This is a genomic window from Microtetraspora malaysiensis (assembly GCF_001528665.1).
In the GTDB taxonomy this organism is placed as follows: Bacteria; Actinomycetota; Actinomycetes; order Streptosporangiales; family Streptosporangiaceae; genus Microtetraspora_A; species Microtetraspora_A malaysiensis.
On record NZ_BBYJ01000011.1, the window covers coordinates 224,663 to 270,424 of the forward strand.

The 45,762-nt window shown below is 72.8% G+C and carries 44 protein-coding genes (1 of these 44 running past the window's edge); 21 read left to right on the plus strand and 23 right to left on the minus strand.

Features of this window, described 5'->3' with window-relative positions; translation table 11 throughout:
* Together AWQ71_RS16130 and AWQ71_RS16135 are read right to left on the minus strand one after the other, a co-directional pair.
* Positions 1 to 182: the 5' end (the start) of a response regulator gene (locus AWQ71_RS16130; protein ID WP_067133708.1), read on the minus strand. It extends 469 nt beyond the left edge of the window; only the first 182 of its 651 coding nucleotides appear in the window; it begins with the start codon at positions 180 to 182; the stop codon falls past the left edge of the window.
* Positions 179 to 1,435 (minus strand): sensor histidine kinase, encoded by a 1,257-nt coding sequence (locus AWQ71_RS16135; RefSeq protein ID WP_218001808.1) that lies wholly within the window; start codon positions 1,433 to 1,435, stop codon positions 179 to 181. Before AWQ71_RS16135 ends, AWQ71_RS16130 begins: the two co-directional genes overlap by 4 nt.
* Before the next feature lie 124 nt (positions 1,436 to 1,559).
* Between AWQ71_RS16135 and AWQ71_RS16140 the strand changes: the two genes are divergently transcribed.
* A complete protein-coding gene (locus tag AWQ71_RS16140) occupies positions 1,560 to 2,495 on the plus strand; it encodes an ABC transporter ATP-binding protein (RefSeq protein WP_067133892.1) in 936 nt (311 codons plus the stop codon).
* The gene (locus AWQ71_RS16145) at positions 2,492 to 3,289 is read left to right on the plus strand and encodes an ABC transporter permease subunit (RefSeq protein WP_067133711.1); all 798 of its coding nucleotides are present in this window, start codon (positions 2,492 to 2,494) and stop codon (positions 3,287 to 3,289) included. The genes AWQ71_RS16140 and AWQ71_RS16145 overlap by 4 nt, the downstream gene beginning before the upstream one ends.
* A 77-nt stretch (positions 3,290 to 3,366) precedes the next feature.
* Here the strand turns inward: AWQ71_RS16145 and AWQ71_RS16150 are convergent, their stop codons facing one another.
* A complete protein-coding gene (locus AWQ71_RS16150; protein ID WP_067133714.1) occupies positions 3,367 to 4,191 on the minus strand; it encodes an ABC transporter permease in 825 nt (274 codons plus the stop codon).
* Positions 4,191 to 5,174 (minus strand): ATP-binding cassette domain-containing protein, encoded by a 984-nt coding sequence (locus AWQ71_RS16155; RefSeq protein WP_067133716.1) that lies wholly within the window; start codon positions 5,172 to 5,174, stop codon positions 4,191 to 4,193. Before AWQ71_RS16155 ends, AWQ71_RS16150 begins: the two co-directional genes overlap by 1 nt.
* A 79-nt stretch (positions 5,175 to 5,253) precedes the next feature.
* On the opposite strand from AWQ71_RS16155, the gene AWQ71_RS16160 reads away from it, so the two are divergent.
* Positions 5,254 to 6,069: a TetR/AcrR family transcriptional regulator gene (locus AWQ71_RS16160; RefSeq protein ID WP_067133719.1), complete on the plus strand. Its 816-nt coding sequence runs from the start codon at positions 5,254 to 5,256 to the stop codon at positions 6,067 to 6,069.
* Between the two features lie 21 nt (positions 6,070 to 6,090).
* On the opposite strand, the gene AWQ71_RS16165 is transcribed toward AWQ71_RS16160, so the two are convergent.
* Positions 6,091 to 7,266, minus strand: coding sequence for an FAD-dependent oxidoreductase (locus tag AWQ71_RS16165; RefSeq protein ID WP_067133722.1), 1,176 nt, complete (start codon positions 7,264 to 7,266; stop codon positions 6,091 to 6,093).
* A gap of 79 nt (positions 7,267 to 7,345) precedes the next feature.
* On the opposite strand from AWQ71_RS16165, the gene AWQ71_RS16170 reads away from it, so the two are divergent.
* Positions 7,346 to 7,840 (plus strand): MarR family winged helix-turn-helix transcriptional regulator, encoded by a 495-nt coding sequence (locus AWQ71_RS16170; protein ID WP_067133725.1) that lies wholly within the window; start codon positions 7,346 to 7,348, stop codon positions 7,838 to 7,840.
* A 149-nt stretch (positions 7,841 to 7,989) separates the two neighbouring features.
* Here the strand turns inward: AWQ71_RS16170 and narI are convergent, their stop codons facing one another.
* The 4 genes from narI to AWQ71_RS16190 are packed head-to-tail and all read right to left on the minus strand — an operon-like array spanning position 7,990 to position 14,775.
* Positions 7,990 to 8,748, minus strand: a complete 759-nt coding sequence (gene narI / locus AWQ71_RS16175; RefSeq protein ID WP_084258934.1) for a respiratory nitrate reductase subunit gamma — start codon at positions 8,746 to 8,748, stop codon at positions 7,990 to 7,992.
* Positions 8,745 to 9,467 carry a nitrate reductase molybdenum cofactor assembly chaperone gene (narJ, locus tag AWQ71_RS16180; protein WP_067133727.1) on the minus strand — a complete coding sequence of 241 codons (723 nt, stop codon included), beginning with the start codon at positions 9,465 to 9,467 and terminating at the stop codon, positions 8,745 to 8,747. Before narJ ends, narI begins: the two co-directional genes overlap by 4 nt.
* Complete coding sequence (gene narH / locus AWQ71_RS16185; RefSeq protein WP_067133730.1) at positions 9,464 to 11,122, minus strand: nitrate reductase subunit beta; 1,659 nt, start codon at positions 11,120 to 11,122, stop codon at positions 9,464 to 9,466. Before narH ends, narJ begins: the two co-directional genes overlap by 4 nt.
* Positions 11,122 to 14,775 carry a nitrate reductase subunit alpha gene (locus AWQ71_RS16190; protein ID WP_067133733.1) on the minus strand — a complete coding sequence of 1,218 codons (3,654 nt, stop codon included), beginning with the start codon at positions 14,773 to 14,775 and terminating at the stop codon, positions 11,122 to 11,124. The genes narH and AWQ71_RS16190 overlap by 1 nt, the downstream gene beginning before the upstream one ends.
* Before the next feature lie 229 nt (positions 14,776 to 15,004).
* Between AWQ71_RS16190 and AWQ71_RS16195 the strand changes: the two genes are divergently transcribed.
* Entirely contained in the window at positions 15,005 to 16,486 is a 1,482-nt protein-coding gene (locus AWQ71_RS16195) for a nitronate monooxygenase (RefSeq protein ID WP_245658311.1), read from the plus strand.
* 69 nt (positions 16,487 to 16,555) lie between these two features.
* Here the strand turns inward: AWQ71_RS16195 and AWQ71_RS16200 are convergent, their stop codons facing one another.
* Positions 16,556 to 16,972: a cupin domain-containing protein gene (locus AWQ71_RS16200; protein ID WP_067133736.1), complete on the minus strand. Its 417-nt coding sequence runs from the start codon at positions 16,970 to 16,972 to the stop codon at positions 16,556 to 16,558.
* Between the two features lie 60 nt (positions 16,973 to 17,032).
* Between AWQ71_RS16200 and AWQ71_RS16205 the strand changes: the two genes are divergently transcribed.
* The 4 genes from AWQ71_RS16205 (at position 17,033) to AWQ71_RS16220 (ending at position 20,898) form a co-directional block, all read left to right on the plus strand.
* Entirely contained in the window at positions 17,033 to 17,497 is a 465-nt protein-coding gene (locus AWQ71_RS16205; RefSeq protein ID WP_174550711.1) for a MarR family winged helix-turn-helix transcriptional regulator, read from the plus strand.
* 76 nt (positions 17,498 to 17,573) lie between these two features.
* On the plus strand, positions 17,574 to 18,743 hold the full coding sequence (locus tag AWQ71_RS16210; RefSeq protein ID WP_245658312.1) for a TetR/AcrR family transcriptional regulator: 1,170 nt from the start codon (positions 17,574 to 17,576) through the stop codon (positions 18,741 to 18,743).
* A complete protein-coding gene (locus tag AWQ71_RS16215) occupies positions 18,740 to 19,351 on the plus strand; it encodes a transcriptional regulator (protein WP_067133739.1) in 612 nt (203 codons plus the stop codon). The genes AWQ71_RS16210 and AWQ71_RS16215 overlap by 4 nt, the downstream gene beginning before the upstream one ends.
* The gene (locus tag AWQ71_RS16220) at positions 19,348 to 20,898 is read left to right on the plus strand and encodes a pyruvate, phosphate dikinase (RefSeq protein ID WP_067133742.1); all 1,551 of its coding nucleotides are present in this window, start codon (positions 19,348 to 19,350) and stop codon (positions 20,896 to 20,898) included. Before AWQ71_RS16215 ends, AWQ71_RS16220 begins: the two co-directional genes overlap by 4 nt.
* 20 nt (positions 20,899 to 20,918) lie before the next feature.
* Here AWQ71_RS16220 and AWQ71_RS16225 read toward each other — a convergent pair whose 3' ends face one another.
* Positions 20,919 to 21,467 (minus strand): histidine phosphatase family protein, encoded by a 549-nt coding sequence (locus tag AWQ71_RS16225; protein ID WP_067133745.1) that lies wholly within the window; start codon positions 21,465 to 21,467, stop codon positions 20,919 to 20,921.
* A gap of 265 nt (positions 21,468 to 21,732) precedes the next feature.
* Here AWQ71_RS16225 and AWQ71_RS16230 point away from each other — a divergent pair, with 265 nt between their 5' ends.
* From AWQ71_RS16230 to AWQ71_RS16240, 3 genes are all read left to right on the plus strand, one after another.
* Entirely contained in the window at positions 21,733 to 22,062 is a 330-nt protein-coding gene (locus AWQ71_RS16230; protein WP_218001809.1) for an ArsR/SmtB family transcription factor, read from the plus strand.
* A complete protein-coding gene (locus tag AWQ71_RS16235; RefSeq protein ID WP_067133751.1) occupies positions 22,059 to 22,328 on the plus strand; it encodes a hypothetical protein in 270 nt (89 codons plus the stop codon). Before AWQ71_RS16230 ends, AWQ71_RS16235 begins: the two co-directional genes overlap by 4 nt.
* A 124-nt stretch (positions 22,329 to 22,452) precedes the next feature.
* The gene (locus AWQ71_RS16240) at positions 22,453 to 24,693 is read left to right on the plus strand and encodes an MMPL family transporter (RefSeq protein ID WP_084258935.1); all 2,241 of its coding nucleotides are present in this window, start codon (positions 22,453 to 22,455) and stop codon (positions 24,691 to 24,693) included.
* Between the two features lie 63 nt (positions 24,694 to 24,756).
* On the opposite strand, the gene AWQ71_RS16245 is transcribed toward AWQ71_RS16240, so the two are convergent.
* Positions 24,757 to 25,206: a hypothetical protein gene (locus tag AWQ71_RS16245; protein WP_067133756.1), complete on the minus strand. Its 450-nt coding sequence runs from the start codon at positions 25,204 to 25,206 to the stop codon at positions 24,757 to 24,759.
* On the minus strand, positions 25,203 to 25,436 hold the full coding sequence (locus tag AWQ71_RS16250) for a hypothetical protein (RefSeq protein WP_067133760.1): 234 nt from the start codon (positions 25,434 to 25,436) through the stop codon (positions 25,203 to 25,205). Before AWQ71_RS16250 ends, AWQ71_RS16245 begins: the two co-directional genes overlap by 4 nt.
* A 186-nt stretch (positions 25,437 to 25,622) precedes the next feature.
* On the opposite strand from AWQ71_RS16250, the gene AWQ71_RS16255 reads away from it, so the two are divergent.
* Positions 25,623 to 26,084, plus strand: coding sequence for a MarR family winged helix-turn-helix transcriptional regulator (locus tag AWQ71_RS16255; protein ID WP_067133763.1), 462 nt, complete (start codon positions 25,623 to 25,625; stop codon positions 26,082 to 26,084).
* Positions 26,085 to 26,114: 30 nt separating this feature from the next.
* Here AWQ71_RS16255 and leuA read toward each other — a convergent pair whose 3' ends face one another.
* Positions 26,115 to 27,803 carry a 2-isopropylmalate synthase gene (gene leuA, locus AWQ71_RS16260; protein WP_174550716.1) on the minus strand — a complete coding sequence of 563 codons (1,689 nt, stop codon included), beginning with the start codon at positions 27,801 to 27,803 and terminating at the stop codon, positions 26,115 to 26,117.
* Positions 27,804 to 28,120: 317 nt separating this feature from the next.
* Here leuA and AWQ71_RS16265 point away from each other — a divergent pair, with 317 nt between their 5' ends.
* Positions 28,121 to 28,810, plus strand: a complete 690-nt coding sequence (locus AWQ71_RS16265; protein WP_067133766.1) for a FadR/GntR family transcriptional regulator — start codon at positions 28,121 to 28,123, stop codon at positions 28,808 to 28,810.
* Positions 28,811 to 28,842: 32 nt separating this feature from the next.
* On the opposite strand, the gene AWQ71_RS16270 is transcribed toward AWQ71_RS16265, so the two are convergent.
* Entirely contained in the window at positions 28,843 to 29,736 is an 894-nt protein-coding gene (locus AWQ71_RS16270; protein ID WP_084258936.1) for an endonuclease/exonuclease/phosphatase family protein, read from the minus strand.
* A 354-nt stretch (positions 29,737 to 30,090) separates the two neighbouring features.
* On the opposite strand from AWQ71_RS16270, the gene AWQ71_RS16275 reads away from it, so the two are divergent.
* Complete coding sequence (locus tag AWQ71_RS16275; RefSeq protein ID WP_067133769.1) at positions 30,091 to 31,050, plus strand: helix-turn-helix transcriptional regulator; 960 nt, start codon at positions 30,091 to 30,093, stop codon at positions 31,048 to 31,050.
* Positions 31,051 to 31,078: 28 nt separating this feature from the next.
* On the opposite strand, the gene AWQ71_RS16280 is transcribed toward AWQ71_RS16275, so the two are convergent.
* Positions 31,079 to 31,993: an SDR family oxidoreductase gene (locus AWQ71_RS16280; RefSeq protein WP_067133773.1), complete on the minus strand. Its 915-nt coding sequence runs from the start codon at positions 31,991 to 31,993 to the stop codon at positions 31,079 to 31,081.
* Positions 31,994 to 32,201: 208 nt separating this feature from the next.
* Here AWQ71_RS16280 and AWQ71_RS16285 point away from each other — a divergent pair, with 208 nt between their 5' ends.
* Positions 32,202 to 32,981 carry a GNAT family N-acetyltransferase gene (locus AWQ71_RS16285; protein WP_067133907.1) on the plus strand — a complete coding sequence of 260 codons (780 nt, stop codon included), beginning with the start codon at positions 32,202 to 32,204 and terminating at the stop codon, positions 32,979 to 32,981.
* Between the two features lie 17 nt (positions 32,982 to 32,998).
* Here AWQ71_RS16285 and AWQ71_RS16290 read toward each other — a convergent pair whose 3' ends face one another.
* The 4 genes from AWQ71_RS16290 to AWQ71_RS16305 form a co-directional block, all read right to left on the minus strand.
* Entirely contained in the window at positions 32,999 to 33,454 is a 456-nt protein-coding gene (locus AWQ71_RS16290) for an ester cyclase (protein ID WP_067133776.1), read from the minus strand.
* Positions 33,455 to 33,542: 88 nt separating this feature from the next.
* A complete protein-coding gene (locus tag AWQ71_RS16295; protein ID WP_067133910.1) occupies positions 33,543 to 34,133 on the minus strand; it encodes a TetR/AcrR family transcriptional regulator in 591 nt (196 codons plus the stop codon).
* A gap of 158 nt (positions 34,134 to 34,291) precedes the next feature.
* A complete protein-coding gene (locus tag AWQ71_RS16300; protein ID WP_067133779.1) occupies positions 34,292 to 35,731 on the minus strand; it encodes an MFS transporter in 1,440 nt (479 codons plus the stop codon).
* A gap of 163 nt (positions 35,732 to 35,894) precedes the next feature.
* Positions 35,895 to 36,596 carry a TenA family protein gene (locus AWQ71_RS16305; RefSeq protein WP_067133782.1) on the minus strand — a complete coding sequence of 234 codons (702 nt, stop codon included), beginning with the start codon at positions 36,594 to 36,596 and terminating at the stop codon, positions 35,895 to 35,897.
* A 107-nt stretch (positions 36,597 to 36,703) separates the two neighbouring features.
* Between AWQ71_RS16305 and AWQ71_RS44650 the strand changes: the two genes are divergently transcribed.
* The 5 genes from AWQ71_RS44650 (at position 36,704) to AWQ71_RS16325 (ending at position 42,058) form a co-directional block, all read left to right on the plus strand.
* Positions 36,704 to 36,811, plus strand: coding sequence for a putative leader peptide (locus tag AWQ71_RS44650; RefSeq protein ID WP_369407201.1), 108 nt, complete (start codon positions 36,704 to 36,706; stop codon positions 36,809 to 36,811).
* A 94-nt stretch (positions 36,812 to 36,905) separates the two neighbouring features.
* Positions 36,906 to 38,201, plus strand: coding sequence for a dicarboxylate/amino acid:cation symporter (locus AWQ71_RS16310; protein ID WP_067133785.1), 1,296 nt, complete (start codon positions 36,906 to 36,908; stop codon positions 38,199 to 38,201).
* 352 nt (positions 38,202 to 38,553) lie between these two features.
* Positions 38,554 to 39,078: a PadR family transcriptional regulator gene (locus AWQ71_RS16315; RefSeq protein ID WP_067133913.1), complete on the plus strand. Its 525-nt coding sequence runs from the start codon at positions 38,554 to 38,556 to the stop codon at positions 39,076 to 39,078.
* Positions 39,075 to 39,764: an ABC transporter ATP-binding protein gene (locus AWQ71_RS16320; protein ID WP_067133788.1), complete on the plus strand. Its 690-nt coding sequence runs from the start codon at positions 39,075 to 39,077 to the stop codon at positions 39,762 to 39,764. The genes AWQ71_RS16315 and AWQ71_RS16320 overlap by 4 nt, the downstream gene beginning before the upstream one ends.
* Entirely contained in the window at positions 39,761 to 42,058 is a 2,298-nt protein-coding gene (locus AWQ71_RS16325) for an FtsX-like permease family protein (protein WP_067133791.1), read from the plus strand. The genes AWQ71_RS16320 and AWQ71_RS16325 overlap by 4 nt, the downstream gene beginning before the upstream one ends.
* A 454-nt stretch (positions 42,059 to 42,512) precedes the next feature.
* Here the strand turns inward: AWQ71_RS16325 and AWQ71_RS16330 are convergent, their stop codons facing one another.
* From AWQ71_RS16330 to AWQ71_RS41665, 3 genes are all read right to left on the minus strand, one after another.
* Positions 42,513 to 42,950 (minus strand): hypothetical protein, encoded by a 438-nt coding sequence (locus tag AWQ71_RS16330; RefSeq protein WP_067133794.1) that lies wholly within the window; start codon positions 42,948 to 42,950, stop codon positions 42,513 to 42,515.
* Entirely contained in the window at positions 42,947 to 43,141 is a 195-nt protein-coding gene (locus AWQ71_RS41660; protein WP_157570379.1) for a cupredoxin domain-containing protein, read from the minus strand. Before AWQ71_RS41660 ends, AWQ71_RS16330 begins: the two co-directional genes overlap by 4 nt.
* 645 nt (positions 43,142 to 43,786) lie before the next feature.
* The coding region (locus AWQ71_RS41665) for a DUF222 domain-containing protein (RefSeq protein WP_157570380.1) at positions 43,787 to 45,762 on the minus strand (1,976 nt) is incomplete at its 5' end.

Consider the following 45,762-nt stretch of genomic DNA (forward strand, 5'->3'; position numbering starts at 1 on the left):
ATGCCGGGCATGCGGATGTCCATCACCACGACGTCGGGGTGCAGCTGCCTGGTGAGCTGGACGGCCTGGGCGCCGGTCCCGGCTTCTCCGGCGACCTCGACGTCGGGGGCGGTGTCGATGACCATGCGCAGGCCGGCGCGGATCAGCGGCTGGTCGTCGGCGAGTACGACACGGATCGTCACGGGGCCTCCGTCCAGCCGGCCCGGGCCGGCGCCTCGGCGGTCGTGAGCGGCAGCCGGGCAGTGACGCGGAAGCCGCCGTCGGGCCGGGGGCCCGCGCTGAAGTCTCCGTTCAGCAGGGCGACCCGTTCGCGCATGCCGGTGATCCCGTGCCCGCTTCCCTCTCGGGCGATGCGGGCGATGGGGGCGCTGGAGGGGGTGGCGGCGTCGGGTCCGTCGTCGATGACGTTGATGCGCAATTCCTCGCTCCTGTAGTCGAGTACGACCTGGCAGTGGCCGGTGTCCGCGTGGCGGAGCACGTTGGTCACCGACTCCTGGATGATGCGGAAGGCGGACCGGTCGACGGCGTCGGGCAGGGGGTGTGGTCGACCGCGTCGGCGCAGGTCCACGCGAAGGCCGGCCGTCGCGGCCGTTTCGACCAGCCGGTCGACGTCTGACAGCGCTGCGGGAGGGGCCGGGGCAGGCGGCGCGCCGGGGTGCCCGTGCTCGGTCTCGCGGAGCACGCCGAGCAGGTGCCGTAGGCCCTTCAAGGTCTGTCTGCTGGTGGCCTCGATCGTGGTCAGCGTCTCGCGCGCCTGCTCCGGGCGGCTGTCGATCACGCGAGCGCCCGCGCCGGCCTGGATGGCGATGACGCCGATGTTGTGCGCGACCATGTCGTGCAGTTCGCGGGCGATGCGCAGCCGCTCGTCGGTGACGGCCCGGGCCTCGGCGTGCGCGCGCAGCGCAAGGTCGTACTCGCGCCGCTGCCGGATGACCATTCCGGCCATCCAGGCGACCAGGACGCCCAGGCCGAGCAGGACCGACAGCGCGAGGAAGCCGGGTGCCCAGGAACGCAGGCCGAGGTGCAGCAGATCCACCTGCCGGCTCGTCTGCTGCACGATCAGCGTGGCGCCCGCCGCGGTCAGGCCCGCGCGGCGCGACCGGGTGGCGGTGAGGAGGCAGACCAGGACGTCGGACGCGGGGAAGAGCGGCCAGATCCACTGCGCCGGCTGTCCCAGCGCGGTCACCGCGACGATTTCGGCCAATTGGATCGCGAGCACCAGGGCCGGCCGTTGCCGTGCCCAGGCCAGGGGGACGGCCGTCGCGGTGGTGAACGCCGCATGGGCCGCGCCCACCGGGAGGAGGCTTTCGCCCTGGCTCAGCGTCATGGCCCACAGCGGTGGCGCCAGGGCCGCGATGCCGCACCAGGTGAGCAGCCTCCGCACGCCCGGGGGCAACCGCGACCAAGGCGGCGGTATGGGCGTTGTGTCGCGCACCTGGTCGATCGTAGTGAGCTGATCGTGGATGGAGCATCGGCCCGCAGGCGTATGCCCGCGGGCCAGTGAGAACCGGCCTGCGGCCAGATGTGGCGCACCTGTGCGCTGCGCCACCGTGAACCACGTGATCGAAGTCAACGGATTGACCAAGCGCTACGGCGCGGTGACGGCGGTGCGGGACCTGACGTTCGCCGTTCGGCCGGGGCACGTCACCGGGTTCCTCGGCCCGAACGGCGCCGGTAAGAGCACCACTCTGCGCATGATTCTCGGCCTGAACCGCCCCACCGCGGGGGGCGCCACCATCGACGGCCGCTCCTTCGCCCGCCATCGGGCCGGGCTGCGTCATGTGGGCGCGCTGCTGGACGCCGGTGACGTCCACGGCGGTCGCACCGCCGCCGCCCATCTGTACGCGCTCGCCCGCGGCAACGGCCTGCCCCGCCGCCGGGTGGCCGACGTGCTGGAGGAGGTGGGGCTGGCCGGGGTGGCGCGCCGCCGCATCGGCGGGTTCTCCCTCGGCATGCGCCAGCGGCTCGGCATCGCCGCCGCCCTGCTGGGCGACCCGCCCGTGCTGCTGTTCGACGAGCCGGTCAACGGCCTGGACCCCGAGGGCGTGCGCTGGATACGCGGCCTGTTCCGCCGCCTGGCCGCCGAAGGACGGACCGTGCTGGTCTCCAGCCACCTGATGAGCGAGATGGAGAACACCGCCGACCATCTGGTCGTCATCGGCCGTGGCGAGCTGATCGCCGCCGAGAGCCTGGCCGTGTTCGCCGCCCGTGGCACCGGCGCCTCGGTATCGGTACGCACGCCCGACTCTGCCGAGCTGGCGGCCGTCCTCGCTCTGGAGGGTGCGCACGTGCGGCCGGACGGCGGCGACGTTCTGACCGTGACCGGGCTGGGCGCGGCCCGTATCGGCGAGCTGGCCCATCAGCGCCGGATCATGTTGCATGAGCTCGCCCCGCGCACCGCCTCCCTGGAGCAGGCGTTCATGGAGCTGACCGCCGACCGCGCTGATTACCGGGCCGACTGTCGCGCCGATGTTCGGGTCGGTGACGCGCGATGACCACCGCTCGCTTCCGCGATCTGCTCGCCGCCGAATGGATCAAACTCTGGTCCCTGCGCTCGACGTCCTGGCTGATCGGCCTGGGGACCCTGGCCATCGTCGGGTTCGCCGCCAACAGCAGTCTGGACGCCTACAACAGCTGGCCCGACTTCACCGAGATGGAGAAGGCCAGGTTCACCCCCCTCAACGAGGCGTTCAGCGCCTTGGCCGCCAGCATGCTCGTGATCGGCGCGGGCAGCCTCGGGGCCCTGACCATCGTCGGCGAGTACACCACCGGTCTGATCCGCACCACCCTTGCCGCCGTCCCGGCCCGCCACCGCGTCGTGGCCGCCAAACTCACCGTCACCGCCGCCGTCACGCTGGCGACCGGAACGCTCATCTCGGCGGGCACGTTCGGCGTCAGTCAGGCGATCCTGTCGGGCCGCGGCGTCGCCGCCTCGCTCGGCGACCCCGGCGTGCTGCGTGTCCTGGCCGCCAACGCGCTGCTCGCGCCGGTGTCGGCGCTGGTCGGCATGGGCATCGGCGCGCTGGTGCGGCACACCGCCGCCGCCGTCGTCACCGTCTGCGCCGCGCTGGTCATCGTGCCCACCTTCTTCAAGCCCACCGTCCACCAGTGGCAGAACGACCTGTTCGCCCTGGTTCCCTTCTACGTCTGGCGCAACTGCCTGCACCTGCCCCAGCTCCGTGACGACCCCGCCCTGCCCACGGTGGCCGGCTCCTGGGCCGTCTTCGCGCTCTGGCCGCTGGCCGCCGCCGTCGCCACCTTGATCGTCGTACAGCGCCGCGACGTGTGACCGCCTGCCGAAAGGAATCCGATGAAGACTCCGCTGTCCCCGCGCCTGCTCCCGTGTGGCTCGTTCGGCCGGGAGTGTCAGCGGCTGAGCCGCCGGTAGCGGCGTACGGAAAGCGGGAAGAAGATCGCGATGAGCAGGGCCGGCCAGGCGACGGCCAGCGCGACGGCGTGTTCGGCGACCCAGGAGTCGCCGGTTCCGGGGTTGCCGAACAGGTGCCGGGCGGCGGTGGCCGTGGCCGAGATCGGGTTCCACTCGGCGAGCGTGCCGAGCCAGCCCGGCATGGTGCCGGTCGGGACGAACGCGTTGGAGAGGAATCCGACCGGCCAGACGAGGAGCTGCACGGCGGCGAGTGACTCGGGTCCGCGTGCGAGGAGGCCGAGGTAGATGCCGATCCAGAGGAACGCGAGCCGGAGCAGCAGGAGCAGGGCGAGGGCGAGTGCGGCGTCGGCGACGTCGCCGCGCCATCGCCAGCCGACAGCGAGGCCGCATCCGATCACGACGGCGAGGCCGAGGGCGGAGTGCAGCATGTCGGCGGTGGCGCGGCCGGTGACGACGGCGGAGGGCGCCATGGGCATGGAGCGGAACCGGTCGGTGACGCCCCTGGCGGCGTCGGTGGCGACGGCGGCGAAGGTGGTCTCGATGCCGAACAGCATGGTCATCGCGAACATGCCGGGCAGGAGGAACTCGCGGTAGTTGCCGCCGCCGGGGATCAGGATGCCGCCGCCGAGGAGGTAGCCGAACATCAGGACCATCAGGACGGGGAACAGGAGGGCGACGGCGGTCTCGCCGGGGCGGCGGCCCCAGTGGGTGAGGGTGCGGCGGGCGATGGTCCAGCCGTCGGCGGCGGCCCAGCGCAGCCGGGCGGCCGGGGTGCGGGGGACGGGCGGAAGGATGACGGTCATCAGGCGGCCACCTCCGTGCCGCGGGGGGTGGTGCCGGGGGCGGGGTCGGCGCGTCTGCCGGTGAGCTGGAGGAAGACCTCGTCCAGGGTGGGGCGGCGGACGGCGATGTCCTCGGCGGTGACGGCGGCGTCGTCCAGGGCGCGGACGACCTCGGTGAGGGCGGCGGCGCGTTCGCGTACCGGTGCGCTGGCGCGGCGGGTGTCCGGGTCGACCTCGGGGTCGGCGGTGGCGACGCGGGCGAGGGCGGCCGCGGCGGCGGGCAGGTCGCGGGGGTCGCGCACGGTCACGTCGAGGCGGTCGCCGCCGATCATGCCCTTGAGCTCGTCGGGGGTGCCGTCCGCGATGCGGCGGCCTGAGTCGATCACGGAGACGCGGGAGGCGAGCTGGTCGGCCTCCTCGAGGTACTGCGTGGTGAGCAGCACGGTGGTGCCGTCGGCGACGAGGGCGCGGACGGCATCCCAGACCTCGGTGCGGGCGCGTGGGTCGAGCCCGGTGGTGGGCTCGTCGAGGAACAGCACGGGCGGCACGAGGATCATGCCGGCGGCGAGGTCGAGGCGGCGGCGCATGCCGCCGGAGTACTGGGCGGTGGGCCGGTCGGCCGCGTCGGTGAGGGAGAACCGCTCCAGCAGTTCGAGCGCGCGGGTGCGGGCGCGGCGGGCGCCGAGGTGGTGGAGCCGGCCGAACATCTCCAAGTTCTGCCGGCCGGTCAGGACCTCGTCCACCGCCGCGTGCTGACCGACCAGGCCGATCCGGTGGCGTACCTCGGCGGGCCGGGTGGCGACATCGAGGCCGGCCACCTCGGCGCGGCCGCCGTCGGCGCGTAGGAGCGTGGTGAGGATGCGCACGGCGGTGCTCTTGCCCGCGCCGTTGGGGCCGAGCAGGCCGTGGAGGGTGCCCTCGGTGACGGCCAGGTCGAGGCCGGTGAGGGCCTCGGTGTCGCCGTACCGCTTGCGCAGTGTCTCGGCGACGACGGCGAAGGTCATGTGGCTTCTCCTCGGATCGGGTTTCTGTACGGCGTACCGTACACCATACGGTACGCGGGCGAAGTAGACTTCGCAGACCATGACGACCGAGTACACCGGCCGGGGTGATCCGGCCCGCAGCCTGGCGCTTCTGTGGCGGACGGGGGAGCGGGCCAGCCGCAAGGGCAAGCCGGACCTGAGCGTGGACCGCATCGTGCGCGCGGCGATCGAGGTGGCCGACACCGAGGGGCTGGCCGCGCTGTCCATGCGCAAGGTCGCCGAGCGGCTCGGCGTCGGCACGATGTCGCTCTACACGTACGTGCCGGGCAAGGCCGAGCTGATCGACGTCATGCTCGACACCGTGTACGGCGAGCTGCCCCTGCCCGGCGGCGAGGAGGCGGCCGGCGCGGCCGGGAAGCCGGGCGGCGGCTGGCGGGTGCGGCTGGAGGCGATCGCCCGGGACCACAAGGCGCTCTACCACCGCCATCCGTGGATGTTGCAGGTGGGGAGCAGCCGGCCGCCGCTCGGCCCGAACGTGACGGCTGTCTACGACCACTCGCTGCGCGCGGTGGACGGCATCGGGCTGAGCGACACGGAGATGGACGCGGTGGTCACGCTCGTGACCGGGTTCGTCAACGGCGCGGTCCGGGGCGCGGTGGAGGCGGAGCAGGTCGAGCGGCTGACCGGCATGACCGACGAGCAGTGGTGGTGGGCGCACGCCCCGTTCCTGAGCAAGGTCATGGATCCCCGCCGCTATCCGGTCGCGGCGCGGGTGGGGGCGGCGGCGGGGGAGGCGCACAACGCGCCCTACAATCCCGAGCACGCCTTCGAGTTCGGCCTGGCGCGGGTGCTGGACGGCGTCGAGATGTTCGTCCGTTCCCGTGTCGGCTCCGCGTCACCGGAGGACGGCGCCTGACGGGCTCTCGGCCCGGCGCCGCTACGGGCGGGCCGGGCCGCGTGCGGCGCGCGGGGCGAACGGCTGGGTGAGGGAGGCCCGGACGGCGGCGAAGCCGTAGGCGAGCATGTCGGTCTCGTAGCGCCGGATCGTCTCGGTCAGTGGGGCGCCGGCGGCGGCCGCGGTGACGGCCCGGCGCAGCAGCGCGGCGTCCCTGAGCGCGACGTTGGCGCCCTCGCCCCGGCCGGGTGACATGGTGTGGATCGCGTCGCCGAGCAGCGTCACGTTCGTGGTCTCCCAGTGGCGGACGGGCCGGGCCGAGCGCAGCCGCACCGGGAACGTGGCCGCGGCGTCGGCCTCCCGGACGATCCGGCGGGCCGCGGGGTGGAAGGCGTGGATCGCCTCCAGGGCCAGGCGGTGCAAGGTCGGGCCGTCGGCGTGGTGGAAGCCGTCGCCGCCGGGCGGCCGCCTCTCGTCGCCGGCGACGGTCCAGGCGAAGTAGCCGGGGATGTCGGTGAGCCGTGCGTCCGGTGCGTACGCGGCGGCGGCCTCGGAGGGGGTGCGCAGGGGGCGGCAGGTGGCGACGGACAGCGCGGCGCCGCCGGGGGCGGTGAGGCGGTTGAAGCTGTCGATCAGGATCTCGGGCACTTCGCGCAGCAGGCCCGGAGTGATGGGGGTTCGTCCGTAGACGAAGCCGCCGATCTCGTCGAGCTCGGCGTAGGGGACGAGGAGGCGGCGCACCGCCGAGCCGGTGCCGTCCGCCCCGACGAGCAGATCGGCGTGGGCGGTGGTCCCGTCGGCGAAGCGGGCGCGGACCCGGCCGTCCGGGGTGTGGCTGTAGCGGGCGAAGGTCGCGCCGAAGCGCACGTCGAGCCCGGTGAGGAGGATCTCCCGCAGGGTCAGCCGGTTGACCCCGAAGACGGTGTCGGCGGGCGGGTCGGGGATCGGCTTGGTGAACGCGGGCGTGAGCCGGTGGTCGAGGAATGCCATCCGGGTGGCGGGGCGGATGGCGGTGGTCACGCAGAGGTCGAAGAGCGGGGCGGGGAGGCATTCGCGCAGGGCGCGGCTGCCGTCCTCTTTCAGGGTGATGCGCCAGCCCTGGTCGCGGGCGTGAGGCGAGGGGTCGCGTTCGTAGACGGCGACGCTGACGCCGGATTTGGCCAGGCCCTGGGCGAGGCAGAGCCCGCCGAGCCCGCCGCCGACGATCACAACGTGCATGTGTGGGTCCTTTCGGTGGACGGTCACCGTAGCATTTCACTGTCGCGACAGTAAATGGCGGAACAGCTATTGTTGCGGCATGGAGGATCGATCACCCGGCGGCGTTCCCGTCGAACTCGTGCTCGGCGGCGGCTCGCTGATCAACCAGGTGGGGCGCGACCTGCGCACGGCGGTGGAGGGGATGCTCGCCCCCTACGGGGTCACCTCCCAGCAGGCGGCGCTCCTGATGCGGGCGGCACACGGGGAGACCAGCCCGAACCGGCTCGCGTCCCACCTGGGCACCGACACCGCCGGCATGACGCGGCTGCTCGACCGCCTCGAGGCCAAGGAGCTGGTCAGGCGGCAGCGGAACGCGGGCGACCGCCGCTCGATCGTCGTGGAGCTGACCGAGGAGGGCCGGGCACTCGTGCCGCGCCTGGCGCCCGTGTTCGGGCGGGCCAGCGTCCGGCTTCTCGCGGGGTTCTCTGAGGAGGAGGTGCGCGGGCTCGCCGGGATGCTGCGCCGGATGCTGGAGAACCTGCACGCCGCCCCGGGCCCGGACTCGGTGGGTCAGGCGTCCGGGACGCCGAGGTAGGGGCGGGCGCTCTCCCAGGAGCCGTCCACGGTCACCATCTCGCGCGCGTCGTCCGCGCCGACGCCGATGTCCTTGAAACCGCCGAAGGTGGCGACGACGACGCCGTGGTCGCGAGGGAGATCATGTCGCTCACCCTGGGGACGCCCGGATCAGGCGGTGGGCGGGCGGGTCGGCTCCCAGCCGCGCGGGGCGGGACGGCCGCCGGGTTCGCGGCTGCGGTAGACGATGTAGGGCCGGGTCAGGTAGCCGATCGGCGCGGTGAGCACGTGGACCAGCCGGGTGTACGGCCAGATGGTGAACAGCGTGAGCGCGCACAGCGCGTGGATGTGGTAGACCAGCGGCGCTCCGGCCATCAGCGACACCTCGGGCTGGAAGGCGAAGATGGAGCGGAACCAGGGCGAGACGGTGTTCCGGTAGTTGTAGCCGGAGCCGATGATGTTCGCGTTCACCGTGGCCGTCAGCCCGAGCAGGATGGTCAGCGTGAGCACGACGTACATGAGCTTGTCGTTGCGGGTGGTGGCGAGGAAGACCGGGCCGACCGTGCGGCGGCGGTAGATCAGGAGCGCGATGCCGATCAGGGTGCAGGCGCCGGCGACGGTGCCGAGCGCCACGGCCAGGACGTGGTAGGCGTTCTCGGGCAGGCCGATCGCGCCGGTCCAGCTCTGCGGGATGAGCAGCCCGACGACGTGCCCGATCAGGACGACGAGGATCCCGAAGTGGAACAGCGGGCTGGCGACGCGCAGCAGGCGCCGCTCGTAGAGCTCGGAGGAGCGGGTGGTCCAGCCGAACTTGTCGTAGCGGTAGCGCCAGATGCTGCCGATGACGAACGAGGCGAGCGCCACGTACGGGAAGGCGCCCCACAGGAGGACGTCCGCGGTGGTCATCGCGGTGGTCGTCAAGGTCGTCATCGCGGCTCTCCCGTCGCCGTCGGGCGCGACGACGACGGCGGGGTGAGCGGTCCGCCCATGACCGCGTACGGGTCGAGGCCGACCTCCTCGGCGGGCGGCCCTTCGGCGGCCAGCCGCCGCGCGGCGGCGCGCTCGCGCGGGCCGGGTGGCGGGAGGGTGGCCAGGACGGCGGCGACGATGTGGGCGTAGGGGGAGTCCTCGGCGCGGAGGGCCTGGCGCAGGACCTGGATGCCGGCGTGGTGCTCGCGCAGCAGGCGGGTGGCCTCGCGGACGGCGCCGCGTCCGGACAGTTCGCACACGACGGCGAGGTGGTCGGGCAGTTCGTCGGCGGGCGGCCGGTAGCCGGCGGCGCGGTAGGCGTGGTTGAAGCGCAGCAGCGCCATGCCGCGTCGGCGGGTGTCGCCGTGGGTGTAGTAGGTGAGGTACGGGCAGCATCGGCGTTTGAGGTCGAAGACGGCCACGTAGTGGGCGGCCAGCTCGGGCAGCGGGGTGGCGTCCACGTGGGCGAGGAACGCGGCGAGATGGCCCGCCGCCTCCCCGATCGCGCCCCGGCTCCCGTCCGCGCGCGGCGCGGCGGCGAGTGCGGCCAGGCAGTCGCCGATCAGCGGCCGGGCGGCGGGCAGCCGTTCGTCGGGGTAGCTCAGGAGGATCGAGGCCGTCATGTGGACGGTGCGCAGCGCGCCGTCCCCCGAGGTGGCGCGCCCGGCGGGTCCGATCATGAGTCCTTCTTCTTCCGTTTGGGGAACAGCCCTTCAGGCAGTCCCTTGCCGTCCCAGTTGAGGAGGTTGACCCGTTCGCGGCGTTCCTCCGGGCGGAGGAGGGCGTCGCTCCGCTGCCGCTGCCGTAGCGCGTGGAAGGTCTCGACCGCGATGGGAGGGGGCTCGCCGGACGCTTCGCCGAAGGGGCCGCTCATCCCGGGGCCGCCTTCGTAGTCGAGGCTGCAGCCGGTCGCGAGCTCCTCCATCCAGGGCCCCTGCTCGGGGTGCGCGGTCGGGATGACGTAGCGCTCGTCGTAGGCGGCGATCGCGAGCAGCCGGTGCATCGCCTCGATCCGCTCGCCGGTCATCCCCACGGCCGCGGCGACGGACTCGCGTGGCGGGCGGCCGAGGTTGATGTCGCGCATGTAGGAGCGCATCGCGGCCAGGCGGCGTAGCGCGGCCCGCACCGGTTCCGGGTCGCCCGCGGTGAACAGCTCGGCCAGGTAGCCGATGGGGATGCGCAGCGCGTCGATGGCGCCGAAGAGGTTGCCGGCTTTCTCGCCGTCGTGCCCGGTGCCCGCGAGCGCGTCCACGACCGGGGACAGGGGCGGGATGTACCAGACCATCGGCAGGGTGCGGAACTCCGGGCGCAGCGGCAGCGCCACACCGAACTCGAAGATCAGTTTGTGGACCGGGGAGCGGCGGGCGGCCTCCAGCCAGTCCTCGGGGATGCCCTCCCGGCGGGCGGCCCGCGCCACCGCCGGGTCGTGCGGGTCCAGCAGCACGCTCTTGTGCGCCTCCAGTAGGTCCTTCTCGTCCGGGACGGCCGCGGCCTCGGTGACCCGGTCGGCGTCGTACAGCAGCACGCCGAGGTAGCGCAGCCGTCCGACGCAGGTCTCCGAGCACACGGTGGGCAGGCCGACCTCGACGCGGGGGAAGCAGAAGGTGCATTTCTCGGCCTTGCCGGTGCGGTGGTTGAAGTAGACCTTCTTGTAGGGGCAGCCGGTCACGCACATCCGCCAGCCCCGGCACCGGTCCTGGTCGACCAGCACGATGCCGTCCTCCGACCGCTTGTACAGCGCGCCGGACGGGCAGGAGGCCACGCACGACGGGTTCAGGCAGTGTTCGCAGATGCGCGGCAGGAAGAAGAGGAAGGCCTGTTCGAAGTCGAGCTTGACCTGGTCGGACATCGCGCGCAGCGCGGGGTCGGAGCGGGTGAGGCCGGGGCCGCCGGCCAGGCCGTCGTCCCAGTTCGCGCTCCAGGTGACCGTCGTGTCCTGGCCGGTGAGCAGCGATTTCGGGCGGGCGACCGGGATGTCGTCCTGCTCGGGCGCGGTGAAGAGCCGGTCGTAGTCGTAGGTCCAGGGCTCGTAGTAGTCCCGGATGGACGGCAGCAGCGGGTTGGCGAAGATGGTGAGCAGCTTGCGCAGTCGTCCTCCGGCCCGCAGGCGCAGCCGCCCCCGGCGGTTGAGCTCCCAGCCGCCCTTCCAGGTGTCCTGGTCCTCGTACGTGCGCGGGTAGCCGAGGCCGGGGCGGGTCTCGACGTTGTTGAACCAGACGTACTCGGTGCCGGCCCGGTTGGTCCATGTCTGCTTGCAGGTGACCGAGCAGGTGTGGCAGCCGATGCATTTGTCGAGGTTCATCACCATGGCGATCTGGGCCATGACCCTGCTCATCAGTACTCGACCTTCTGCGACCGCCGCCGGATCACGGTGACCTCGTCGCGCTGGCTCCCGGTCGGCCCGAGGTAGTTGAACGCGAACGAGAGCTGGGCGTAGCCGCCGATGAGGTGGGTCGGCTTGACCAGCAGCCGGGTGAGGGAGTTGTGGATGCCGCCGCGCTTGCCGGTGGTCTCGCTTTTGGGCACGTCCACCACCCGTTCCTGGACGTGGTGCATGTACACGGTGCCCTCCGGCATGCGGTGGGAGACGACGGCGCGGGCGACGACGACGCCGTTGCGGTTGACCGCCTCCACCCAGTCGTTGTCGGCGACGCCGGTTCTGGCGGCGTCCTGCGGGCTCATCCAGATGGTCGGCCCGCCGCGCGACAGCGTGAGCATGAGCAGGTTGTCCTGGTATTCGGAGTGGATCGACCACTTGGAGTGCGGTGTGAGGTAGCGGACGGTGATGCCGCCGTCCTCGCCGTCGCCGACGCGGGGTTCGCCGAACATGGCGGTCATGTTGAGCGGCGGCCGGTAGATCGGCAGCGCCTCGCCCGCCTCCTGGATCCAGTCGTGGTCGAGGAGGAAGTGCTGCCGTCCGGTGAGGGTGTGCCAGGGTTTGCGGCGTTCCACGTTGATGGTGAACGGGGCGTATCTGCGGCCGTCGCCCTCGATGCCGGACCACTCGGGGGAGGCGATCACCTGCGCCGGCCGGTCCTGGGTGTCGGCGAAGGTGATCCGGCGGTGCTCGGCGCCCAGTCCCGACAGGTCGGTGCCCGTACGGCGGGCCAGCGTGGCGAACCCCTGGGCGGCCAGCCGGCCGTTGGTGGCGCCGGACAGGGCGAGGATCGCCTCGCACAGGTGGCTGTCGGTGGCCAGGGAGGGGCGGCCGGCCGCCGCGCCGCCGCGGGCGGCGCCGTTCTGGGCGAGCAGCCAGGCGACCTCGTCGCGGACGTCGAACGTCACGCCTTTGGTGGCCGCGCCGTGCCGGTCCAGGAGCGGGCCGAGGGCGGCCAGCTTGTCCGCGACCGCGCCGTAGTCCCGCTCGACGGTGACGATCGTGGGGAAGGTGCGGCCGGGGACGGGCGGCTCGCCGGTCTCGCGCCAGTCGCGCACCCTTCCGTGCGGGGTCGCGAGTTCGTCCGGGGTGTCGTGGGTGAGCGGCGCGGCGACGATGTCGCGGCGGACGCCCAGCCGTGGCGCGGCCAGCGTGCTGAACGTCTCGGCGATGGCGTGGAAGGCGGCGACGTCGGTGCGCGCCTGCCAGGGCGGGTCGATCGCCGGGGTGAACGCGTGGACGAACGGGTGCATGTCGGTGGAGGACAGGTCGTACTTCTCGTACCAGGTGGCGGCCGGGAGCACGATGTCGCTGAACAGCGTGGTCGAGGTCATCCGGAAGTCCAGTGACACGAGCAGGTCGAGCTTCCCGCACGGCGCCTCGTCCCGCCAGACGACGCCGCGCGGCCGCCGCTCCGGTGCGGCCTCCCGTGCGCGTACGGACGAGCCGGTGCCGAGCAGGTGTTTGAGGAAGTACTCGTCGCCCTTGGCGGAGGAGCCGAGCAGGTTGGCCCGCCAGACGGTCAGGACGCGCGGCCAGTTGCGTGGGGCGTCGGGGTCCTCGCAGGCGAAGCCGAGCCGGCCGGCGCGGATCTGCTCCACAACGTACGGTTCGGCGTCCTGGCCCGCGGCTTCCGCCTCATCCGCCAGGTCCAGGGGGTTGCGGTCGAAGGTGGGGTAGGAGGGCATCCAGCCCAGCCGCGCGGACTGGGCGACGAGGTCGGCGGTGGCGCGGCCGGTGAAGGCGCCGTCGCCGAGGGGTGAGGCCAGGACGTCGGCGGAGTAGGTGTCGTAGCGCCACTGGTCGGTGTGCAGGTACCAGTACGCGGTGCCGATCATCTGGCGGGGTGGGCGGGACCAGTCGAGGCCGTGCGCGAGCTGGGTCCAGCCGGTGAGCGGGCGGGTCTTCTCCTGGCCGACGTAGTGCGCCCAGCCGCCGCCGTTGACGCCCTGGCATCCGGTGAGGGTCAGCATCGCCAGGAAGGCGCGGTAGATGGTGTCGGAGTGGAACCAGTGGTTGGTCCCCGCCCCCATGATGATCATTGATCGGCCGTGTGACTCCTCGGCGTTGGCGGCGAATTCCCGGGCGATCCTGGCCGCTTTCTCCGCCGGGACCGAGGTGATCGCCTCCTGCCACGCCGGCGTGTACGGCTCGGCCGTGTCGTCGTAGCCGGACGGCCATCGCCCGGGCAGGCCCGGCCGGGCCACGCCGTACTGGGCGAGCAGCAGGTCGAAGACGGTGGTGACCAGGTGGCCGCCGACGCGCCGCGCCGGGACGCCGCGGCGCAGCACCGCGCCGTCGGGCCGGTCGAAGCGCGGCAGCGCGACCTCGGCGGCCGAGCCGCCGGACAGGGTGAGGGCGGGGTCGACGTCGCCGAGGTCGAGGTTCCAGCGGCCCTCGCCGTCGGCGGAGTACCGGAAGCCGAGGGAGCCGCCCGGCACGACCGGTTCGCCGGTGCGCTCGTCGAGCAGGACGGTCTTGAACGCCGCCTCCTCTCCCTGCTCGCCCAGGTCGGCGGCGGTGAGGAACTTGTCCGGGATGTGGATGCCGTCCCGTTCGCGCAGCCGGACCAGGAACGGCAGGTCGGTGAATCGCTTCACGTACGCCGTGAAGTACGGGGTGGGGCGCCGGACGAAGAACTCGGTGAGGATGACGTGTCCCATGGCCATGGCCAGGGCGCCGTCGGTGCCGGGGGTGGGGGCCAGCCACTCGTCGGCGAACTTGGCCGCGTCGCTGTAGTCGGGGGACAGTACGACGACCTTCTGGCCCCGGTAGCGGGCTTCGGCCATGTAGTGCGCGTCCGGGGTGCGGGTGACCGGGACGTTCGACCCCCACAGCATCAGATAGGCCGCGTCCCACCAGTCCGCCGACTCCGGCACGTCGGTCTGGTCGCCGAACACCTGCGGCGAGGCCACCGGCAGGTCCGCGTACCAGTCGTAGAACGACAGCATCGCGCCGCCGATGAGCGAGATGAAGCGGGATCCGGCCGCGTAGGAGGCCATGGAGAAGGCCGGGATCGGGGTGAACCCGGCGATCCGGTCGGGGCCGTGGGTCGCGATGGTGTGGACGTGCGCGGCGGCGATCATCTCCGTGGCCTCGTCCCAGCCGATCCGGATCAGGCCGCCGCGGCCCCGCACCGACTGGTACCGGCGCCGCCGCTCGGGGTCGGAGACGACCTCCGCCCACGCCGCGACCGGGTCACCCAGCCGGGCGCGCGCCTCCCGGTACAGCTCGACCAGCGCGCCCCGGGCGTACGGGAAGCGGACCCGGGTCGGCGAGTAGGTGTACCAGGAGAAGGCGGCGCCCCGGGGACACCCTCGCGGCTCGTACTCGGGACGGTCCGGGCCCACGCTGGGGTAGTCCGTCTGCTGCGTCTCCCACGTGATGATCCCGTCCTTGACGAAGACCTTCCAGGAGCAGGAGCCCGTGCAGTTCACCCCGTGTGTGGAGCGGACGACCTTGTCATGGCTCCACCGGTCGCGGTAGAAGGCGTCGCCCTGGCGCTTGCCCACCTGGTGGAGGCTGCGCAGGTCGGGGGAGACGGTCCCGGGGTGGAGGTAGCGGCCGAGCCGTACGAGGGCGTCGCTCACCGGCCCGTCGATCCCCGCCATGGCTCCACTCCCCGTTCCCTTTGGTCACATCAGGGATGCTCCGTCACGGAGAGTGATAAACCGTACGGATTGGAGTGACGGTGCGGTACTGATGTGACGGCGGGCCCGGTCTCTCGGGACTTTGGTCACTACAGGGAGATCGCCGGGTGGCGGTTGACTCGTCCCGCATCCATTGACGTGTCCGGGCCGCGCACGGGTCCGGCGCGCCGCCGAGCAGGAGGTTCTCCCCTTGACCATCGCCGAGCGGCCGGTTCACGGCCCGGTCCCGTCCGCGTCGGCCGTGTCCGAGGGTGGGCTGCCCGCGCTCATCCAGGGAGGCATGGGAGTAGGCGTGTCCGGGTGGCGGCTGGCGCGGGCCGTCGCCCGGACCGGTCAGCTCGGCGTGGTGTCCGGGGTGGCGCTCGACGTCACGCTGGCCCGGCGGCTCCAGGACGGCGACCCGGGAGGGCATCTGCGCGCGGCGCTGGCCGCGTTCCCCGTTCCCGCGCTCAGCGAGCGGATCCTGGCCAGGTACTACGTGCGCGGCGGGATCGGGCCCGGCGCGCCGTACCGGCCGGTGCCCCGGCTCGGCCTGCGCCCGAACCGGGCGCGCGACGAGCTGGCCGTGGTGGCCAACTTCGCCGAGGTGTACCTGGCCCGGCAGGGCGGCGGCCTGATCGGGATCAACTATCTGGAGAAGATCCAGATGGCGACGCCCGCGGCGGCGTACGGGGCGATGCTCGCGGGCGTCGACTACGTGCTGATGGGGGCGGGCATCCCGTCGCAGATCCCGCGGCTGCTCGACCGGCTCGCCGCGCACCTGCCGGCCGAGGTCTCGGTCACGGTGGCGGGAGCCGAGTCGGGGGAGCGGCACGCGGTCGGCGTCGACCCGGTCGCGCTGCTCGGGCGGGCGCCGGAGCCGCTGAAGCGGCCGCGGCTGCTGGCGATCGTGTCCTCCGACGTGCTCGCCGGCTATCTCGCGCGTACGCCGGAGACCCGGCCGGACGGGTTCGTGGTGGAGACGCCGGTGGCGGGCGGGCACAGCGCGCCGCCGCGCGGGCGGATGCGGCTGGACGAGAGCGAGCAGCCGGTGTACGGCCCGCGCGACGAGGTGAACCTGGGAAAGGTGGCCGCGCTGGGCCTGCCGTTCTGGCTGGCCGGTGGGTACGCGAGCCGGGACGGGCTGGTGCGGGCGCGGGCCGCGGGCGCGGCGGGCGTCCAGGTGGGGACGGCGTTCGCGCTGTGCCGCGAGTCGGGGCTGGACGACAAGGAGCGGCGGCGGCTGCTGGAGCGGGCCCGGGCGGGCGGGCTGCGGGTGCGCAACGACCCGCGTGCCTCGCCGGCCGGGTTCCCGTTCAAGGTGGCCGGGCTGGAGGAGACCGTGGCCGAGCCGGAGGTCTACGAGCGGCGGCCCCGGCTGTGCGACCTCGGCCACCTGCGCACTCCGTACGTGCGGCCCGAGGGCGGGGTGGGCTTCCGCTGCCCGGCCGAGCCGGTGGACGCCTACCTGCGTAAGGGAGGGCAGCCGGAGGAGACGGACGGGCGGCGGTGCGTGTGCAACGGCCTGGTCGCCGCCATCGGCCTCGGGCAGCACCGGCCGGACGGCTACGCGGAGCCGGCCCTGCTCACGCTCGGCCAGGATCTGGACTTCCTCGGCGACCTGCCCGAAGGGTACGGAGCGGCCGACGTGGTCGCCCACCTGCTCGGTGACGCGTGGGAGGGGCGGCCCTAGGGGATCGCCCCCGCACGTACCGTCGGGGGCGTGCGGGGGCGAGGCCGGGGACCTGCGGCGGGGAGGCGGTCAGGCGATCCAGGGCGGCACGATCCGCTCGGCGTCCTTGGGGGCGATGTCGCACGCGTCGGCGGCCGTGACGCCGCCGGGGTTGTAGGCGCGACTTCCCGCCGGCGCGGTGACGATGGCGGCGAAGCCGTCGGAGGTGTCGGCGAAGATCTGCCGGGCCACGTCGGCGGGCAGCACGATCGTGTCGCCCGAGGCGGCGGTCGTCTTCTCGCCGCCAAGGTCGACCGTGCAGCCGCCGGACAGCAGGGTCCAGATCTGCTCGGTGTCGAACACGTGCAGGGGGCCGACGGAGCCGGCCGGCATGTCCACGCGCCACATGGCCTGGCCTGCGCCGCCCTGGGAGGGCGAGGCGAGCGTGGTCATGACGCCGTTGGGCGTGCTGGTCCTGCGAGCTTCATCGGCACGGATGACGGGCATGGCAGGTATCTCCTAAGATAGGCAACTACGTTGTCTAAATAGTGAACCTGGTTGTCTATCGTGTCAAACGACCCTCCCGGCTTCGAGCTGCCGCTGCGGCTCTTCCTGGGCTTTCGCACTCTCATCGACGCGCTGCACGCCGAGCTCGCCCGGCAGGGGCATCCCGACGTACGGCCGATGCACGGATTCGTCATGCAGGCGATCGGCGTGGACGGCACCACCGCCGTCGAGCTCGGCCGCACCCTCGGAGTCTCCAAGCAGGCCGCCGGCAAGACCGTCGAGACGCTGGAGCGCCTCGGCTACGTCGAGCGCGCCCGCGACCCGCGCGACACGCGGCGCAAGATCGTACGGCTGACGCCGCGCGGCCTGGACGCCCTGGCGAGGTCGGCGCGGATCTTCGACGAGCTGCGGGCGGGCTGGGCCGCGACGCTGGGGGAGGACCGGCTGCGCGCCCTGGAGGCCGACCTGCGGCGGGTCACGCCGCACGACGCCTTCCGTCTCGACATCCCCGGCTGGTTCGGCTGACCTCCCCCGCCCGGGCGGGGGAGGGGGGCAAGGATTCGGATGATAGTGTCATCTGGATTATGAGGACATTTCGATCATGGTGGACGAGGGGGCGGCGATGGCGCGGCTGACGCGGGCCCAGCAGCAGGAGCGCACGCGGTCGGCGGTGCTGGCGGCGGCGCGGGAGGAGTTCGTCCAACGCGGCTACACCCCGGCCAAGGTCGACCGGATCGCCGAGCGGGCCGAGCTGACCCGGGGCGCGGTGTACTCGAACTTCCCGAGCAAACGCGCGCTCTACCTGGCGGTGCTCGTCGCGATGGTCGAGGAGACGGCCACGGTGGAGCCCGCGCGGCCGCCGGTGTCCCTGGAGGACGCGCTGGGCGAGTTCGCCCGGACGTGGCTGGACCGGCTGCCCTTGGCCGACGAGGACGCGCCCGGCGGCCGGTTGCGGCTGCGCTCGCTCGCCGGGGTCGTGGACGACGATCGAGGCCGGGCCGTGCTCGCCCAGCTCGCCCGCCTGGAGGCGCTGCTGCTGGCCGTCGGGTTGGAGTCCCATGACCCGGTGCCCGGGCGGCGGGTCCGCCTGGCCGAACTGGTGCTGACCCTGCTCGGCGGGGCGGGCGCCCTGGCCGAGACGGCGCCCGGCTTCGGCGATCCCTTCGACCGGGTGCGCGCCTGCCGGCATCTGGCCGGGCTCGACCTCGCCGACACGTGGGCACCGGCGCACGCGCCCTATGTCGAACCCACGGAACCGCGCCACGAGTCCTGGACCCCGCCCGCCGGTCTGCCCGACCAGATCACCGGCGACCCGGTCGACCTCGCCGCCGACGGCCTGGTGACCGTGCTCGGCGCACGCCGCCTCGGCGCCGCGGAGGAAACCGTCCGCTCCGCCCGCCCCGGTGAGCGGGTCACGGTCGTCGCCGTCACGGACGACCCCGCCGAGACCGGCCGGCTCGTCCGGCTGCGCGTCCGTGACCTGCTCACCTGCCTGCGCGGCGTGTTCCCCGCCGACGCCTGGTCGTCCCTGCGGCTGGTCGTCGACGACGGCGGGCTCGTGGCGTCGGCCCTCGGCCTGACCGGCGTCGACGACGAGACCGAGACGGCGGTGCGCGTCCAGGGCGGCGCGATCGTCGTACGGGCCGCCGGACGGGGCGCCGCCGTCTCAGTGGCTGCCGTCTCGGCGGCCGGTGCCGCACCGGCCGACTCACCGGCCGACTCACCGGCCGACTCACTGGCCGACTCCCGGAAGGGGAGGGCCGACGCATGACTCGGCCGATCGAGACCGGGATCGACCTGCTGGTCCTCCACACCCTGCGCTGCTGCGGCTACTGCGGGGTGGCCCGCGTGGCGGCGGCCACGGCGCTGGACGAGCCCACGGTCGAGTCCGAACTGATCGACCTGGCGGTGGCCGGCCACGTCACCCGACTGTCCGGCGCGTGGGGCCTGACCGAGTCCGGCCGCGCCGAGGACGCCCGGCGGATCACCGATGAGCTGGAGACGGCCGGCGCCCGCCCCGCGGTGACCGCGGGGTACGAGCGCTTCCTCGAACTCAACCCGGAACTGCTCGACCTGTGCACGGCCTGGCAGTTGCGCACCGTCGACGGCGTCCCCACGGTCAACAAGCACGACGACCCGTCCTACGACGCACGCGTCCTGGACCTTTTCGCCGACCTGGACCGGCGCCTCGCCCCCGTCTGTGGCGAACTGTCCGCGGTCCTGCCGCGGTTCGCCCGCTACCCGGCCCGCCTCACCGAGGCCCTCGGCCGCGCCACCGCAGGTGAACTGGGACGGGTGACCGACGACACCGCGTCGTACCACACGGTGTGGGCCGAGCTGCACGAGGACCTGCTCGCCACCCTGGGAATCCCCCGATGAGATGGGTGCGCCCGGTCTCCGCACGGGTCGCGGAGACCCCCGATGTCCTCGGCTCCAAGGCGCACGGCCTCGTGCTGCTCCACCGGCTCGGACTGCCGGTGCCCGCCGGGTTCGTCGTCACGACGCCGGCCTGCCGCGAGTTCCTGCGTACCGGGAGCTTCCCGACCGGGCTCGCCGAGGAACTGCGGGCCGCCACGGCCGACCTGGAGACCCGGACCGGCCGCCGGTTCGGGGGAGGCGACAGGCCCCTGGCGGTGTCGGTCCGCTCCGGGGCCGGCGTGTCGATGCCGGGCATGATGAGCACCGTCCTCAACCTGGGCCTGACGACCGAGGCGACCGCCGCGCTGGCGGCCGAGACCGGCGACCCCCGGTTCGCGACGGCCTCCCGGCGCCGGCTCCTGTCCAGCTTCGCCTCCGCGCTGACCGGAACCGACGTCGATATCCCGCCCGCGGACACGCCGCCCGCAAACACCGGCGCGGCCATCCCCGACGCCGCCGCCGACCAGTTGACGCTGGCGGTGCGGACCGTCTTCTCCTCGTGGAACACGCCGCGCGCGCGGACCTACCGCCGACTCCACGGCATCGCGGACGACCTCGGCACGGCCGCGATCGTGCAGACGATGGTGTTCGGCAACCGCGACGGGCGCAGCGGCACCGGTGTCGCGTTCAGCCGCGACCCCAACACCGGCGAGAACGTCCCGTTCGGCGACGTTCTGTTCGAACGCCAGGGGGAGGACGTCGTCTCGGGCCGCGCCCCCACCCTGCCCCTGCGTGCGCTCGCCGACCGCGAACCCGCCGTGTGGGCCGGCCTGCTCGACGCCCTGCGCCGGATCGAGGACCACTACCGCGACGCGTGCTACGTCGAGTTCACCTTCCAGGCCGGCGAGCTGTGGTTCCTCCAGGTCCGCCCCGGCCGGTTCACCGGCGCGGCGACCGTGCGCGTGGCCACCGACCTCGCCGACGAGGGCGTGCTCACCCGCGGCGAGGCGCTGCTGCGGGTCTCGCCGCATCACCTGGAGCACGCGCGCACGCTCCGCATCGTGGCGGCGCCGGACGTCGACGTCCTCACCCGGGGCGTGGGCGCCTGCCCCGGCGTCGCGGCCGGCCGGATCGCGACCACGGCCGACGCCGCGGTGCGCATGGCCGCCGACGGCCCGGTCGTCCTGGTACGGCCGGAGACGTCCCCGCACGACATGCGCGGTCTGGCCGCCGCGACAGGCGTCCTGACCGCGCGCGGCGGGCCGGCCAGCCACGCCGCGGTCGTCGCCCGCACGATGGGCAAACCGGCGGTGGTCGGAGCCGTGGACCTCACCGTCGACGACACCTCGATCAGAGTGGGCGGGCGCACCCTCGGTGAGGGCACCACCATCACCATCGACGGGACCAGCGGCGAGGTGGCGCTCGGCCGCCCCCGCGCCGCCACAGGAGCGGCTGGCGCCCACCTGCACCGGTTGCTCGCCTGGGCGGACGACGCCTCGGGCGACCGGTCAGCGCGCGGGGAGGCCCAGCGGCTGCGCGACGCCCACGCCGCGCTCCGTCGCGACTGACCGGCCGCGGATCACGTGCCTCAGGGCCGGACCCCGGGGCCGAACCCGGTCCAGCGCAGGTCCGGCGGCAGATGGCCCATGTCGTTGTACAGCAGCAGCGCCGGCGCCGCGCCGTCGTAGTACTCGATCGCCGTCATCGCCGCGTCCAGGGCGTGCCGCACCAGCCAGGCCACCTGGTAGGCGTGGGTGACCAGGACCTCGTGCGTCTCGCTCTCGGCGGGGCGCGCGAACCGGCCGGTCAGCGCGTCCGCGAGCCGCTCCCCCTCGGCCGCCTCGGCGGGGTCGTACCCGTCGAAGAACCCGGCCCACGCCGGCGGCGCCTGCGCCGGCACGTGCGGGACGTGGTCGATCAACTCGGCCGCCTCCCGTACGGGCACGCCGCGCAGGTGCTCGCCGATGATCCGCGCCGACCGCACGGCCCGGGGCAGCGCCGAATGCCACACGGCGTCGACCGGCAGGTGGGCCAGGCGCTCGGCGAGCAGCTCCGTCTGCCGCTGTCCGATGTCGGTCAGCTCTCCGAACGCGTCCGCCGCGCCGTGCCGGACCACGTACAGGTGCCGGGTCGCCATCAGATTCCCTCCACGACTCAAGATGTTCGAAGAATTCGGATGTTATCAACATCTCAATTGGTTCGGGGGCGTGTTGCGGGGCCCGGCTGGACGGCCCCCGCTCGGATCGCCGTCGCCGGGCGCCTGGGTGCGGCGCGGCCGAGCTGCCGGCGATCGCCGAGAATGCGCAGCGCGGAGGCGAACGCCACGTCGCGCGGGGTTCTGAACGAAAACAAATCATTTCTAGGCACCTGCTAATGTTCATTGGCATGTGCTGGAGGTTGAGGTGAGTGATCCCGCGACGACGGGAGACGATCTGGTGCGGGTGTTGGCCACCCTGTCCAGCCCGCACCGGCTGCGCGTCATCGCGGCCCTCGCAGGCGGCCGGAACTACGTGAGCCGACTGGCGCGTGAGCTCGGCATCAGCAGGGCGCTGCTCCAGGTCCACCTGAAGAAGCTGGAGGCCGCGGGCCTGGTTTCCTCGCAGCTGGAGCTGTCGGAAGAAGGAAAGGCAATGAAGTATTACGAGCTACGCAGGTTCTCGATCCACCTGACGCCGGAGCTCATCCTGGACGCGGCACAGACGCTGACCACCGAGAAGGGCTCGGAGCGATGAACGAGCATGAGTGGCAGGAAGTCATCGGCACCATCGGCGTGTTCGTCCTGATCACCGCCGTAATCGTCACGGTCATCTGGCAATTCGCCATCTCCTGGCGGGCCAAGGCTCAGCTGGCACGCGAGGCGGAGTACAGACAGATCGCCGAGTCCGTCGCCGCCTCCCAAGAGGACATCGGACGGCAGCTCGCCGAGATCAATGACCGGCTCTCGGCGCTGCGCGACCGTACCGACGCCATTGAGCTGGTGCTCACGGACGTCGAGTAGTCCCCCGAGACACGGTTCCGGGCCGCCGAGCTGCAACTCGACGGCCCGGGAGCGGGGAGACGTACCACCTCGCCGGCAGGCGAGTTCCACAGGAACACTCCACCAAGAACGAGGAGAGCAGTTCATGCTGCCCGAAAGCAAATCGGACCCTCGCGCCAGTACGGCGCCCGGCCCCCCGACGGCCAGGACCGGCGTGATCGCGGCCGTCGCGGGCTGGTCGGTCCGGCACCGCACCCTGGCTATCGCCGGTTGGGTCGCGTTGGTCCTGGTCGCCGTGCTGTCCAGCACGCTGGTCTCGGGTGACGACGCGCGCGCCGTCGACCCTGGTGAGGCAGGCCGCGCCCAGCAGATGGTGGACGCCCAGCGCAGCGGCAGCTCCGTACGGGAGAACGTGCTGATCCAGTCGCGTGATGGCACAGGCCCCTTCTCCGACGACCCGAAGCTGCGCGCCGCCGCGAAAGACCTGGTGACCTTGCTGCACCGGACACCGGAGGCGGTCCGGGACATCGGCTCGCCGCTGGCGGCGCACGGCGAGCGCTGGGTGTCGCGCGACGGTCGTTCCGGGCTGGTCACCTTCGAGGTGGCCGGTCCAGACGAACGGTTCGACCACAACTACGCCGCTGCCATCGCAGCCGTGGAGCAGGCCCAGCGGCGCCATCCTGGGGTGCGCTTCAGCCAGGCGGGCGACCGCAGCCTGTCCGGTGCGATCGATGAGGGCATCAAGAACGACCTCGGACGCGCCGAGACGACGTCCCTGCCACTGACCATCGTGATCCTGCTGGCCGTGTTCGGCTCGCTGATCGCCGCCGGGATTCCGCTACTGCTATCGGCGACCGTCGTGGCGGCCACGTTCGGACTGCTGGGGTTCATCGGGCAGTGGGTGCCGTTCAACGGCGCCGCCTCGGCCATCGTGCTGCTGATCGGCATGGCCGTCGGCATCGACTACTCGCTGTTCTATCTGCGCCGGGTCCGGGAGGAACGCGCCGCGGGCCATGACGTGCGCGAGGCGCTGCGGCGTACCGCCGAGACATCGGGGCACGCGATCGTGGCCTCTGGACTGACCGTGATGCTCTGCCTGGTCGGGCTGCTGTTCACCGGTGTGGACGTCTTCAAGGGCCTGACCGCCGGCACGGTCCTGGTCGTCGGCCTGGCCGTGCTCGGCTCGCTGACGGTGCTGCCCGCGCTGCTGGCCGTTCTGGGGCGCCGGGTGGACTGGGCCCGCATCCCCTGGCTGGGCCGACGCAGGATCGCGGCCGGCGAGTCCCGCATCTGGGGGCGGGTGGCCCGAGCTGTGGTCGCCAGACCGGTGCTGAGCGGGGCCGCCGTGAGCATGGTGCTGCTGGTGCTGGCGCTGCCCGTACTCGGCATCCGACTCCAGGACGCGGCCGTGACCGCCAGCCTGCCGCCCGGCATCTCCCCGGCGGTGGACGCCGCGACCGCGATGCAGCGCGAATTTCCCGGCGCGGCGACGGCTGCCCGCGTGGTCCTCGCACGCGGGGACGGCGGCTCGGCCGACACCCAGCAGGTGCGCGCCGCGATCGAAGGGCTGCACCGGCAGGCAGTCTCCAGCGGCGGCCTACTGCTCGAACCGATCACCGCCGTCCCGGTCGGCCAGGCGATGGTGGTGCGCGTACCGCTGGCCGGGGCTGTCACCGACCCGGTGGCCGATCGGGCGCTGGCGATGCTGCGCGAGCGGGCGCTGCCCGCGACGTTCGGGCAGGTGGCCGGCGTCTCCTACGCTGTGACGGGCAAGACCGCCACGCCCCACGACTTCGCCGTGCAGGTGAACGACCGGACCCCGATCGTGGTCGCCTTCGTCCTCGCCCTGGCGTTCGTGCTACTCGCCGTGACGTTCAGGTCGTGGACGATCCCGCTGGTGTCGATCCTGCTCAACCTGCTGTCCATCGGTGCGGCGTGCGGGGTATTGGTCTGGGTCTTCCAGGACGGTCATCTGGAGTCGCTGCTGGGGTTCGGTTCCTATGGCGGGGTGGTGAGCTGGCTGCCGCTGTTCATGTTCGTCATCCTGTTCGGGCTGAGCATGGACTACCACATCTTCATCCTCAGCCGGATCAAGGAACGCCGGCTCGGCGGGGCCTCCGCCCGCGAGGCGATCGTCGGTGGCATCGCGGGCAGTGCCGGGGTCGTCAGCGGCGCGGCGTTCATCATGATCGGCGTCTTCACGGTCTTCGTGACGCTGTCCGCCATCGAGTACAAGATGCTGGGACTGGGCATGGCGGTCGCCATCCTCATCGACGCGACCGTGGTCCGCGGCGTGCTGCTACCGGCCGCGATGGCACTGCTCGGAGAGCGAACCTGGATGCGACAACCCGCGACGCAGGCGCTCACCTGGCCGGCCGCGCCCTGACCTCCGTCGGCGGGAACGCAACTGTTCCGGGTCAAGCACCACCACACCCCACATCCGGGCAGGTCAGGGAAGGATCTCCAGCCGAACGTCCAGTCCGTCGTAGAGGAAGGGGGTCGTGGTGAGGATCCGCCATCCGCGCCGGGCGGCGTAGACGGCGGCGTGCGCGGCCACGAGGACCTCCGACAGCCCCTCCTCGCCGGATCCCGGCCGGTTGCGGTGCAGGTTGACGCGGATCGCGGTCGTGATCGGGGCGGCGGCGGCCGCGTCGTCGGGGGAGAGCGCGCCGACCACGACCACCGACATGCGCAGGAAGCGCTCCAGCCGGGGAGCGGCGGGGCCGAGGGAGAGGACCTGGACGGCGAGCGGCGGGACGAGCAGGGTGACGCCGTACGCCGAGGACTGCCGCACGACCTCCCTGCCGTACATGCTTTTGCCCTCGATCAGGTGGACGAGGGCGTCGAGGTCGAGCACGTGGCCGGTGACGTGCCCGGCCGGGGGGATCGCCTCGGTCACGCCGCGTCTGCCTCGGCGTCTCCGGTGAGGAGGCGGGCCGCGCGGGCGCGCTCCTCGTCGGTGATGCCGTCCTGCCAGCCGGCGCCCCACAGGTCGTCCATGATCGCGAGATCCTGCTCGACGCGGCGGCGCTGGCGCAGGGCGTCCGCGATGTACGCGGAGGCGTTGCCGGACGCCTGCGCTTCCGCGGCCAGATCGTCGGGCAGCGAGATCGTGATCTTCTTGGTCATACCCGGGAGCTTACCGAGTCATACCCTTCCGGTCCATCGATACGCGGGTTTCGGGACCGGGCGCGCCGACGTCAGCGGGCCACGGCGGCCGGGGCGTGGACCTGCGCGGCCGCGTATGGACGCGGGGTCCTCGCGAGCGGGGCCCGTCTGACGATGGGGCGGGAGAGCCGCCGCTAGACTCCCCGGATGGTGGACGAGACGGCCGACGCAGCCGCCCCCTCACGGCTGATGAACACGCCGAGCTGGCTGATAACGCAGACCGCGACCCATGCCCATCGCATGGTCTCCGAGGGGCTCGCCACGGCGGAGGTGCGCACCTACCATTACCGGCTGCTCGCGGCACTGGAGGAGTTCGGCCCGGCCAGCCAGGCGGTGCTCGGCCGCCGGTGCGGCGTCGACCGCAGCGACATGGTCTCGATGATCAACGAGCTGGCGGACCGGAGGCTGCTCGAACGCGCCCCCGATCCCAGCGACCGGCGCAGGAACATCATCACGATCACCGCGGCCGGGTTGCGGCAGCTCCGGCGGCTCGACGGCGTGCTGGCGGAGGTGCAGGACGTGCTGCTCGCCCCCCTTTCCGCCGAGGAGCGGGGCCAGCTCGCCGGGCTGCTCGCCCGGGTCGTGCGCCACCACCAGCGCGACCAGTGACCGCCGGCAAGCCGGGCGGCGGGGGCCGGCTCAGCGGGCGCGGTTGACGGCGGCCAGCACCGCCCGCACCGACGCGGTCAGGACGGAGGTGTCCCGCCCGGCTCCCCAGCGTGTGACGCCGCCGGTCCGGCACTCCACGTACGCGACGGCCGGGCTGTCCGGTCCCGTCCCCGTCGCGTGTTCGGCGTACTGGAGGATGTCGATCGCGACGCCGGCGGACGCGAGCGCGTCGGCGAGGGCGGACAGGGGGCCGTTGCCGGCGCCGCGCAGCTCGCTCTCGCGTCCGTCGGCGACCAGCGTGCCGGTGAACTCGTGCCGGCCCGGTGCGGTCTCGGCCGTGGCCCAGGACGCGAGTGCCAGCCGGCCGTCCTCGCCCGGGGCGAGATAGGTGGTGTGGAAGATCTCCCACAGGTCCTTGGCGGTGACCTCGTGGCCGCCGTCGTCGGTCGCGCGCTGCACCACCGCGGAGAAGTCGATCTGCAGGCGGCGCGGCAGGTCCAGCCCGTGGTGGGTCTGCAGCAGGTACGCGATGCCGCCCTTGCCCGACTGGCTGTTGACCCGGATGACCGCCTGGTAGTCGCGGCCCACGTCGGCCGGGTCGATCGGCAGGTACGGCACCTCCCACGGGGCCCGCGCGGCGGGCACGCCCAGTTCGGCGGCGCGCCGTTCATGGTGGGCCAGGCCCTTCTTGATGGCGTCCTGGTGCGTCCCGGAGAAGGCGGTGTAGACCAGGTCGCCCGCGTACGGGTGCCGGTCGGGGACCGGGAGCCGGTTGCAGTGCTCGACGGTCCGCCTGATCTCGTCGATGTCGCCGAAGTCGAGCATCGGGTCCACCCCCTGGGAGTGGAGGTTGAGGGCGAGGGTGACCAGGTCGACGTTGCCGGTACGCTCGCCGTTGCCGAAAAGGCAGCCCTCGACGCGCTGGGCCCCGGCGAGCAGGGCGAGCTCGGCACAGGCGACGCCGGTGCCTCGGTCGTTGTGCGGGTGGACCGAGAGGATCACCGAGCCGCGCCGGTCCAGGTGGCGGTGCATGTACTCGATCTGGTCGGCGTAGACGTTCGGGGTGGCGATCTCGACGGTGGCGGGCAGGTTGTGGATCACCGGCCGGTCGGGGGAGGCGTCCCACAGGGCGGTCAGCCCGTTGCAGACCTCCAGAACGTAGTCCGGCTCGGTGAGGTTGAAGACCTCGGGGGAGAACTCGAACCGCACCGGCGGCCCGGGACGGGCGTCGGCGAGCCGCGCCATCAGCTCGGCGGCGCGGTGGATGAGGGCGCGCAGGTCGGCGCGGTCATGTCCGAGGACGACGTCGCGCCAGGTGGGGGCGGTCGCGGTGTACAGGTGGACGACCACGCGCGGCAGGCCCTCGATGGAGGCGAAGGTCTGCTCGATCAGTTCCGCGCGGGCGGCGGTGAAGACCACGATGGTCACGTCGGCGGGTACGGAGTCCGACTCGGCCAGGTGCCGGACGAAGTCGTAGTCCGTGCGACTGGCCGACGGGTAGCCGACCTCGATCTCCTTGAAGCCCATGGCGAGCATCAGGTCGAACATCCTCCGCTTGCGCGCGGGGTCCATCGGCTCGGCCAGTGCCTGGTTGCCGTCGCGCAGGTCGACCGGCACCCACAGCGGGGCCCGGTCGAGGCGCCGGGACGGCCAGCGGCGGTCGTCTTCCAGCGCGACGTGGACGCGTTCGTGTGCCGGCCGGTAGCGGTGGTACGGCATCGCGCCGGCACGCTGCGGGTTCCAGGCCGGTGCGCCGGCGGGGATGGGGCCGTCCGGGGTGCGCAGCGTGGGGAACGCCCGGACGGCGGCAGAGCCGCCGGCGGGGGAACTGGGAAAGGAACTGGTGGGGAATCGGTCATCGCGGATGGTCTCCTCGCTGGTGGCGGGGTCGGTATTGACCGGCACGAGCGGGCGCCGCGGCGGGGTGCCGGTCGCGTCAGGCCCCGCCGCGGCAGCCGAGAAGGAGGCCACGCAGCGTCATGGCGAGTACACTAACCACACCACAGGTCCTCAGACAAGCTGAGAGGTGAACACGGATGGCGCTCGGGACGCTGCGCCCCAGCCCGCTGGTCGACCAGGCCACCCAGCACCTGCGCGAGCAGATCACCGGCGGGCACTGGCCGGTCGGCACCCGGCTCCCCGGGGAGAACGCCCTGGCCAAGACGCTGGGCGTCGGCCGGTCCACGGTCCGGGAGGCGCTGCGGGCGCTCGCCGGGGCCGGGCTCGTCCAGGCGCGCCAGGGGTCGGGCGTCTTCGTCATCGCGACCGAGCCCGCCGAGGACTGGCCCGCCCGGCTGCGCCGCTCCGCGATCGGTGACGTCTACGAGGTGCGGATGATGGTCGAGGTGCAGGCCGCCCGCCTCGCCGCGGTCCGCCGCACCGACGCCGACGTCGCGGCGCTGGCCGCCGCGCTCGACGCGCGCCGGGCCGCCGCGAGCGGGGACGACGCGGCCTTCGTCGACGCCGACATCGCCTTGCACGCCGCCGTTGTCGCAGCGGCGGGCAACCCCGTGCTCGTGGACCTGTTCGCGGAGTTCGTCCCCGCGCTGCGGCAGGGGCTCATCGATCTGGTGCGGCTGCTTGGCCTGCGCGACGACGACCCCGACCACGGCGACGCGGCCCATGCCGCCCTGGTGGACGCCGTCACGCGCGGCGACGCCGACGCGGCCGGCGCGGTGCTGGAGGCCGAGCTGCGGCAGACCCTCGCGCACCTGCACCGCACCTGAGCCCGCCGTACGAAGCCAGTGCCGCGAGCGGGTCACTTCAGGCGCAGGGTGGCGACGGCCGCGCGGTGGTCGCTGCCGGCGGCCTCCTCCACGCCCGCGCTGGTCGCGGTGAGCCCGCGGTAGAGGATGTGGTCGGGCCGGGTGATCGGGAACGACGACGGCCAGGTGAACCCGAAGCCGCCGCCCGCCTCCTGCTGGGCGTCGAGCAGCGGGGGCACCAGGTCAGAGCGCTTGCGGTCGGTGGTGGCGGTGTTGAGGTCGCCGAGGAGCAGCAGGTGCTCGCTCGGGTCACGGTCGATGAGGCGGCGGGCGTGGTCGAGGGTGTCGTCGCGCTTGGCCGTCGCCCCGGGGCGCGCCGAGGCCAGGTGCATGACGTAGACGGTCAGTTTGCCCTTCGGCGTCTTGACCACGGCGCGCAGCGCGCGGGTCCACGCCAGGCCGATGTCCACCCGGCGCTGCTCCACGATCGGGTGCCGGCTCCACAGCCCGATGGTGCTGACCTGCGCCTTGTACGGAAAGATCTGGTCGAGCTCCCTGGCCGCCGGCCCGCCCGGGGTCAGCTCCTGCGCCGCGAACAGGTCGCGGTCCTTGGCCACCGCGCGTACGGCCCGCCCCGAGTTGTTGTTGACCACGCCGACGTTGAGCGTGGCGACGAACAGGTCGCTCGGGCCGCCGGGCGCGGTGCGCAGCAGGTCGGGGCCGAACATGACGGCCCACACCAGCCCCGGGAGCAGCAGCACGGCCAGGGCCGCCTTGCCGGAACGGCTGACGAGCGCGCCGACGAGCAGGATGGGGACGCCGAGGCCCAGCCAGGGAAGGAGGCTCTCCAGCACGGGCGTGAACCCGTTCAGATCCGGCAGGAGCCCGTGCCCCCCGAGAAGCAGGGCAAGCGCCCCCGCCATCACGATGATCACCCGCCGCAGCACGCCACTCCTGTTCCGCCTCGCCCGAAGGCTCGGCTGCCCCGAGATGGGCCAGGCTAGTCGCCTTCGGCTGTACGCGCGGACACCCTCGCGGTCCGGCCGCCGCAGGTCGCCGGGGGAAAGCACCCTCTACCGGGGCGACCCCCGTGAATCATCCGGGTTCCTCGCGGCGCCGAGCCGTCAGGCGTGATGAGGGGGTGTCGGGCATGGCGGCCGTCCGGGAGGGGGATGGCGGGCGGGCTTCGGAGGCTCCATTTCACGCGAAGATGGACGGTGAACGACAGGGAGGCGCTCGCGCCGAGATCGGCCGGGGCGCCCGCGCCGTCCCCGTCGGACGCCGAACGTGAGGAGTGAGGGGTGCGCGCTGCCCGGGTCCTGTCCCTGCTGCTGTTGCTGCAGACGCGGCGCGCGATGACGGCCGCCGAGCTGGCGGCGGAGCTGGAGGTGTCCGAACGCACCGTGCAGCGTGACGTCGCCGCGCTGACCGAGGCGGGCGTGCCCGTGTACGCCGAGCGGGGGCGGGGCGGGGGATACCGCCTGGTGGACGGCTACCGGACCCGGCTGACCGGGCTGGAGCGGGCCGAGGCGGAGGTGCTGCTCCTGGCCGGGCTGCCCGGCCCGCTGCACGAGATGGGGCTGGCCGGGCGGGCGCTCGCCGCCCGGCTCAAGGTGGCCGCCGCCCTCGGCGACGCCCCCGGCACCGTCGTCCAGCGGTTCCACCTGGACGCGCCCGCGTGGTTCAAGACCGCGCGCCCGCCCGCACTTCTCGGCGCCGTCGCGCGCGCGGTGTGGGAGGACCGCGTCCTGCGGGCGCGGCACGCGCGCGGCGGCGCCGTCCGCGAGCACACGGTGGAACCGTACGGGCTCGTCCTGAAGGCCGGGAACTGGTATCTCGTCGCCCGCGCGGACGACGGGCGGTTCCGCACCTACCGGGTGGACCGCTTCGAGGCCGCGGAGGCGGGCGAGGAGCGCTTCGCCCGCGACGCGGACTTCGACCTCGCCGCCTTCTGGGAGGAGAAGTCCGCCGAGTTCGCCCGGTCGCTGCTGCGCGAGCACGTCACCGTACGGCTCAGCCGGCTGGGCGTGGCGCGCCTGCCCCGGGTGCTGGAACCCGTCGCGGCGTCGCAGGCGCTCGCCGCGACGGGTGAGCCGGACGATCGGGGCCTGGTCACGGTCCGGCTGCCGGTGGAGTCGCAGGAGGTCGCCTACGACCAGATCCTGCGGCTCGGGCCGGACGCCGAGGTGCTCGACCCGCCCGAACTGCGCGAGCGGATCGCCCAGGCGGCCCGCCGCACCGTCGACCTCTACCGGCCGTGACCACGGTGAGCGGGCCGAGGGCATCGGGTCAGCGGTAGCCGGTCGCGTCGGCGGGCTTGCCGGCGTCCTGGACCTCCGTGATGTACCGCCAGGCGTCCGGGCGGCTGCCGTCGAGGTCGGTGAAGCCGTACACCTGGGCCAGCCCGCCGCTGGAGAGCGACTGCCCGTTCCAGCGCGCGACGTCCGGATCGGAGGCCAGCGCCGCGACCGCGCGTCCCACGTACCGCGGCGTCTCGGAGATGCCGAAGTGCGGCTCCCGTTCGAGCGCGTCCCGCCAGTTCTCCTCGGTGACGCCGAAGTGGTCGAGCATGATCTCCGAACGCATCCACCCGGGGGTGAGCGTCACGGCGGTCGCGCCGCGCGGGCCCAGCTCGTGGCCGAGCGCGAACCCCATGCGCAGCACGGCGGTCTTGGCGATGTCGTAGAAGAACGAGTTCCGGTAGGTGTTCCGGTTGTATTCGGCGGTGCCGTCGGTCATCTCCACCACCAGGCCGCCGGGCCGGCGCAGCAGTAGCGGCAGCGCGTGGTGGCTGGTGATCGCGTGGGTGTCGACGGCGAGCCGGAGCAGCCGCAATCCCTTGTCGAGGTCGTGTTCCCACACCGGGGTGCCCCACTCGAACAGCAGCTCACCGCCCCAGATGTCGTTGACCAGGACGTCCAGCCGTCCCTGCTCGGCGTCGATCCGCTCCTCCAGCGCCCGGACCTCGTCCGGGACCAGGTGGTCGACGGGTACGGCGACGCCCCGGCCGCCGGCGGCGGTGACGAGGTCGGCGGTGTCCTCGATGGTCTCGGGGCGGTCGTACTCCGAGCGCCGCTCCCTGGTGGTGCGGCCGGTCACGTAGACGGTGGCCCCGGCCGCCCCGAGCTCGACCGCGATCCCCCGTCCCGCGCCCCGCGTCGCCCCCGCGACCAGGGCGACCTTGCCGGCCAGTGGTCCTGACATGGGTGTCCATCCTTTCGTCCGTGCTTCATTCCGTGCTTCATTCCGCGCTTCATTCCGCGCTGTCTTCTGTGTCCGGTCACGCATGATGTCGCGGATACCCGACACCTTCTGTCGTCTTTTCGTCACCTTTTCTCGATGAGATCGGGAGGCGTCAGATCCCCGGGAAATCCGGTTGCCGGACGTGGGGCGCGGCTGGTGGGGTGTGCGGATGAATCGAGACATGGTGCTGGCGCTGTTCGACCGCCAGATGAGACAGGACGCCCGGCCCGACAACGCCGGAGCGCTGATCGAGCGGGCCGACGGGGTGGTCCGGCAGGTCGGCTCCGGCGAGGACTGGAACGGCGTGCTCTGGTCGGACCTGGACGAGGCTGGCGCCGACGCCGCGATCGCCGCCCAGGTGCGCCGTTTCACCGCCGCCGGGCGCGAGTTCGAGTGGAAGCTGTACGCGCACGACCGGCCGGTCGACCTTCCCGCGCGGCTGCGCGCGGCCGGGTTCGCGCCCGAGCCGGAGGAGACCGTGATGGTGGCCGAGGTCACCGACGTGTCAACCGCCGTCGATCTCCCGGACGGCATCCGCCTGCGGCCGGTCACCGACGCCGCCTCGGCGAAGCTGATGGCCGAGGTCCACCGGTCGGCCTTCGGCGAGGACCGGCCCGAGATCATCGCCGGCTTCCTCGCCCGGTTCGCCGAAGCTCCCGAGACGGCCGCCGCCGTCGTCGCCATGGCCGGAGACGTGCCGGTCAGCGCGGCGCGCATGGAGATCTACCCCGGCACGGACTTCGCCGGCCTCTGGAGCGGCGGCACCGTGCCGGAGTGGCGCGGCCGCGGCCTCTACCGGGCCCTGGTCGCCTTCCGCGCCCGGCTCGCGGCCGAGCGCGGCTGCCGCTACCTCCAGGTGGACGCGTCCGACCAGAGCCGGCCGATCCTGCTGCGGCTCGGCTTCGTGCCGCTGACCACCACCACGCCGTACGTGTACCGGCCCCGGTAGGTCAGCGGGCCGGTCGGCTAGGGGAGCGGCCCGCCGCCGTCGGACAGGGTGAGCCCAAGCTGGGTGAATATCTGCAACTGGTCGTAGTAGAGGCGCTCGGAGGCGATGAGGTCGTCCTCGATGGTGAAGAGCCAGCAGGAGCGGATGCTGACCCGCCGGCCCGTCGCCTGGAGCACGTCGCCGCCGAGGCCCAGGTAGGGGCCGCTGTGGGTGGCAGCGCCGAGCGCCTCGATCACGATGAGATCGCCGAACACCGCCTTTCCCATGACGGCCAGCTTCACGCCGGGGAACCCCTGCCACATATGGGCGTGATAGGAGGCGATCTGCTCCCGGCCCTCGGCGACGATCTCGGGGGTCACCGCCACCGCCTGCGGGGTGTAGCAGCGTGTCACCGCGTCCAGGTCATGGGCGTTGATCGCCTCGAAGAGGCGGTCCGCGGCGTCCGGTCTGGCGGCGGTCTCCTGCTCACCCACACCTCCGACGCTAGCGAGCCGGCGGTAAAACCCGGTCCAAGACCGGCCGATGTTTGGCGTGCCGGGCTGGACGGCCGCCCGACGACGGCTACTGGCCCGCCGCGAGCACCGAGCGCAGGGTCGCGTCGAGCACGCGGGCCGCGTCGGCGCGGTCGAGCCGCCCCGCCTCCACCTCCTCGGCCGCGCTGTGCAGCGTGGCGTAGAAATGCGTGACCAGCCAGCTCAGCGGCAGGTCCGTACGGAAGACCCCCTCGTCCCGGCCGCGGCGGATGAGCCGCTCGACGTGGGCGAGCGCGCCGTCATGGTGGTGGCGGATGCGTTCGGCGGGCAGGACGCGGTCGGCGGCGGTCCGCAGCCGGCGGCTCCCGTCGAGGATCTCCCAGGCTGAGGCGATGAGCCGGCTCATGGCCTCCTGCGCGGGCAGCTCCTCGTACGCCGGGTCGTCGAGGGCGGCCTCCGCGAGGGCGACCGCGCGTTCGAGCACCGCTTCCACGAGCGCCTCCCGGGTGGGGAAGTGCCCGTAAAGGGTGACCCGTCCCACCCCGGCGGCCTTGGCGATGTCGGCGGTGCTCGCGTCGGGATCCTTGGCGAGCAGGTCGAGCGCCGCCGTGACGATCGCCGCGATGTTGCGCTCGGCGTCGGCGCGCCGGGCGGGCCGGGGCTGCCGGGGAGGCGTCATGGACGTGATCTCCTGCTCGCTTCGGAGCCGCGGGCACGGCGGCATGCCCGCGGCCGGGTACGGTGCGTCGCCCGCCGGAGGGCCGGCGACGGTGCCAGGCGCGTCCGCGAGGTCCGCGGAGCCGCGTGCCGGACGCAACGAGCCTAGTGCCCCTCCCGTCAGTGAACGCGGGGGCCGTCGAACGCGGGCAGGCGGCCCGGCGGCAGCAGGGCCAGGGCGACCAGCGCGGCGACCGCGCCGATGACCGCCCAGGACGTGAACGCGGTGCTGAACCCGGTGAGCACAGGGCCGATCAGGCTGGGCGCGGCGAGGCTGGACACCACGGCGACGCCGACCGCGCCGCCAAGCTCGTGGAAGGTGTTGACGACGCCGGAGGCGAGCCCCGACTCCTCGGGAGCGGCCAGCGCGAGCGCGGTGGTGGTCCCCGAGACGAAGACCGCTCCGAGCCCGATCGAGGCGACGGCCAGTCCCGTCACCATGACGGCCGGGGTGACGGCGAGCAGGGCGACCAGGCCGGTGCCGGCGGCGGCCAGGGCCAGGCCGATCGCCGCGGGGATCCGCCCGCCCAGGCGGTCCACCAGGCGGCTGCCCAGGTGGGCGCCGAGGCCTGTGCCGACGGCCACCGGCAGGAACAGCAGGCCGGTCACCAGCGCGCTGTACCCCTGGTGGCGCTGCAGGTAGAAGGAGCCGAGGAAGAAGAGCCCGATCAGCATTCCGGTGGCGACCAGCATCAGGAAGGCCCCGGACAGGACCGGCCGCTGGGCGAGCAGCCGCACCCGCATGAGCGGGGTGCGCACCGCCCGCTCCACGACGCCGAACACCGCGTACAGGACGGCCGCGGCCGCCGCGGCCGCGAGCGTGACCGTGTCGCCCCAGCCTGCGTCGCCGGCGTTGACCAGGCCGTAGATCAGGGACGCGGTGGCGGCGGTGACGAGCAGCGCTCCGGGCAGGTCGACGCGCCGCGGGCCGGGACGCGCGGCGCCGCCCCGGACGAAGAGGGGCAGCGCGACGAGCACGGCCACGCCGACCGGGACGTTGATGAAGAAGATCCAGCGCCAGCCGGGCCCCGCGGTCAGCGCTCCGCCGAGGAGTACGCCGACGGCCGAGCCCGCCCCGCCGAGGGCGGCCCATACGCCGAGCGCCTTGGTGCGTTCGGCGCCGTGGAAGGCGGTGGTGACGGTGGCCAGCGCGGCCGGGGACAGCAGCGCGGCGCCGAGGCCCTGGCCGACGCGTCCGCCGACGAGCGCGGCGGCGTCGTTCGCGAGGCCGGACGCCAGCGAGGCGAGGACGAAGATCCCGAGACCGGCGAGCATCAGGCGGCGGGCGCCGAACACGTCGGCCAGCCGGCCGCCGAGCAGCATCAGCCCGCCGAAGAACAGCGTGTACGCGGTGACGACCCAGGTGAGGGTGGCCCGCCCCAGGCCGAGGTCGGCGCCGATGTCAGGCAGGGCGACGTTCACCACGGTGACATCGAGGATGAGCATGAGCTGGGCGACGCCGAGCAGCGCCAGCGCCCGCCAGCGGCGGGGGTCGGGCGGCTCGGGACGGCCGGCGGGAGAAACCGGGGAGGCGGGGGAGGCGGGAGAGCTGTGTGCCATGGCATCCTCATTAATTCGAACACTGATGTACGAGTTAATACCATGGGCGGGCAGGGTATGCGCAAGGCCGCGACGGGCCCAAGGGTGATGTGGGCACCCGGGCCGGCTGCGTGCGGGCCCGGGCTGCCCGTGGCGTGGACGGCTACGAACGGCTACCGGGCGGCTATGGGCAGGCCTGGCCGGACGTCCCCGCGGCCATGTCGAAGAAGCGCCGCTCCAGGTGGGTGGTGCGGCGGAAGACGTCGAGGACCCGCCGCTGCTCCGCCTCGGGCAGGCCGGGGCCCAGGCGGTCCAGCTCACCCCGGAGGAACCCCACCCAGGCGCGGAACTCCGGGCCCTCGTGCAGCTCGATCCACTCGCGGTGGACGAAGTTCTCCGGAAGCGGGTCGGCGGCCCGGCTCGCCCAGCCGAGATAGGTCCACTCCGCGACGCAGAGCACCGCGATGATCAGCGGGTAGTCCGCGCTGGAGCGCGCCTCGTCCATGAGGGCGCGGAAGTCCGCCGTCACCGGCTCCGGCGTCGGCGCGGCGAAGTTCACGCCGAGCGCGGCCAGCGCGCGATGGAAGTAGCCGCGCTCGGTGTCGGCCACGGTCAGGCCGAGGAACCGGCCGATGGGTACCCGGGCCTCGAACGAGTCGGCGCTCGCCACGGCGGCGCCGAGCAGCGCGGTGAAGGCGTCCACGAACTGGAAGTCCTGCGCGAGGTAGTGCCGCATGTCGGCCTCGCCGCGCGTGATCGCCGCGGCGAACGGATGGGTCACCACGGCGGTCCAGTCCGGCTCGCTGGAGGAGCGCAGCCATTCGCTGAAGGCGGGCTCGCCCGCCGTCACGCGCCATCGGTCGAAGGAAGTCACATCGTCGCTCATGGGTTCCAGCCTGCCGCGACGGCCCTCTGCGGGACGCGGAGGGGGTCGGTTGTATCCGAAATCTGCGCCTTGTGAGGTACATCACAGATAAACCTGGAATAAGACCTATGTGCGTCGTGTTGGAGCGGCTCGTGAGGTTCTCGGTGGTCGTCGTGTTGCTCGTCGAGCGGTTGCACGTCGATCTGTGCCGCGTCAACGGCGATCTCTGTCGCTGACCCCGCGCTCGACTTTTCCACTTTCTCCACCTTTCCCCCACCTCACCCGCGCGCCGTCTGAGTTTCGGCGCGCCCTCTTCCCGGAGTCTCGTTCGTGAAGAAGTTCTCGTTCTCCCTGCAGTTGTTGCTGGGCCTCCTCGTCGGCGTCGTCCTCGGGCTCGTCGCCCGCTCCGCAGAGGTCGGCTGGCTGACCGACACCCTGACCCAGGTCGGTAAGATCTTCGTCCAGCTCCTCAAACTCGCCGTGCCGCCGCTGGTGTTCACCGCGGTCGTCGTCAGCGTCGCCAACCTCCGCAACGTCAACGGAGCCGCCAGGCTCGCCGGCAAGACCCTGCTCTGGTTCATGGTCACTTCGCTGATCGCCGTGGCGGCCGGCATCGGCCTCGGTCTGGCGATCAACCCCGGCCAGGGCGTGACCATCGCGACCGAGGGCGCCAAGGCCGTCGACCTCGAAGGCGCCGGCACCTGGCTCGACTTCCTGACCGGCATCGTCCCGACCAACATCGTCACCGCGTTCACCGAGCTCAAGGTCCTGCAGATCGTCTTCATCGGCGTGGTCCTCGGCGCGGCGGCCATGGCGGTCGGCGAGAAGGCCGAGCCGTTCCTGAACCTCAGCCGGTCGGTCCTGGAGCTGGTGCAGAAGGCCCTGTGGTGGGTCATCCGCCTGGCCCCGATCGGCACCGCCGGTCTGATCGGGAAGTCCGTCGCCACCTACGGCTGGGACCTGCTGGCCCCGCTGGCGAAGTTCAGCGCCGGAGTCTACGCCGGCTGCTTCATCGTGCTGCTGGTGATCTACCCGGTGCTGCTCGCCTTCGTGGGCAAGGTCAGCCCGGTCACCTTCTACCGCAACGCCTGGCCCGCGATCGAGCTGGGCTTCGTCTCCCGTTCGTCCGTCGGCACCATGCCGCTCACCCAGCGCGTCACCACCGAGCGGCTCGGCGTGGACCGCGACTACGCCTCCTTCGCGGTGCCGTTCGGCGCCACCACCAAGATGGACGGCTGCGCGGCGATCTACCCCGCGCTCGCCGCGATCTTCGTGGCGCAGGTGTTCGGCGTCCAGCTGGGCATCGGCGACTACCTGCTGATCGCGTTCGTCTCCGTGGTCGGCTCCGCCGCGACCGCCGGTCTGACCGGCGCCATCGTGATGCTGACCCTCACCCTGAGCACGCTCGGTCTTCCCCTGGAAGGCGTGGGCCTGCTGCTCGCCATCGACCCGATCCTCGACATGATCCGCACCGCCACCAACGTCGCGGGCCAGATGGTCGTCCCCGTCCTGGTCGGCCGCTCGGAGAACCGCCTCGACGAGGCCGTCTTCACGGCCCCGCCGCAGCCCCTCGACGACGCGCCCGCCCGTAAGGCGGGCGGATCGGCCGAGCCTGCCCTGGCCTGAGCACCACGCGGGGGCGGCTCCTTCCCGGCCGGTGAATCCGGTCACGGGACGGGGTCGCCCCCGTCGTCTTTCCCCCTGCGGGCTGACTTGCGTCTCCAGCCCTCACCCAACCGGTCCGGCTCGGTTTCCCATCCACTCCCTCCGGCCTGAGTCGGTCTCCAGTCCCACCCCCCATCGGGGCGCCGAGTCGGCGGCCAAGAACCGTCTCGTCGGCACACCGCTGGCGGTGACGGACCGGGCCCGCAGACGTGATCCGACGGCCATCGGCACGCGGGCCCGAGCGGCCAGATTCCCCTGACCTGCGACTTCTCTCTATACATAGTGTGTATAGAGAGCGTGTATAGTCGTGGTCATGTCACTCTCCCACACGTTGCTGGCGCTACTGGAGCGCGGCCCCCGGCACGGATACGACCTCAAGCAGGAGTTCGACGCACAGTTCGGCCAGGACCGCCCGCTGCACTACGGGCAGGTGTACGCCACGCTCGCGCGCCTGCTGAAGAACGGTCTGGTCGAGGTCGACGCGGTCGAGCACGGCGGCGGTCCGGAGCGCAAGCGGTACGCCATCACGACCGCCGGCGTCACAGACGTGGAGGAGTGGCTGTCCCAGCCGGAAAGCCCCGCGCTCTACCTGCACAGCACCCTCTACACCAAGGTGGTGCTCGCGCTGCTGACCGGCCGGGACGCGGCGGCGGTCCTCGACGCCCAGCGCGCGGCCCACCTCGACCTGATGCGCACCCTGACCCGGCGCAAGACTCGTGGCGACCTGGCGGACGCGCTCATCTGCGACCACGCCATCTTCCACCTGGAGGCCGACCTGCGCTGGCTTGAGCTGACCAGCGCCCGGCTGGACCGGCTGGCCGAGGAGGTCCGGTCGTGACCGGCGACGCTCCGCTGCTCACCGCCCGCGACCTGTCCAAGGCGTACGGCACGACCCGGGCCCTCGACGGGGTGAGCCTGGACGTGCGGGCCGGCGAGATTCTGGCGGTGATGGGCCCGTCGGGGTCGGGCAAGTCGACGCTGATGCACTGCCTGGCCGGGATCGTCCGCCCCGACTCCGGAGAGCTGCGCTACCGCGACCGGGACCTGATCGCCGCGTCCGACGCCGAGCGCAGCGCACTGCGCCGCGGCGAGTTCGGGTTCGTCTTCCAGTTCGGCCAGCTCGTCCCCGAGCTGACCTGCCTGGAGAACGTGGCGCTGCCGCTGCGGATGGAGGGCGTCCGGCGCAAGGAGGCAGAGCGGCGGGCCGCGTACTGGCTGGAGCGGCTCGACGTCGCCGACGTGGCCGGGAAGCGCCCCGGCCAGGCGTCCGGCGGGCAGGGGCAGCGGGTCGCGATCGCGCGGGCGCTGGTCACCGAGCCCAGCGTGGTGTTCGCCGACGAGCCGACCGGCGCGCTCGACTCACTCAACGGCGAGATGGTGATGCGGCTGCTCACCGAGTGCGCCGAGCAGTCGAGGACCGCCGTCGTGCTGGTGACCCACGAGCCGTCCGTCGCCGCCTACTCTCACCGCGAGATCGTCGTGCGCGACGGCAGGATCCGTACGAGCGCGGGGTCGGCCCGATGAGCGCGTCATGGCTGCGCCAGCTCGCCTTCGGCGTACGGCTCGCCTGCCGGGGCGGCGTCACCGGGTGGACCCGGGTGGCGCTGACCGCGACGGCCGTCGGCCTGGGCGTCGCCTTCCTGCTGCTGGCCGCGTCCGTGCCGAACCTCCTGGAGGCGAGGGACACGCGGGTCGCCGCCCGCGTGGACGACGGCCAGGGTCCGGACCTCCCCGACGGCATCCTGCTGGTCGTGATGACCGACACCGAGTTCCGCGGCGTCACGATCCGGGGGCGCCTGCTGCAGCCGCTAAGTGCCACCGCTCCCACGCCACCCGGTGTGTCCGCGCTGCCCAAGGCGGGGGAGATGGTGGTGTCACCCGCGCTGGACGAGCTGCTGGCCGAGCCGGGAGGCGCTCTGCTGCGGGCCAGGCTCGACTACCGTGTCGTGGGCCGCATCGCGGACGAGGGCCTGGCCGGGCCGGGCGAGTTCGCGTACTACGCGGGCGGCGACCAGCTTGATGGGAAGGCGGGCGTGCGGCGGCTGGCCGCCTTCGGCGATCCCTCCCCGGGCCCGGGGCCCGATCCGCGGCTCATCCTGATGGCCGTCGTCGCCTTCGTGGTGCTGCTGGCGCCGGTGGCGATCTTCATCGCGGCCGCCGTCCGCTTCGGCGGCGAGTCACGCGACCGCCGGCTCGCCGCGCTCCGCCTTATGGGGGCCGACCTGGCGATGACCCGGCGGTTCGCCGCGGGGGAGGCGCTGGCGGGCGGCCTGCTGGGGCTCGGCGTCGGCGCCGTGATCTTCCTCGCCGGGCGGCAGCTGGTCGACCGGTTCACGCTGTGGGACATCAGCGCCTTCCCCGCGGACGTACGGCCCAGCCTCCCGCTGACGGCGCTGATCGCCGTCGCCGTCCCGGCGCTGGCCGTCGGGGTCGCCCTGGGTGTGCTGCGCAAGGTCGCCATCGAACCGCTCGGCGTGGTGCGCCGCGCCGGACAGGGGCGACGCCGGCTGTGGTGGCGGCTGCTGCCATCCGTCGCGGGCCTGGCCCTCCTCGCCCCGATGCTCGCCGGGCTGGTGGACACCGACGGACAGCTCGCCCGCGTCCAGGTGGGCGGCGGCGCGGTGCTCATGCTCATGGGGGTGGCGACGCTGCTGCCGTGGCTGGTGGAGGCGGTCGTACGGCGGCTCGGCGGCGGTGGCCTTTCCTGGCAGCTCGCCATCCGCCGGATCCAGATGGACAGCGCGTCCGCCGCCCGCCTCGTCAGCGGAGTCGCGGTGGCCGTCGCCGGAGCCATCGCCCTGCAGACGTTCGTCGCCGGGATGGAGTCGGCCTTCACCGACGCGACCGGCGCGGACCTCAGCCGCGCCCAGGTGACCGCCGCGCTCGACGAAGGCGCGACGCCGGCCCGAGCCCGGGAGATCTCGGGACGGCTCTCCGCGACCCCCGGCGTGCGCTCCGTCACGAGCGTCGCCTACACCGATGTCGAGCTCCCGGACACCGACGACTACTCCTCGCTGGTCGTGGGCTCCTGCGCGGAGCTGCGCGAGCTGGCCCGGCTCTCCCGATGCCGCTCCGGTGACACCTTCATCGTGGAAGGCGCCCGGGCCGAACGCGACACCGTAGACCCCGCCGAGCCGCCGCGCCCCGGCGCGCGCGTCACCGCCCTAGGGACCGGCTGGACCATCCCGGCGACGGCCACCCAGGTGAAGGCGCGGACCCTGCCGGACGGCTCCACATGGAACCGGACGATCCTCGCCACACCCGCCGCCGTACCCGCCCTGGCGGCGAAGCCGCTGCGGCTGCAGTACTTCATCGACCTCGACCAGACCCGCCCGGACATCGGAGAGCTGGTCCGCAATACCGCGGCTCAGGTCAGCCCCATGATGGCCGTCTACGGCATCCGCGAAGTCAAGGTGGACAGCAAGTTCTCGGGGATCCTGCGGGGCACCCTCGTCGGCACGGTCGCGCTCCTGCTGCTGATCGGGACGAGCATGCTCGCGACGATGCTGGACCAGCTCAGGGAACGGCGCGCCCTGCTGGCCGCGCTGACCGCCTTCGGCGCGAAGCGCGGCGCACTGACTCGGGCCACGCTGTGGCAGATGGCGGTGCCGGTCGTGCTCGGACTCGTCCCCGCCGTGCTGGCCGGCACCGCACTCGGAGTGGCGCTGCTGGCGATGCTGGGCTTCCCGCTCCACGTCAGCCTGACACAGCTGTTCGTGACCGTGGCCGCCGGCGCCGGTGTGGTCGCGCTCGTGACCCTCGCCAGCCTGCCGGTCCAGCTCAGACTCATGCGCCCGGACGGGCTTCGCGTCGAGTGATCCGACACTCGCGTACGGCACCGTACGAGGGACGCCGCTGATCTGGGTGAACGGGGTCGTGCCACGCCGCGGATCCGCCACCCATAACGGCCCCAGGCAAGGAACGCCACATAAGCCGGCCAAGTGAGGCACGCGGCAATGGGGCAGCGAGGCCAGTGAGGGCGCGACGCGAAGGACGCCGCATAAGGCCGGCCCAGTGAGGCACGCCGCGAAGGCCCACCGGAGCGCGCGATCAGCTCCGACCACACCCCCGAGGTCGGCTTGCCGGTCGCCTACCCTGCACCTCGGCTGCTTACGTCCGGCAGTCGAGGTGGGGATCGCCGCCGACCGACCCCGGCCTCGCGCTGGGCGGCGTAGCGCCCTCACTCGCTGCGGAGCGCTCTGTGAGGGCGCCGGACTTCCTGGTCAGCGGTAAACGTGGCGGGCGTGGGGGAGTCAGATCCACGTGGGGGAATCAGGTCGAGGGGAGCGCGGCGGCGAACACGATGATCCCGACCGAGCCGACCAGGGAGGCCACCGCCAGGACACGTGCCAGGCGGGGCCGTCCCTTGGCCGAGGCCACACCGTGCGCGCCCGCGGCCGCCATCACGGCGCAGAAGAGCGCCAGCTTGGCTGCCAGGATCTGGCCGTAGCCGGGTTCCATGAGCGAGGCCCAGGTGACGCCCTTGCGCCAGGCCATGGCCACGCCGGTGCCGATCTGGACCGGCAGGAACACCGCGGCCGTGAACACGCCGAACCGGCGCCCCACCGCGTTCAGCACGGTTGCGCGCTGTTCCGCGTCCAGCAGGCGCCGGGCCAGTGGCAGGACGACGAGAGAGACGGTGAGCTGGCCGCCCACCCACAACGCGGCCGTCAGCACGTGCAGGAAGCGGACTACCGACCACCAGGTCATAGCGCGCTCACCCGCGAAACGCCGTGCGGGACAGCCTTGACGTGGCGCATGTCGTGGTCCGCGATCGGATTGATGGCGGGCCGGAGAAGGGGCAGCTCGACCGAACCGTTCTGGGCAGGGGCGAGGTCGAGCGCCTGCGCCCCTCGGGGATCACCCTGTCGCAACGTTGGGACGCCTTCCTTGTTCACCATGTCCTTATGGCGCGGCCCTATGGCGCGCCGAGCCGTGGAGCACGATGCCGCCATCGCTCGACGCGGCCGCGACGGTCCGGGTCCGCACCCGCTCACCGGCCTTCACCTCGAGCGGGGCGTGGCCGTAACCACCGCCGTGCCCGTTGGGCAAGCATGCGTCGGCACGGTCCGTCGATCTTTTCGGCTGGACCTGGCCGCTCGAGCCCAAGTTCGAGCCCCAAGGTACAACTCGCCCTGCTCGGTGACGTATTCGCGGTCCACACCGGACCCCTCACAACCCGCCCGGGCGGCCGCCGGGGCCGTTTGCTCGCGGCCGGGGTTGCCTGAGCGTCGCCGGGCCACAGACGTACCGCCGTCGCCGCGGCGGCTTCTTGAGCGCGGCCGGATCGCTGTCGGCAGGACTACCGGCACCTTCCCCCGCCGTCAGGCTCGTCAGGATGGCCTGATCGAGGGGCACCCTGGCGGGGCGGCACAACGAGCCGGTGGGACGGCTGCCGGGCCGTTTGCTCGCGGCCGGGGTTGCCTGAGTATCGCCGCGCCGGGCATGTCTGACCGTCGAGGGAGTGCCGGGGAGTGCCGGGGGCGTGTTGAACGCCGTCGTTCAGGTGCCTGGGCCCCGTCGGTGGACGGTGGCTGCGCGGGGGTTCAGTTTCGCTGGTTTCGGGGGCTGGTGTAGGTGAATCCCCAGCGGTTCTTGCCGACCTGGTGGAGTTGGTAGTGGGCGGGGTTGCGGTAGCGGTCGCGGTTGTGGAACTGGCAGGTGGGTCCGAGGTTGTCCAGGTCGGTGGTGCCGCCATCGGACCAGTTGGTGATGTGGTCGATCTGGCAGAGGTGGGCGGGCATGGGGCAGTGGTCGACCATGCAGTGGGTGTAGCGGGTGAGGATGGCGCGGCGTTGTCGTCGGGTGGCGCGGCGGGCGGTGCGTCCGACGTCGAGGACGCAGCCGTCGGCGTCCATGACCAGGCGGGTGAGGCCGGAGGTCTGGGCGAGACGGTGAATGTCGGTGACGGGCAGAAGCTGTCCGGTGGCGAGCAGCAGCCCGGGCAGCGTGCGTCCTGAGATGAGCCCGCCGGGCGTCGCCCAGCCTGCACCCCGCCCCCGTCCCTGGCTCTGGCTCTGTGCCTGTTCCTGTGCCTGTTCCTGTGCCTGTTCCGGTCCCCGCGCTTGGCCCCGTGCCTGTGCCGGTCCCCATGCGTGTCCCGGTCCTTGTTTGCGCTGTTCGCCATCGCGGGCAGGCCGATCGTTCGGTCTATCGGCCCGGGTGTCCTGGCCGCCCGTTCCCTGACCGCGCTCCGCTCTCTGACCGCGTCCGTCCGCGTCGCGTCCAGCGCTCCGACCATGCTGCCCGCCGTCGCGAGTGCCCTGGCCAGGTGCTCTCTGGCCACGTCCGTCCGCGTCGCGCCGAGTGCCTTCATCTCGCCGCCCGCCGTCGTGAGTTTCCCGGCGATGCCCTGCGTCGCGACCAGTGCTCTGGTCGGGTTGCCCGTTGCTGCGGGTGTCCTGCTCGCGGCTCGTGTCGTCTTGATCGCTCTGGCCGAGTCGCTCATTGTCCCGGGCAGGGCGATCACGCCGCACGCCATCGTGAGCGCTGCCGTCCGGTGAGCCGGACGCGTCGGCTGACGAAGCGGCAGACGCCTGCCCACCCGAGAAGGTGGATGTTCCGGCTGGCGAACAGGCGGATGTCTTGGATCGTGTGGGATCCGATGCCTCAGACCGCGAAGGCGTGGGCGTTCCATCCGGACCGGAATCGGACACCTCACTGCGCGAAGGGCCGGATGTCTTGGAACGTGTGGGGGCGGACGGCTCGCCTCGCCCAGGACCGGACGCCTCCGGCCGCGAAGCCGTGGGCGTTCCCGCTGATGAGAAGCCGGACGTCTCGCCCGGTGAAGAAGCGGGAGGGTCATCGGGAAGGGACTCGGCGTTGATCAACACCAGCAACTCGGTACCGATCTGCTGCTCCAACAACGCGATCAACACATCCGCGTTCCGCACCCGCAGCGGCCGCTCATCCCCCACCACCCGCGGCTTCGCATACGCATCCAACAACGCCCGCAACCGCGCCCCCGCCTCCCGAGGCAACCGAAACTCCCCCTCCACCCCGCCCGAAGCGCTCTCCCGCACCAACAGAAACCGCTCCCGATAATCCGCCTCGCCGTCATCGGCTTCCCCGTCCGGATCCAGCACCGCACGCAGATACCGCCCCGCACGCGCGATCTCCGCAGGAGTCGCCTGATCCGCCAGCCCCACCAGAATCGGCTCCGCCAACGCCGCCTGCGCATCCGTCAACCGCGCGGTCGCCGAACAGATCGCCGTCACCGCACCCTCAGCCAGGCTCCCCTGCGCGAACCGCGCCCGCACCGTCGGCAGGCGGGCAAGCTCGGTCGCCAACGCCAGCACCCGGCCCGCCCCGGCCACACTCATCCCCGCCGCCCCCCGCAACCACGACCGCGTCGAGGCATGACCAGCCCGCCTGGCCTCACCCGCGGCATGCACCCGCTCCACCCGCACCGCGATCGCCGAAATCAGCCGGTCACGCGCGAACAGCAGATCCTCCGCCTCCGCCAGACACACCCCCGGCGCGTCCGGCACCACCCCCACCGCCAACGCCGACGCGACCTGCC

Bases quoted from the DNA above. Each gene is read 5' to 3' on its own strand.
- AWQ71_RS16315 (WP_067133913.1), top strand. From the start codon at position 38,554: ATGTCACTCTCCCACACGTTGCTGGCGCTACTGGAGCGCGGCCCCCGG.
- AWQ71_RS16215 (WP_067133739.1), top strand. From the start codon at position 18,740: ATGACTCGGCCGATCGAGACCGGGATCGACCTGCTGGTCCTCCACACC.
- AWQ71_RS16165 (WP_067133722.1), bottom strand. From the start codon at position 7,266: ATGCACGTTGTGATCGTCGGCGGCGGGCTCGGCGGGCTCTGCCTCGCC.
- AWQ71_RS16285 (WP_067133907.1), top strand. From the start codon at position 32,202: ATGAATCGAGACATGGTGCTGGCGCTGTTCGACCGCCAGATGAGACAG.
- AWQ71_RS16265 (WP_067133766.1), top strand. From the start codon at position 28,121: ATGGCGCTCGGGACGCTGCGCCCCAGCCCGCTGGTCGACCAGGCCACC.
- AWQ71_RS16220 (WP_067133742.1), top strand. From the start codon at position 19,348: ATGAGATGGGTGCGCCCGGTCTCCGCACGGGTCGCGGAGACCCCCGAT.
- AWQ71_RS16300 (WP_067133779.1), bottom strand. From the start codon at position 35,731: ATGGCACACAGCTCTCCCGCCTCCCCCGCCTCCCCGGTTTCTCCCGCC.
- AWQ71_RS16235 (WP_067133751.1), top strand. From the start codon at position 22,059: ATGAACGAGCATGAGTGGCAGGAAGTCATCGGCACCATCGGCGTGTTC.
- AWQ71_RS16190 (WP_067133733.1), bottom strand. From the start codon at position 14,775: ATGGCGGGGATCGACGGGCCGGTGAGCGACGCCCTCGTACGGCTCGGC.
- AWQ71_RS16155 (WP_067133716.1), bottom strand. From the start codon at position 5,174: ATGACCTTCGCCGTCGTCGCCGAGACACTGCGCAAGCGGTACGGCGAC.
- AWQ71_RS16250 (WP_067133760.1), bottom strand. From the start codon at position 25,436: ATGACCAAGAAGATCACGATCTCGCTGCCCGACGATCTGGCCGCGGAA.
- leuA (WP_174550716.1), bottom strand. From the start codon at position 27,803: ATGCCGTACCACCGCTACCGGCCGGCACACGAACGCGTCCACGTCGCG.
- narJ (WP_067133727.1), bottom strand. From the start codon at position 9,467: ATGATCGGACCCGCCGGGCGCGCCACCTCGGGGGACGGCGCGCTGCGC.
- AWQ71_RS41660 (WP_157570379.1), bottom strand. From the start codon at position 43,141: ATGGTGAACAAGGAAGGCGTCCCAACGTTGCGACAGGGTGATCCCCGA.
- AWQ71_RS16210 (WP_245658312.1), top strand. From the start codon at position 17,574: ATGGTGGACGAGGGGGCGGCGATGGCGCGGCTGACGCGGGCCCAGCAG.
- AWQ71_RS16325 (WP_067133791.1), top strand. From the start codon at position 39,761: ATGAGCGCGTCATGGCTGCGCCAGCTCGCCTTCGGCGTACGGCTCGCC.
- AWQ71_RS16255 (WP_067133763.1), top strand. From the start codon at position 25,623: ATGGTGGACGAGACGGCCGACGCAGCCGCCCCCTCACGGCTGATGAAC.
- narI (WP_084258934.1), bottom strand. From the start codon at position 8,748: ATGACGACCTTGACGACCACCGCGATGACCACCGCGGACGTCCTCCTG.
- AWQ71_RS16330 (WP_067133794.1), bottom strand. From the start codon at position 42,950: ATGACCTGGTGGTCGGTAGTCCGCTTCCTGCACGTGCTGACGGCCGCG.
- AWQ71_RS16145 (WP_067133711.1), top strand. From the start codon at position 2,492: ATGACCACCGCTCGCTTCCGCGATCTGCTCGCCGCCGAATGGATCAAA.
- AWQ71_RS16200 (WP_067133736.1), bottom strand. From the start codon at position 16,972: ATGCCCGTCATCCGTGCCGATGAAGCTCGCAGGACCAGCACGCCCAAC.
- narH (WP_067133730.1), bottom strand. From the start codon at position 11,122: ATGAGCAGGGTCATGGCCCAGATCGCCATGGTGATGAACCTCGACAAA.
- AWQ71_RS16225 (WP_067133745.1), bottom strand. From the start codon at position 21,467: ATGGCGACCCGGCACCTGTACGTGGTCCGGCACGGCGCGGCGGACGCG.
- AWQ71_RS16295 (WP_067133910.1), bottom strand. From the start codon at position 34,133: ATGACGCCTCCCCGGCAGCCCCGGCCCGCCCGGCGCGCCGACGCCGAG.
- AWQ71_RS16280 (WP_067133773.1), bottom strand. From the start codon at position 31,993: ATGTCAGGACCACTGGCCGGCAAGGTCGCCCTGGTCGCGGGGGCGACG.
- AWQ71_RS16170 (WP_067133725.1), top strand. From the start codon at position 7,346: ATGGAGGATCGATCACCCGGCGGCGTTCCCGTCGAACTCGTGCTCGGC.
- AWQ71_RS16240 (WP_084258935.1), top strand. From the start codon at position 22,453: ATGCTGCCCGAAAGCAAATCGGACCCTCGCGCCAGTACGGCGCCCGGC.
- AWQ71_RS16160 (WP_067133719.1), top strand. From the start codon at position 5,254: ATGACGACCGAGTACACCGGCCGGGGTGATCCGGCCCGCAGCCTGGCG.
- AWQ71_RS16305 (WP_067133782.1), bottom strand. From the start codon at position 36,596: ATGAGCGACGATGTGACTTCCTTCGACCGATGGCGCGTGACGGCGGGC.
- AWQ71_RS44650 (WP_369407201.1), top strand. From the start codon at position 36,704: ATGTGCGTCGTGTTGGAGCGGCTCGTGAGGTTCTCGGTGGTCGTCGTG.
- AWQ71_RS16150 (WP_067133714.1), bottom strand. From the start codon at position 4,191: ATGACCGTCATCCTTCCGCCCGTCCCCCGCACCCCGGCCGCCCGGCTG.